Here is a 55735-nt window from a genome sequence, read left to right as displayed (position 1 = left end):
CTTTACCCGGAAGTACTTCATAGTGCGCATTCCAGTCATGCCATGGGTCCACGCCCATGCGGTTAACCAGAGCACCACGTTCGTCCTTTTTAGGCTTTTTAGCCCCTTTGGTGGCGGTAGAGTCGGTGCTCTTTTTGGAAGCTGATCCACTGGTCGGCAAATCGCGGATATGACCGACGCTGGATTTCACCACGTAGTCATTACCCAGATACTTATTGATCGTTTTGGCTTTTGCCGGGGACTCAACGATAACGAGAGCTTTACCCATATTCACCTTTACCTAATTTGATTCATCCAGGAATACATCGCACATTCATACACCCTCCACTGGCGACTGCCTCATATGTTGCGGCACCGTCGGTGAATATCAACCCAGAACACCTGTTTCATCTCCGTAAAACCAGGCGCTTGAGTTTACTGACCTTTTTTCGTCAGGTGACATAGCACGAAGAATTTTTGGCCGAATGTCAAGCAAATCTGTTGCCAGATCGCCGAAAGCGTCACACTGTACCTGATAAAATTCGTTACGCAACTTTATTAGCATGCAAAAGCGAATCACGCCAGTAAACGGCTGTTTCTCCACTGGTTACGATTACCCTTGTTTTGTCCATGGAAAATTTGCCCCGTGCCGCCGCGCGGCGTAAACTACGCGTGGAGAAAAAGAGGAGTCCGTTATGCAAGGTACAACCCAACCAATCGATCGCCAGACGCTGCTCGAAAAAGCCAACAAACTTATTCGCGAACATGAGGATACGTTAGCCGGTATCGAAGCTACCGACGTCGTTCAGCGCAACAATGTCCTGGTGTTTAGCGGTGAGTTTTATCTTGATGAGCAGGGTCTGCCGACGCCGAAGAGTACAGCGGTATTTAATATGTTTAAGTACCTCGCCCATGAGCTGTCGGACAAATATCACCTGGTCGATTAAGACCGGCGGAGATTAAGACCGCCCTAAATGAGAACGCGAGGCAGAGCCTCGCGTTTTATCATCTATATCAGCGGCTTCTGTCCGCGCTGCCACCAGCGCAGCAGCAGTCGATCGGCGCTCTCCGCCGCGCTACCGGTGAAGCGGTCGAGCATTTTCTTACGCTGTTGATAACGCACTCCGATAACCTCGTGGCTCTCCATGAGTCCCAGCAGCAGCTCATCACTGGTTTCAACCGCATCCACCAGCCCTTTTTCCAGCGCCTGTACCCCGTACCAGTGCTCGCCAGTGGCCACCTGCTCAATATCAAGGCCCGGGCGCATCCGCTGGACGAAATCCTTGAACAAATGGTGCGTCTCATTAAGGTCTTCGCGAAACTTGCGCCGTCCTTCTTCAGTGTTTTCACCCAGCATCGTGAGCGTTCGTTTGTACTGTCCGGCGGTATGCAGTTCGATATCAATATCTTTGTTCTTCAGGAAACGGTGCAGGTTTGGGATCTGCGCCACCACGCCAATAGAGCCGAGGATCGCAAACGGCGCCGAGACAATTTTGTTCGCCACGCAGGCCATCATATAGCCGCCGCTGGCCGCCACTTTGTCGACCGCCACCGTCAGCGGGATCTGTTTGTCGCGCAAGCGCTGCAGCTGCGATGCTGCAAGCCCGTAGCCGTGCACCACCCCGCCGGGGCTTTCCAGACGAATCACCACCTGATCGCGCGCTTTCGCCGCCGCCAGCACCGCGGTGATCTCTTCCCGCAGGCTGGTGACTTCATGAGCATCCATACTGCCTTTGAAATCCAGCACCCAGGCGCGCGGCTTGCCTTCCGGCTCGGTATTACCCAACTTCGCCCGCGCTTTCGCCGCCTTCGCCTCTTGTTTTTGCTTTTTCTTCTGCGACTTATGCCACTGCTTCTGCTGCGGGCCGTCCAGCAGGGCCACCGCCAGCGATTCCTTCATCTCTTTATAATGCTCGCTAAGATTCGTTACCCGCAGCTCACCGCGCTGTTTCTTGCGATGGGCCAGGTTGACGATAATAGCGGCAATCACCGCGATAGCGACGACAACGGTCGCGATCTTGGCTAAAAATAAGCCATATTGAGCAAGTAATTCCACGTTTTCACCTTGTGTAAAGCACTGACGTTGCTTCACAGTGTACATCAGCCCCTGGCGAGAAGTCTTTGTGCTTTGTGTCCTCTGCGCAGCGGATTCCGTTTTTTTAGGCGAGGCTGAAATCGTTGCAAGATATTAATTTTGTGAATACTTTCCGCTTCGCCGATTGCAATGGCGGGCGCTTTCAGGCATAACAGCGCAAAAGTGAGATACCAAAGATGAAGCGCGATCGAGAGCCGATCGCCAAAGGAGTCGCCGTGCATTATCAACCGCAACGCCACTTGCTGAAAGATCGCATCATTCTGGTCACCGGGGCCAGCGATGGAATTGGTCGTGAAGCGGCCCTGACCTACGCCCGCTACAGCGCCAGCGTTATCCTGCTGGGTCGCAACGACGACAAACTGCGCGCCGTCGCCGAGGAGATTGAGCGTGAGGGCGGTATTCCTCCCCGCTGGTTTACTCTCGACCTGCTCACCTGCACGCCGCAGGCGTGCCAGCAGCTGGCGCAGCAGATCAGCATCCACTATCCCCGCCTTGACGGCGTGCTGCACAATGCTGGCTTGCTCGGCGACATCTGCCCGATGGATGAACAGAAACCGGAGGTCTGGCAGCAGGTGATGCAGGTGAACGTCAATGGCACCTTTATGCTGACCCAGGCGCTTCTTCCTTTATTACTCCGTTCCGAATCTGGTTCGCTGGTCTTTACCTCATCCAGCGTCGGTCGTCAGGGTCGCGCCAACTGGGGCGCCTATGCCGTCTCCAAATTCGCCACCGAAGGGATGATGCAGGTGCTGGCCGACGAGTACCAAAGCCGCCACCTGCGGGTGAACTGTATCAACCCCGGCGGCACCCGCACCGGCATGCGCGCCAGCGCGTTCCCGACGGAAGATCCGCTGAAACTGAAAACCCCCGCTGACATTATGCCCGTCTATCTGTGGCTGATGGGCGACGACAGTCGTCGCAAGACGGGAATGACCTTCGACGCCCAACCGGGGCGTAAACCAGGAATTGCCCAATGAGTGATGAACGCTACCGCGAACGCCAGCAGCGGCTGAAAGATAAAGTGGATGCCCGGGTGGCGGCGGCCCAGGACGAGCGCGGCATTGTGATGGTCTTTACCGGCAACGGCAAAGGAAAAACTACCGCCGCCTTTGGCACCGCGACCCGCGCCGTCGGCCACGGCAAAAAAGTCGGCGTGATCCAGTTTATCAAGGGGACCTGGCCTAACGGCGAGCGTAATCTGCTGGAGCCCCACGGCGTCGAATTTCAGGTGATGGCGACAGGCTTTACCTGGAACACTCAGGACCGCGACAGCGACACCGCCGCCTGTCTGGCGGTTTGGGAACATGCCCGCCGTATGCTTGCCGACGACCAGCTCGATCTGGTGCTGCTGGACGAGCTGACCTATATGGTGGCCTACGATTACCTGCCGCTGGAGGCGGTGCTGAGCGCTCTGCGTGAGCGTCCTGCCCACCAGTCGGTGATCATCACCGGCCGCGGCTGTCATCGCGATATTATTGAAATGGCGGATACCGTCAGCGAGCTGCGCCCGGTGAAACATGCCTTTGATGCCGGCATTAAAGCGCAGATGGGGATTGACTACTGAGGACCGGATACGGCAAAAGGAAGTCAGCGTTCCGGCGCAAAACCACCGGAACGCGCAACATTAACCGTTGGTCTTATTGCGGGTACTGGAACGGCGGTTGCTGTTATTACCCTGGCGCGGGTTAGCGCTGGTCTGGCTGTGACGTTTCACCGCCCGGCGGATCTGGTTGGCTTTCAACCGGCGACGATCTTTTTCAACGGCGACCTTAGAGCTGGTTTCCGGAGTGAGCTCCACCAGTTCGCGCAGGTAGTTGGTCTGCGCCAGGTCCAGCTCGGTATAGCCGCCGCGCGGCAGGCCTTTCGGCAGCAGAATATCGCCATAGCGCACGCGGATCAGGCGGCTGACCTGCACGCCGACCGCTTCCCACAGACGACGCACTTCGCGGTTACGCCCTTCGGTCAGGGTGACGTTGTACCACTGGTTAATCCCTTCACCGCCGGTGAATTTAATGGTTTTAAACGCCGCCGGGCCATCTTCTAACTGCACGCCGCGAGACAGCTGACGCAGCTTATCTTCATCTACCTGGCCGAAAACGCGAACGGCGTACTCACGCTCGACTTCACGGCTCGGGTGCATCAGGCGGTTTGCCAGTTCACCGTCGGTGGTGAACAGCAACAGGCCACAGGTGTTGACGTCCAGACGACCAACGGCAATCCAGCGCGCGCCGCGCAGTTTAGGCAGACGATCGAACACCGTCGGGCGCCCTTCCGGATCGTTACGGGTGCACAGTTCGCCTTCCGGCTTGTAGTACGCCAGCACGCGGCAGATCTGCTCAGCGGACTCTTTCACCGAGATCAGATGGCCATCGATACGAATTTTTAAACCAGGGACAATTTCCACACGATCGCCGAGGGTGGCGATTTTGCCGTCGACGCTGACGCGGCCAGCTTCGATTTTCGCTTCAATTTCACGGCGGGAGCCGTGGCCGGCGCGGGCCAGCACTTTTTGCAGTTTCTCGCTCATTGAGCTTCCTTAAGGTGTCGCCTTCCCAGGCGTCTGGTATGCTTTATGAAACAATGAGGCCTGTATCAGCAACTCATTGTTACGTATATACTTTTTACGTAAAGTCTCGCCGGCATGCGCAAAACATTCGCCGCGAGCCCGTATTCGTGGCCGAACATACTACACTAACTTCGCCGGGAAAGCTTCTGTTCGCCACACCGCGCCTTTAGTATGGAACAGATTTTCCTCATTCTCCTGTCTGCCCTCACCTGTGTTGGTCTTAGTCGGACAGAGAGCGCCTCCCTGCGCTACGCCTGCTCTTGCGCGACGGCAGAGCGCTGGGCGAGCAGCCAGTCACGAAAACAGCGGTTGGCAGGGGCCAGCAGCGCGGTCTCGTGGTAAACCAGATGATAGGCCAGCGGACAGGCGATGGGCTGCGCCAGAGGATTCACCAGCCGCCCCTGCGTCAGCGCAGGCGCTATGAATGAACGTCGCAGTAAAGCCATCCCCATACCGGCTAATGCCGCCTCCGTTACGCCGTTGCAATCAGTGAACACCGGGCCACGGCGCGCGCGGTGCGCTTCCAGCCCCACGGCCTCGCACCACAGCGCCCAGTCCTCACGATGTTCATCGTGCAGCAGCGGATACTCTAGCAGATCGCTGGCATCGGCGAGGGTCCGGTGCGGAGCAATCAGCTGCGGACTACAGACCGGCATCAGATCGTCATCCAGCAGACGATAAGCCTGCAGCTCCGGCCAGCCCCCGACGCCATGCCGCACGGCAAAATCGATCTCTTCGCTCAGCAAATCCACTCGCCGGTTGGTGGTGCCGATCAGGATCTCTATCTGTGGATAGCGCCGTTCAAAATCAGCCAGCCGCGGCAGCAGCCATTGAATAACAAAGCCGCTGGTGCAACTGACAGTCACTTTTTCTGGCCCCGGGGGGACCTGCAGACGCCGGGTGGCGGCAGCTATCTGATGAAACGCGGGCTGCACGGCCCGGAGGTAGATCTCCCCCACCTCCGTTAACTGTAACCGTCGGGGGGTACGGATAAATAGCGGGACATTCAGCGCCTCCTCCAGGCGGGCAATCTGCTGGCTGACAGCGCTGGGTGTGACGCAAAGTTCACTGGCGGCCAGCTTCAGGCTGAGCAGCCGCGCCGCCGCCTCAAAACAGCGCAACGCATTCAGCGGCGGGAGTTTCATGGCTATAGAACCTCAGTTAAGAAAAACTTAATCATGTAAGCATAACGCGTTTGTCGGCCATTGCACGAGAGCTCTACAGTTAGCTTCCTTACCGTTCACAAGGAGTCAATCATGCGTGTTATCGACTGTGGTCGCCTGCTACTGCTTGCCGCCCTCTGGGGTGCCAGCTTTCTGTTTATGCGCATCACCACCCCGGCTTTCGGCGCGGTAAACAGCGCCTTTCTGCGCGTGCTGTTCGCCGCCGTCGCTTTAGGGTTGCTGGCCGGCGCGCGCGGAAAATGGGGCGGGTATGAGGGTAAATTCATCGCCACTCTGAAGCTGGGGGTCATCAATTCCGGCCTCCCTTTTCTGATGTACTGCCTTGCCGCGCAATGGCTACCGGCAGGGTACTCCGCCACGCTCAACGCCACGGCGCCGATGATGGGGGTGCTGATTGGCGCACTCTGCTTTGCGGAACCGCTGACCCTGCGCAAAGGCGCTGGCGCGGCGCTGGGCGCTATTGGCGTGGCGGTGATCGCGCGCCCGACTACCGGCCTCGGCGCCGCCCAGCTGCTGCCGGGCGTCGGCGCCTGTCTGACCGCCACCGCCTGCTATGGCCTGGCCGGCTTTCTGACCCGCCGCTGGATCCAACAGCGCGGCGGCCTCGAAGCGGAGCGCGTCGCGTTGGGCAGCCAAATCGGCGCCACGCTGTTTTTATGCCCCTTCTTTCTCTGGTCCTGCGGGCATGGGCTGGCTGTGGACTGGGGTCAGGGCCTGCCGTGGATGGCAATGCTTATGCTGGGTGTCGTCTGCACGGCGGCACGGTATATCCTCTATTTCCGCCTGATCGCTGATATTGGACCGCTGCGTTCACTGTCCGTGACCTTTTTGATCCCGCCTTTTGCGGTGCTGTGGGGCTATCTTTTTCTTGGAGAGATTGTGGAGAGTGGGTTAATTCTCGGCGCGCTGCTGGTCTGCGTGGCGCTGTGGATGATGGTCGTGCCGTCGAGGAGAAAAGACAGGATACCAGGCGGCGCATGAGGCACCGCCCGGCAGGTAGTGTCAGAGAAACGGCCTCACGTCGCCCACGCCTTCGCGCAGCACCACCGGGGTATCTTCCGTCAGGTCGATAACCGTGGTCGGCTGCTGCCCCAGGAAACCGCCGTGGATAATGAGGTCCACGACTTTCTCCAGACGATCTTTGATCTCTTCCGGGTCGGATTCGGTAAAGTCGCTGCCGGGCAGCATCAGCGAGGTAGAGAGCATCGGTTCGCCTAAGGTCTCAAGCAACGCCTGAGCGATGGGGTTGGACGGGACGCGCATACCAATGGTTTTACGCTTCTCCTGCAACAGCCGGCGCGGTACCTCTTTCGTTCCTTTGAGGATAAAGGTGTAGTTGCCCGGGGTATTGTTTTTCATCAGGCGAAACGCCACGTTGTCCACAAAGGCGTAGGTTGACAGTTCGGACAGGTCGCGGCACATCAGGGTGAAGTTGTGGCCGTCCGGCAGCTGACGGATGCGGCAGATCCGCTCCATCGCGCCCTTGTCTTCAATTTTGCAGCCCAGCGCGTAGCCGGAGTCGGTAGGATATACGATCACCCCGCCCTTACGCACAATCTCCACCGCCTGGTTAATCAACCGCGCCTGCGGGTTATCCGGATGGATATAAAAAAACTGGCTCATACTTCCCTCTCAATTTTTATTCGGCGGCCGCTTCCCAACTGTGCCAGACGCCTTCCACGCCGGCAGGAAGCCAGAGCTTACGGCCAAGTTCGATCCACGCGCAGGGCTGATGAAAATCGGATCCCTGCGACGCCAGAAGACCAAACTGCACGGCCAGGGTGGCCAGCTGGGCGCGTTCATGGGGCGCCTGCTGACACTGGGCCACTTCCATGGCATCACCGCCCTGCTCGCTAAAGTGGGCCAACAGCCGCTTAAGCCACTTGGCGGAAAGATCGTAACGCCCGGGATGGGCTATCACCGCCTTACCGCCAGAATGATGAATGACATCAATCGCTTGTTTTATTGTACACCACTGCGGCGGCACGTAACCGGTTTTCCCGCGGGCAAGGTATTTTTTGAAGACCTCCGCCATGTTCTTCGCGTGGCCGGCCTCCACCAGAAAACGGGCAAAATGGCCGCGGGTGACGGCGCCACCGTCCGCTAGCCGCAGCGCCCCTTCCCAGGCGCCGGGGATGCGCGCCTTCTCCAGACGCTCGGCAATCATCTGGCCGCGCTGCTGGCGCCGCGCTTTCTGCTCCTCCAGCAGGGCGGTCATCGCAGGGTGCGCAATATCAATATTGAGACCCACAATATGAATCTCGTGATTCTCCCAGAGGGTGGAAATCTCGACGCCGTTCACCAGGGTCAAGGGTAATCCGGCGCGGGCGATCTCCTCCCGGGCCGCGGGGATCGCCGCCACGCTGTCATGGTCGGTGATCGCCAGCGTGCCTACGCGCATTTCATGGGCGCGATGGACCAGTTCCTGCGGAGTCAGCCGCCCGTCAGAGGCGGTGGTATGGCTGTGCAGATCGTAAATCACTGCGTATTGGCTGTCGCTCAAAAGGACTCCTGCTGGACATCAACGTAAATAAGCGCATTATCATACCGACAGGCAGAGAAAATCTGCAAACAAGGGTTGACTTTATTCCATTGAACTAGTTAACTAGTACGCAAGTTCACATGAAGGGGTATCACGATGAAAATGCACTTTATCACTCTGCACAGCTGGTGGCGCACCTCCTGATAACGGGCGGCGTGATCGCGTTTTGCATTCAGCATACAGATACCCGGCCCGCCAATGAGCGGGCTTTTTATTGGACAAAATAATACGAACAGGCGAGAACAATAATGCAAACATCCAAACCGGCACTCGAGCTTCTCACCAGCGACGCCATCTACCGGGAGAACCCGACGGCGTTATTCCACCAACTATGCGGTGCCCGTCCGGCCACGCTGCTGCTGGAATCGGCTGACATCGACAGCAAAGATGACTTAAAAAGCCTGCTGCTGGTGGACAGCGCGCTGCGCATCACCGCTCTCGGTGACACTGTCACCATTCAGGCCCTCTCCGCCAACGGCGCCGCGCTGCTGGAGCTGCTGGACGGCGCGCTGCCCTCCGGGATCGCCAATCAGCGCCAGCCCAACGGCCGGATCCTGACCTTCCCGGCGGTCAGTTCCCTGCTCGATGAAGACGCCCGCCTCTGCTCGCTGTCAGTGTTTGACGCCTTCCGTCTCCTGCAGGAGCTGGTGACCGTCCCTGCCAACGAGCGTGAAGCGATGTTCTTCGGCGGCCTGTTCGCCTATGACCTGGTGGCCGGCTTTGAAGATCTGCCGCCGCTGCAGAGCGACACCGCCTGCCCGGACTACTGCTTCTATCTGGCGGAGACCCTGCTGGTCATCGACCATCAGACCAAGCATACCCGCATCCAGGCAAGCCTGTTCACGCCGCTGGAGAGTGAAAAACAGCGCCTGGAGCAGCGCCTGAGCCAGCTGCGCCAGCAGCTGAACGAGCCACCGGCGCCGCTACCGGTTACCACCGTGGCCGAAATGCGCTGCGACGTTGACCAGAGCGATGAAGAGTACGGCGCGGTGGTGCGCAAAATGCAGCGCGCGATCCGCGCCGGGGAAATCTTCCAGGTGGTCCCTTCCCGCCGCTTCTCGCTGCCCTGCCCGTCGCCGCTGGCCGCCTATGATGTGCTGAAGAAGAGCAACCCCAGCCCGTACATGTTCTTTATGCAGGACAACGATTTCACCCTGTTCGGCGCCTCGCCGGAAAGCTCGCTGAAGTATGATGCCGTCAGCCGTCAGATTGAGATCTACCCCATCGCCGGCACCCGGCCGCGCGGCCGCCGCGCCGACGGCTCGCTGGATCGCGATCTCGACAGCCGTATCGAACTGGAAATGCGTACCGATCACAAAGAGCTTTCCGAGCACCTGATGCTGGTGGACCTGGCGCGCAACGATCTGGCCCGCATCTGTTCCCCGGGCAGCCGCTATGTCGCCGATTTAACCAAGGTTGACCGTTACTCCTTCGTGATGCATCTGGTCTCCCGGGTGGTGGGTGAACTGCGTCAGGATCTCGATGTGCTGCACGCTTACCGCGCCTGCATGAACATGGGCACTCTCAGCGGCGCGCCGAAGGTTCGCGCCATGCAGCTGATTGCCGCCGCCGAAGGTAAACGACGCGGCAGCTACGGCGGCGCGGTGGGCTATTTCACTGCCCACGGCGACCTCGACACCTGCATCGTCATCCGTTCCGCCTACGTGCAGGAGGGTATCGCTACCGTCCAGGCCGGAGCCGGCATTGTGCTCGACTCGGTTCCCCAGTCGGAAGCGGATGAGACCCGAAATAAAGCCCGCGCGGTGCTGCGCGCCATTGCCCAGGCCCATCACGCGAAGGAGATTTTCTGATGGCTGACATTCTGCTGCTCGATAATATCGATTCTTTCACCTATAACCTGGCAGACCAGCTGCGCGCCAACGGCCATAACGTGGTGATTTACCGTAACTCCGTTCCGGCGCAGGCGCTGATTGAGCGTCTGGGCACCATGGACAATCCGGTGCTGATGCTCTCCCCTGGCCCGGGTACGCCAAGCGAAGCCGGCTGCATGCCGGAATTGCTGACCCGCATGCGGGGCAAGCTGCCGATCATCGGCATCTGCCTCGGCCACCAGGCCATTGTCGAAGCCTACGGCGGCTATGTCGGCCAGGCGGGCGAGATCCTTCACGGTAAAGCCTCCAGCATTGAGCACGACGGCCAGGCGATGTTTGCCGGTCTGGCTAACCCGCTGCCGGTGGCGCGCTACCACTCGCTGGTCGGCAGCAATATTCCCGCCGGGCTGACGATTAACGCCAATTTCAATGGCATGGTGATGGCGGTGCGTCACGATGCGGATCGGGTGTGCGGCTTCCAGTTCCACCCGGAATCGATCCTCACCACCCAGGGCGCGCGACTGCTGGAGCAGACCCTGGCCTGGGCGCTGCAGAAGCTGGAGCATACCAACACCCTCCAGCCGATCCTTGAGAAGCTGTACCAGGCGGAAACCCTGAGCCAGCAGGAGAGCCACCAGCTGTTCTCCGCCGTCGTGCGCGGCGAAGTGAAGCCTGAACAGCTGGCCGCCGCGCTGGTCAGTATGAAAGTGCGCGGCGAGCAGCCGCAGGAAATTGCCGGCGCCGCCACCGCGCTGCTGGAAAACGCCGCGCCGTTCCCGCGCCCGGACTACCTGTTTGCCGACATCGTCGGCACCGGTGGCGACGGCAGCAACAGCATTAATATCTCCACCGCCAGCGCGTTTGTCGCCGCTGCCTGTGGATTGAAAGTGGCGAAGCACGGCAACCGCAGCGTTTCCAGTAAATCAGGCTCTTCTGACCTGCTGGCGGCCTTCGGCATTAATCTCGATATGAACGCCGATAAATCCCGCGCGGCGCTCGATGAGCTGGGCGTCTGCTTCCTGTTCGCGCCGAAGTACCACACCGGTTTCCGCCACGCGATGCCGGTCCGTCAGCAGCTGAAGACCCGTACTCTGTTTAACGTGCTGGGCCCGCTGATCAACCCGGCGCATCCACCGCTGGCGCTGATTGGCGTCTACAGCCCGGAACTGGTGTTGCCGATTGCGGAAACCTTGCGCGTACTCGGTTATCAGCGCGCTGCCGTGGTGCACAGCGGCGGGATGGATGAAGTCTCGCTGCATGCGCCCACGGTGGTCGCCGAGCTGCATAACGGGGAAATTAAAAGCTATCAGCTGACCGCCGACGATTTCGGCCTGACGCCTTACCATCAGGCGCAGCTGGCGGGCGGCACGCCGGAAGAAAACCGTGACATTCTGACGCGCTTGCTACAAGGTAAAGGTGAAGCCGCTCACGAAGCCGCCGTCGCCGCCAACGTCGCCATGTTGATGCGTTTACACGGGCATGAAGATCTGAAAGCTAACGCTCAGCAGGTACTGGATGTGCTGCACAGCGGCGCGGCCTATGACAGAGTGACCGCCTTAGCGGCAAGAGGGTAAAGAATGCAGACCGTTTTAGCAAAAATCGTTGCCGACAAAGCGATTTGGGTGGAAGCCCGCAAACAACAACAACCGTTAGCCAGTTTTCAGAATGAGGTCGTCCCGACGCAGCGCAATTTCTATGACGCGCTGGCCGGCACCCGCACCGCGTTTATTCTCGAGTGCAAAAAGGCTTCGCCGTCGAAGGGGTTGATTCGCGAAGATTTCGATCCGGCGGCGATCGCCAGCATCTACAAACACTACGCCTCGGCGATCTCGGTGCTGTGTGATGAGAAATATTTCCAGGGCAGCTTCGATTTTCTGCCGATTGTCAGCAAGGTCGCGCCGCAGCCGATCCTGTGTAAGGACTTCACCATCGACCCTTACCAGATCTACCTGGCGCGCTACTATGAGGCCGACGCCTGCCTGCTGATGCTGTCGGTGCTCGACGATGAACAGTATCGTCAGCTCTCGGCGGTGGCTCACAGCCTGAATATGGGCGTGCTCACAGAAGTCAGCAATGATGAGGAGCTGGAGCGCGCCATCGCCCTGAAGGCGAAGGTGGTGGGCATCAACAACCGCGACCTGCGCGATATGTCGATTGACCTCAACCGCACCCGTCAGCTGGCGGCGCGTCTCGGCCCGGATGTCACGGTGATCAGCGAATCCGGCATCCATACCTATGCCGAAGTGCGTGAGCTGAGCCACTTCGCCAATGGCTTCCTGATCGGCTCCGCCCTGATGGAGCAGGCGGATCTGGAAGCGGCGGTCAAGCGCGTGCTGCTCGGCGAGAACAAAGTGTGCGGCCTGACGCGCCCGCAGGATGCGCAGGTGGCCTGGGAGTCCGGCGCCATTTACGGTGGCCTGATCTTCGTCCCGACCTCGCCGCGGGCGGTAAATGATGCCCAGGCCAAAGCGGTGATCGCCGCCGCGCCGCTGCAGTACGTCGGCGTCTTCCGCAATGCGCCGCTGGACGAGGTGGTCGCCCGCGCCCAGGCCCTGGGGCTGGCCGCCGTGCAGCTGCACGGTGATGAAGACCAGGCCTATATCGACGCGCTGCGCGACGCCCTCGCGGATAACGTCCGTATCTGGAAGGCGTTGAGCGTTGGCGAAACCTTGCCGTCCCGTACACTCCGCCATGTCGATAAGTATCTGCTCGACAACGGCCAGGGCGGCAGCGGCCAGCGTTTTGACTGGAGCCTGCTGCAGGGCCAGGACCTGCGCAACGTCATGCTGGCGGGCGGCCTCGGCGCCGATAACTGTGTGGAAGCGGCCAAAAGCGGCTGTGCCGGACTCGATTTCAATTCAGGCGTAGAGTCGCAACCCGGGATTAAAGACGCCAGCAAGCTGGCCTCCGTATTCCAGACGCTGCGCGCATATTAAGGAGCAATAATGAGCACTTTACTGAACCCCTACTTCGGCGAATTCGGCGGCATGTATGTGCCGCAGATCCTGATGCCCGCCCTGCGCCAGCTGGAAGAGGCCTTTGTCAGCGCGCAGAAGGACCCGGCCTTTCAGGCGGAATTCACCGACCTGCTGAAAAACTACGCCGGTCGTCCGACGGCGCTGACCAAATGCCGGAACCTGACCGAAGGGACCCGCACTACCCTGTACCTGAAACGCGAAGATCTGCTGCACGGCGGCGCGCACAAAACCAACCAGGTGCTGGGCCAGGCTCTGCTGGCCAAACGGATGGGCAAAACCGAAATTATCGCCGAGACCGGCGCCGGTCAGCACGGCGTCGCCTCAGCGCTGGCCAGCGCCCTGCTCGGTCTGAAATGCCGTATCTACATGGGCGCCAAGGACGTCGAGCGCCAGTCGCCGAACGTCTTCCGTATGCGCCTGATGGGCGCCGAGGTGATCCCGGTGCACAGCGGCTCCGCCACGCTGAAAGATGCCTGTAACGAGGCGCTGCGCGACTGGTCCGGTAGCTACGAGAAGGCGCACTATATGCTGGGCACCGCCGCCGGTCCGCACCCGTTCCCGACCATCGTGCGTGAATTCCAGCGCATGATCGGCGAAGAGACCAAAGCGCAGATCCTCGAAAAAGAGGGCCGTCTGCCGGACGCGGTGATCGCCTGCGTCGGCGGCGGGTCAAACGCCATCGGCATGTTCGCTGATTTTATCGAGGAAACCCGCGTCGGCCTGATCGGCGTGGAGCCTGCCGGGCACGGTATCGAAAGCGGGGAGCACGGCGCGCCGCTGAAGCATGGTCGTGTGGGGATCTACTTCGGGATGAAGTCGCCGATGATGCAAACCGCCGACGGCCAGATCGAGGAATCTTATTCCATTTCCGCCGGGCTGGACTTCCCGTCCGTTGGGCCGCAGCACGCGTTTCTTAACAGCACCGGGCGCGCCGACTATGTGTCGATCACCGATGACGAAGCGCTGGAGGCGTTTAAAGCGCTCTCCCGCCACGAAGGGATCATCCCGGCGCTGGAGTCCTCTCACGCTCTGGCCCATGCGCTGAAAATGATGCGCGAGAACCCGGAAAAAGAGCAGCTGCTGGTGGTTAACCTCTCCGGCCGCGGCGATAAAGACATTTTCACCGTACACGACATCCTGAAAGCGCGAGGGGAAATCTGATGGAACGCTATGAGACGCTGTTTGCCCAACTGAAAAACCGCCAGGAAGGCGCTTTCGTCCCCTTTGTCACCCTTGGCGATCCGGGACCGGAGCAGTCGCTGAAAATTATCGATGCGCTGATCGAAGGCGGCGCCGATGCCCTTGAGCTGGGGATCCCCTTCTCCGACCCGCTGGCGGACGGCCCGACCATCCAGGGCGCGGCCTTGCGCGCCTTCGCTGCGGGGGTAACCCCGGCGCAGTGCTTTGAGATGCTGGCGGCGATCCGCCAGAAGCATCCAACGATCCCAATCGGCCTGCTGATGTACGCCAACCTCGTCTTCAGCCCGGGTATCGATGAGTTCTATGCCCAGTGCGCCCGCGTCGGCGTCGACTCGGTGCTGGTAGCCGACGTGCCGGTGGAAGAGTCCGCCCCGTTCCGCCAGGCGGCGATGCGCCATAACATCGCGCCAATTTTCATTTGCCCGCCCAACGCGGATGACGATTTACTGCGCCAGATCGCCTCTTATGGCCGCGGCTACACCTATCTGCTGTCGCGCGCCGGGGTGACGGGAGCGGAAAATCGCGCTGCGCTGCCGCTGCACCATCTGGTGGAGAAGCTGGCGGAATATCACGCTGCGCCGCCGCTGCAGGGCTTTGGCATCTCCGCGCCGGAGCAGGTAAGCGCCGCCATTGACGCCGGGGCCGCCGGGGCGATCTCCGGTTCCGCCATCGTCAAAATCATCGAACGTCATCTTGATGAGCCGCAAACCATGCTCGACGAGCTGAAAGCCTTCGTCCAGAGCCTGAAGGCGGCGACCAAAACCGCCTGACCGTCAGCCGCCTGGCATCGCGCCAGGCGGCGATGATTTCTGCAAACTGTCGGCGTATTTGCGCGTTAAGCGAAACAGCGCCTGCACTTCATCTTCCGGCCACTGCGCCAGCACCTGATTCATTAACCGCCGCCGCGCGACGGCGATCCTGTCGATCATCTGTTGTCCCCTGGCGCTAAGCGTCACTTCGCTGATCCGTCGGTCATGACGGTTCGGTTGCTTACCGGCAAGCCCCTGGGCTTCCAGTTTCTTCACCTGACGACTGACGGTGGTGTAATCGCGCCCTAAATGATCCGCCAGCTCAACCACCCCCACCGGGCCATAGCGCCCTACCGCCACCAGCAGCGGAAACAGCATCTGTTCCAGCTTGACGCCAGCTGCCTGGAGGATCTGCTCGTCGCGCACCGGCTGGTTCATCACGCTGATGATATCCAGCAGCGCGCCGTGAAAGTCGGTAATGTCGTAGCCATTATGTGCATCTTGCATGTATTAATTTTCCGCGTATAGTGCTGCAAAACAATATGTGTATTTTACACATAATTCCCGACAGGAGATAATTTATGAAAGCAGGCGTGGTTTTTGATCTCGCAGAAGGCCCGGTTTGGGCCGATTTCATCGAGCCGCAGCCCGCGCCCGGCCAGACGCTTATTGACGTCCGCGCCGCCGCGATGAGCCATGTGGTCAAGGCCCGGGCATCAGGACGCCATTACAGCTTCGACGGCAATCTGCCTTTTGTACCCGGTATCGATGGCGTCGGCACTACATCCCAGGGCCAACGCGTCTACTTCGCCTTCCCCACTGCCCCCTTCGGCAGTATGGCGCAGCGGGCGCCGGTCGCCCTGCAAAATTGCCTGCCGCTGCCGGATGAGCTCGATGATATCCCGGCGGCGGCGATGGCCAACCCCGGCATGTCCGCGTGGGCGTCTCTGGTGACTCGCGCCCAGCTTCAGGCCGGCGAAACGGTGCTGATTAACGGCGCCACCGGCAGCGCCGGTCAGCTGGCGGTGCAGATTGCCCGCTACCTGGGCGCAAAAAAAATCATTGCGACCGGACGCAATGCGCAGTCGCTGGCGGCGATCGGCGCCGATGAATGTATTCAGTTAACTGCGGATGATAAGACGTTAACTGCACAGTTTTCAGCTGTCAGCGCCGCGCAGATCGATGTGGTCATCGATTATCTGTGGGGACACAGCGCGGAATTATTATTGCCGGCCCTGGCCAAATATACCCCGGCCGGCAGGCCGGTGCGCTATGTGCAAGTGGGGTCCCTGGCTGGGGCCGATATCGCGTTAAATGGCGCGGTTCTGCGTTCCGCACCGCTCCTGCTGATGGGCAGCGGGATCGGTAGCCTGACGATGCCGCAGCTGCTGGCGGCGACCGGCGAAATGCTGCAGGCGGCGGTGCCGGGGAAATTGACCATCGCCACCACCCCGCGGCCACTGCAGGAGATCGCGGAGGCCTGGCCGCAGGACGACAGCCAGAAGCGTACGGTTTTCACCCTCGGATAAAAAATCGCTTCCGCACAAAAGATGGGGTTGATATCTTAAATGAGAAATATTATCTTTCTCATCACTGAATAGTTGAGTAAATAACTCAGGTATTCAGTACGACATTGCTCACATTGCTTCCAGTATTTTTGCCCGCACTTGTGCGGGCTTTTTTTTACTCGCGACACACCTCTTGCACCCGCTGCCGCAGCCAGCGGTGGCCGGGGCCTGCTCCAGGCGCGGACGCGACACCTGCGACACCGTAATCACCCCGGTGCTGACCGGCAGCGGATCAAGGGCCGCCAGCAAATTAAAATCGGGATCGTTCATTATCGCTCCAGTCGCCAGACAGGGCGTTTGCTGCAAGATATGAGTGCACTGGCGGCGTCTTCCGCCCGATCTCGGGCCTGATTATAGTGAAGACCTCCTTTCTGCAGCGAGAGACATCATGAAATCCGATCAGCACAACACTATCCTCATCGTCGGCGCCTCGCGCGGCCTTGGCCATGCTATGGCGGCGACGTTCCTGCAGCACGGCTGGGAGGTCATCGGCACCGTGCGCGATTTATCATCCCACACGCCGCTCCACGACCTGGCCAAGATGCATCCCCTGCGGCTACGCCTGGCGACGCTCGACATCCGCGATGAAGCCCAGCTGGCCGCGCTGCAGGCGACGCTTCCCCCGGCAAGCCTCGATATGCTGTTTGTCAACGCCGGTACCACCAATCGTGACCCATCGCAGACCATTGGCGACGTCTCCACCGAGGAGTTTTACCAGGTGATGCTCACTAACGCCCTGGCGCCGATGCGGGTTATCGAGCGCCTGCAGCAGGCGGTTAAACCGCAGGGTCTGCTCGGCGTGATGTCCTCCGGCCAGGGGAGTCTGACCAATAACCTTACCGGCCAGCGGGAACTCTATCGCGGGAGTAAAGCTGCGCTGAATATGTTCATGCGCAGCTTCGCCGCTCGCCCTTCCTCTGCCTCCCATCCACTGGTGGTGATGGCCCCGGGATGGATCCGTACCGAGCTCGGCGGGGCAGATGCCCCGCTGACCATCGAAGAGACGATCCCACGCCTGGTGAACGTCCTGCTCGACAAACGGCAACGTCCGGGACTGGAGTATCTCGATTACCAGGGCCGTACCGTGCCCTGGTGATCCGTGCCGGAACAACCATCAGAGGGCCGCCCGGAAGTTAACCCCGCCCGGCGCGGCTTGCTACCGACCTTATTCTGCAGCACTTTCCCTATATTCCCGCTTTATCGTTCAAAAAATGTGAATTATGTAAATCGAAGTGAAGAAAGTTGTTTTAAGGTCAACTTTTCTGTGTAAATATTAAGGCGAATGATAACTATTCTTTTTATCATTTATAGAATCACGCCGGGTCAGCGCAAGCCAGACGACGAATAACGTCGCTTTTGCGCGGCGTGATATGTGCTAATAACAAAAAATAAGCCTGCATTTATCATGGAAAAAAACGCTTCTCTGCCGTTTGGCAGTTTCAACTCATTGGCATTGTTTACGGGTCTGTGTCTGGGAGCCGCGCCGGCAACCGGCATGGCAGCCGAAAAATCAGTCAAAAATAATGAAGAGACGCTGGTGGTGGAAGCCTCCCCGCCTTCGCTTTATTCTCCCGGAGCCTCCGTCGATCCCAAGTTCAATAAACCACTGGTGGATACCACTCGCACCATCACCGTGATCCCCGAACAGGTCATTAAAGATCAGGGCGTCACCAACCTGACTGACGCCCTCAAAAACGTCCCCGGCGTCGGGGCGTTTTACGCCGGGGAGAATGGCAGCTCAACCACCGGGGACGCCATCTTTATGCGCGGCGTGGACACCTCCAACAGTATTTATGTCGACGGCATTCGCGATATCGGCAGCGTGACGCGGGATACCTTCAATACCCAGCAGGTGGAAGTCATCAAAGGGCCCGCCGGCACGGACTATGGCCGCAGCGCCCCTTCCGGCTCGATCAATATGATCAGCAAGCAGCCGCGCCTTGACTCCGGGATCGACGGATCCGCCAGCATCGGCAGCGCCTGGTCGCGTCGGGGTACCCTTGACCTTAACCAGGCCTTCGGCGACAACGCCGCGTTTCGCCTCAACCTGATGGGCGAAAAAACCCACGACGCCGGCCGGGATAAGATTGAGAACGAGCGCTACGGCATTGCCCCGTCCCTGGCCTTCGGCCTCGATACGCCCACCCGTCTGTATCTGAACTATCTCCACGTCCGGCAGAATAACACCCCGGATGGCGGGATCCCCACCGTCGGCCTGCCGGGCTATTCGGCGCCTTCGCCGAAGTATGCCGCCCTCAATTCCGCCGGTAAGGTCGATACCAGCAATTTCTATGGCACCGACTCCGATTACGATAAATCCACCACCGACAGCGGCACCCTGCGCTTTGAACACGATCTGACGGACAATACCACCGTGCGCAATACCACCCGCTGGTCGCGTGTGAAGCAGGAGTATCTCCTGACCGCGGTGATGGGCGGCGCGAGCAATATCACCGCCCCCGACATCAATGACGTCAATACCTGGAGCTGGTCACGTCTGGTTAATACCAAAGATGTCAGCAACCGCATTCTGACCAACCAGACCAATATCACTTCGACCTTCAATACCGGTTCGATAGGCCATGACGTCAGTGCCGGCGTGGAGTTTACCCGGGAAAACCAGACTAACTATGGCGTCAACGCCCTGACCGCTCCGGCGGTGAATCTCTATCATCCGGTGAGCAGCCTGTCGATTGGCGGGCTGGACAGAAACGGGGCGAACGCCAACGGCCAGACCGATACCTTCGGTATCTATGCCTTTGATACGCTGGCGCTGACCGATCGGGTTGAGGTCAACGGTGGGCTGCGTCTCGACAGTTACCATACCAAATATGACAGCGCCACCGCCTGCGGCGGCAGCGGACGCGGGGCTGTCGCCTGCCCGCCAGGACAGTCGACCGGCAGCCCGGTCACCACTGTCGATACCGCTAAATCCGGTAACCTGGTTAACTGGAAGGCCGGGGCGCTGTATCGCTTAACCGAGCAGGGCAATATCTACGTCAACTATGCCATCTCGCAGCAACCGCCGGGGGGCAGCAGCTTCGCGCTGGCTGCCAGCGGTAGCGGCAACAGCGCCAACCGGACCGACTTTAAACCGCAGAAAGCGAAATCCAGCGAACTGGGCACCAAGTGGCAGATCCTCGACAAGCGCCTGCTGCTCAGCGCGGCGTTATTCCGCACCGATATTGAAAACGAAGTGGCCGCCAACGATGACGGAACCTGGTCGCAGTACGGCAAAAAGCGCGTGGAAGGCTATGAGCTCTCCGCAACCGGGAACCTGACCCCGGACTGGACAATCATCGCCGGCTACACCCAGCAACATGCCACGGTGACAGAGGGTCAGAATGTGGCGCAGGATGGCTCTTCCGCGCTGGCCTACACCCCGAAACATGCCTTTACGCTGTGGACGCAGTATCAGGCAACCAGCGATCTGTCCGTCGGCGGCGGCGTGCGCTATGTCGGAAGCCTGCGCCGGGGCAGCGATGGCGCGGTGGGTACCCCGGATCACACCGAGGGCTATTGGGTCGCCGACGCCAAACTGGGCTATCGGGTCAACAGCAATCTCGATCTGCAGCTCAATATGTACAACCTGTTTGATACCGATTACGTGGCTTCCATCAACAAGAGCGGCTATCGCTATCATCCGGGCGAACCCCGTACCTTTATGTTGACGGCGAATGTCCATTTCTGAGTCTGTACGTGGGGCCATCGCGCCCCACCTTTTTGAGAGAACACCGCAATGATGTATCACATTCCTGACGTGCTGACGGCGGACCAGGTGGCTGAATATGGCCGCCTGCTGGCGCAGGCCGAATGGGTTGACGGGCGGGTTACCGTCGGCAGCCAGGGGGCGACCGTCAAACAAAACCAGCAGATCGATACCCGCACGCCGCTGTATGCCCGTCTGCAGGCAGCCGTACTCGACGCGCTGCGCGGCCATCCGCAGTTTTTTTCCGCCGCGCTGCCGCGGACAATTTCCGCGCCGTTGTTTAATCGCTACGGGCCGGGAGAGACCTACGGTTTTCATGTCGATGGCGCGGTGCGCCAGAACGGCGAGGCGGGCTGGATGCGGACCGACCTCTCGGCGACGCTGTTCCTCTGCGAGCCGGAAAGCTATGAAGGGGGCGAACTGGTGATTGAAGATACCTATGGCCAGCACCGGGTGAAGCTCCCGGCCGGACATCTGGTGCTCTATCCCGCCAGTAGTCTGCACTGCGTCACCCCGGTCACCGGCGGGGTTCGCCAGGCCTCTTTCCTGTGGATCCAGTCGATGGTCCGCGACGATAAGCAGCGCGCGATGCTCTACGACCTGGACCGCACGATCCAGTCTCTCAAAACCCGCTTTGGCGACGGGGAAGAGGTCCTCTCCCTGCTCAATATGTATCACAACCTGCTGCGCCAGTGGACTGAAGTGTGATCCGCAGGCGAAGGTTTATCGCAGGGAGGGGTGAGGAGGCAACAGACTGGCCGTCCGCTGGCCAGTTTGCAGCAGGCGTTAGAACCGATAGCCTGCGGAGAACATAAACACCCACGGATCCAGGCGGGTGCTGACTTTCTGGTCCACGCCGCCGGCTTTGAATTTCACATCGGTATCGATATCCATGTACCACACCGACATATTCAGCAGCCAGTCACGGTTAATCAGGTAATCGAGGCCGACCTGTCCTGCCGCACCCCAGGAGTCCTTCAGGCTCAGATCGGAAAGCCCGGCCGCCTTGCCGGTATCGTTAAAGTCTTCATTAAAGAAGGTGGTGTAGTTAATCCCCGCCCCCACGTACGGACGCACCTTGCTTTGCGCATCGCCAAAGTACCACTGCGCCATCAGGGTGGGTGGCAACTGATGGACGGTAGCGATGGTGCCGGTTGGCCCGGTACCAACCTTATGGCGGAACGGCGTAGCCGCCAGCAGTTCCACACCGATGTTATCGGTCGCCATATAGGTAAAGGTTAAACCCAGCTGAGTATTGTTACTGACGTTGAAACTGCCAAGACTGCCCAGCACATTGTCAGAGCCTTCCGTCGGTCGGACGGTGGCGGTCCCGGCACGAATGAAAAATTCACCCGCTTCATGCGCCCAGACGCTGCCGGTAGTAAGAGTGCTTAGAATCAATGCCGCCGCTGCTAACTTCTTCATATCCACTTCCTCATTATGGTTTTTCAGCGCGGCCAAATATACCTATAACGAGTTACGTTTGATCTGTTTTAGATCACACTAAAACCTTAGATTTAACATTTATTGATCCAGATTAATTTTTGATACCGATCGCAATACGCTAAATCCTTCGCACATCAATTTTCACTTTTCGCAAAAAAAATTATTTCTGCCCCTCTTGCCGCCGCTGAGGCGGCTGGATAAGTTAACTGCCGACAATCTGTGTTGATGCGTTTTTTTCAGGTGTAATTATGAGTGAAATCAACCCGTGCATGACGTGCGGTGCCTGTTGTGCGTATTTTCGAGTCTCTTTCTACTGGGCGGAAGCCGACGACGCGGGCGGCCTGGTGCCCGCCGCGCTGACCGAGCCGCTGACCCCCTTCCTGCGCTGTATGAGCGGCACTAATCAACGTCAGAGCCGCTGTGCGGCGCTATCGGGCGAGATCGGCGACGCCGTCCACTGCACTATCTATGAAAACCGTCCTTCGCCATGTCGCGAATTCGCCATGTCCGGGGAAAACGGCGAGGAAAACGACGCCTGCAACCGGGCGCGAGCGCGCTATGGGCTGCCGCCATTGCGGCCTCTTTACAAAGATATACCTGCCCTGACCGGCGCAGAGAGTGCTACGACGGAAGGATTTGCGGTACAATCGCCGGCTAGTTAACACCTGCGACACTCAAGGAGAATGCATGTCTATCACGGCGAAGTCCGTCTACCGTGACACCGGGAATTTTTTTCGTAATCAGTTCATTACCATTCTGCTGATTGCGCTGTTGTGCGCGTTCATTACGGTAGTACTTGGCCATGCCTTTTCACCCAGCGACGAGCAGCTGTCGATACTCAGCGAAGGCGACAACCTCGCCGGTAGCGCAGGCCTGTTCGAACTGGTGCAGAATATGACGCCGGAGCAGCAGCAGGTTCTGCTGCGCGCCTCGGCAGCATCAACCTTCTCGGGTCTGGTGGGCAATGCGATCCTCGCCGGCGGCGTCCTGCTGCTCATCCAGCTGGTCTCTGCCGGTCATCGTGTCAGCGCCCTGCGCGCCATCGGCGCCTCGGCGCCGGTGCTGCCAAAGCTGCTGCTGCTGATCCTCTTCACCACTTTCCTGGTGCAGATGGGGATGATGTTAGTGCTGGTGCCCGGCGTCCTGTTGGCCATTGTGCTGGCCTTTGCGCCGATCATGCTGGTGCAGGACAAAATGGGCATCCTCGGCGCCATGCGCAGCAGCATGCGCCTGGCGTGGGCCAATCTGCGGCTGGTGGCGCCGGCCATTATCGGTTGGCTGGTGGCGAAAACTCTGCTGTTACTGTTTGCTTCCAGCTTTGCCGCCCTGACGCCAAACGTCGGCGCGGTGGTGATTAATACCCTCAGCAACCTGATTTCCGCCCTGTTGCTGATCTATTTATTCCGCGTGTATATGCTTATCCGTAGCTAATTTTAACCTGGACCGGGGAATTTCCCGGTCCGTCCTGACAGACGGGATCGATGTATGAAGCAGTTTCTGGATTTTTTACCGCTGGTGGTCTTCTTCGCCTTCTACAAGCTTTACGATATCTACGCCGCCACCACGGCGCTGATTGTGGCGACCGCCATCGTGCTGATCTACAGCTGGGTGCGCTACCGTAAAATCGAAAAAATGGCGCTGATCACCTTCGTGCTGGTGGCCGTCTTCGGTGGATTAACCCTCTTCTTCCACAATGATGAGTTCATTAAATGGAAGGTGACGGTGATCTATGCGCTGTTCGCCGGCGCGCTGCTGTTCAGCCAGTGGGTGATGAAAAAGCCGCTTATCCAGCGCATGCTGGGTAAAGAGCTGACCCTGCCGCAGCAGGTCTGGTCGCGCCTTAACCTGGCCTGGGCGGCGTTTTTTATCCTCTGCGGACTGGCTAATATCTATATCGCCTTCTGGTTGCCGCAGAATATCTGGGTTAACTTTAAGGTCTTCGGTTTAACTGCCCTCACGCTGGTCTTTACCTTGCTGAGCGGGATCTACATCTACCGTCATATGCCGCAGGACGACCACCACTAACGCCTCCACCGGCGCGCCACCCGCGCGCCGCGCTCGCCCCGGGTACCCTTGCTGCGCTGGCCAACCGTCCCTGCCACCACCACCTCCGCGCGTAACCTGACAGCTTCCCGGCCCCACAGCGCAGGCTCCCTTCACGATTTCAATCGGCAGCGTAAAAAATTGCGCTAATTGTGAGGATTTTATGGAGATTCATTTCGTTACATTGTAATGATAATTGTTATCATTAATATTCTCGATCTCATTTTGAATTGTTTTGAAAAGGATATTTACATGAGATCGCCGCAATATTATGTCCCCACGATCCTGGCGCTGGTCATATCCAGTCTCCTTGCCCCTAACGCCTTTGCAGAAGAGTCAGAACAAGATACCGAAACAATGATTGTGCGCAGTACGGCGGAAGAGGCGCTCAAGCAACAGCCCGGGGTGTCGATTATCACGGCAGATGATATTGCAAAACAGCCACCGGTCAACGATCTCTCAGACATCATCCGTAAAATGCCCGGGGTGAATTTGACCGGCAACAGCGCCAGCGGTAGTCGGGGCAACAACCGCCAGATTGATATCCGCGGCATGGGGCCGGAGAACACCCTGATCCTGATAGATGGGGTACCGGCCACGTCACGTAACTCGGTTCGCTATAGCTGGCGCGGCGAACGCGATACCCGGGGCGACAGCAACTGGGTCCCTGCCGAGATGGTCGAGCGAATTGAAGTCCTCCGCGGCCCGGCAGCCGCGCGTTATGGTTCCGGTGCGGCCGGCGGAGTGGTCAACATTATTACCAAACGCCCGACCAACAACTGGCACGGTTCCCTGTCTTTTTTTACCAATCAGCCGGAAAACAACAAGGAAGGCACGACTAATCGCGCTAACTTCAATCTCAGCGGCCCACTGGCCGGCGAAGCGCTGACAATGCGCCTGTATGGCAATATCAATAAAACGGAACCCGACGCCTGGGATATTAACCATGCGCAAAACGGCTCCTACGCTGCGGGACGCGAAGGGGTACGCAATAAAGATATTAACGCCCTGCTGTCATGGAAAATGACCCCGCAACAAATTCTCGATTTCAGCTACGCCTATAGCCGTCAGGGGAATATCTATGCCGGTGATACCCAGTACAGCAACGGCAATCTTAGCCCGAACGGGCTGGTGGATTCCCTGTACGGCCACGAAACGAATCGCCTCTATCGCCAGTCCTGGGGATTGACCTACAACGGTCTTTGGGATTGGGGCCAGTCCAAAGCGGGGGTTTACTACGAGAAAACCAACAATACCCGCCTGCAGGAAGGCTCCACCGGCCGCGTCGAAGGCATGATCAACAGTGAGGATTATGCCACCAGCCGACTGGAATCCTGGCGTACTACCTCCGAATTCAATGTGCCTTTCTTCTGGCTGGCGGATCAGACGCTGACGCTGGGCATGGAATGGAACCATGATCAGCTCGACGACCCGGCATCGATGCAGGCCACTAACAGCAATGGGGAGACTATCCCTGGGACCTCCGGCGACCCTGCGCAACGTCGTACCAAAAACAGCGCCACCCTCACCGGTATCTATCTGGAGGATAATATCGAAGCCGTGCCCGGCACCAACCTGATCCCCGGCATTCGTTTCGATTATCATAATCAGTTTGGCAGCAACTGGAGCCCAAGCCTCAATTTGTCTCAGGCGCTGGGCGATATGTTCACGCTGAAGGCCGGTATCGCGCGGGTGTTTAAAGCGCCTAACCTCTATCAATCCAGTGAAGGCTATCTGCTCTCCACCCGCGGCAACGGTTGTCCAAACACTATCGCCGAAGGCAGCTGCTATCTGCTGGGCAACCCTGACCTCGACCCGGAAATCAGTATTAACAAAGAGATCGGTATCGAATTTAACCTTAATGGCTACGCTGCCGGGGTCACCTGGTTCCGCAACGATTACAAAAACAAAATCGTCTCCGGAACCGAGGTGCTGGGCTATACCTCCAGCGGCAATAATATCCTGCAATGGCAGAACGGCGGCAAAGCAGTAGTCGAGGGGCTGGAAGGCAATATGCTGATCCCGGTGCTGGCTGATATCCTAAGCTGGCGGACCAATGCCACCTGGATGTTCAAATCTGAAAGTAAAGAGACAGGCAACCCGCTGTCGGTTATCCCGAAATATACCGTTAACACGATGCTCGACTGGCAGGTAAACGACGCCCTGTCTGCGAATGTCAACTGGACGCTTTATGGCCGTCAGAAGCCGCGTCAGTATGCAGAGATCCGCAACGAAACCGGAACCCTTGCTACCACCGAGGTTGGCGCCTATTCCATCGTGGGGATCGGCACCCAGTATCAGCTCAACCGGGATATTCGCCTGAATGCCGGCATAAGTAACCTCTTTGATAAGCAACTGTATCGCGAAAATGCCGGCGCCTCGACCTACAATGAGCCTGGACGCGCGTATTACGCCGGAGTGACCCTCTCTTTCTGAACCACTGCGCCCGCCTCCGCGGGCGCCAGCCCTATTCTCTCTACGCCGTTTTCATAGTAGCATCCCGCTGATCGTCTTTGACCACAACAGAGTAGAGCATGACAACAACAGATCTCGCCCCGAAGGGCGAAATGGTTTTACGCACCCTGGCAATGCCGGCAGATACCAATGCCAACGGGGACATTTTTGGCGGCTGGCTGATGTCGCAGATGGATATCGGCGGCGCCATTATGGCCAAAGAGATCGCCCAAGGTCGCGTGGTGACCGTGCGCGTGGATGGGATGACCTTTTTACGCCCGGTGGCCGTAGGCGACGTGGTGTGCTGCTATGCCCGCTGCGTGAAGCGCGGCAATACCTCAGTGACCATTAACATCGAAGTGTGGGTGAAAAAAGTCTCTTCAGAACCGATTGGCCAGCGCTACAAGGCGACGGAAGCGCTGTTTATCTACGTTGCCGTCGATAATCAGGGTAAACCCCGCCCTCTGCCGGCCGAATAAGATGGCGCCCGGCTAACCGGGCACCTGGCTTAGAGAAAGCCCAGCAGCGAGAAGAAGAAGTAGCCGATAACAATCACCATCACCGGCAGCACGTACAGCGGGAAATACTGCACCAGGATCGTATGTCGCGGCACCACAATGCGTTCGGCGAGCTGCTCGCGAGTTAACCCTTCCGCGCCTTTCGCCTGCTCGAGGATCAGCTGATCCTCAATCCCCTCGCGGAGAAATTTCGCCTGCCGCGCCATCCGCGCGCCGGAGGCCTGCAGCGCCATGCCGACGAACACCAGAATGAAGATAATCCAGAAGCCGATGTTCAGGCTATGGTGAAAATCCGGCAGCGGTGAGTTGTACCAGAAAAAGTTCAGGAACGGCGTGTTAAAGCGCATCATCTCAATCATGACGTGCGCAAAATCCATCATCACCGCGTCAATGCCGGGTTTCTTTTCACTGTGCTCATACATAAATTTGAGGACAGAAATCAGCGTCGACAGCACGGCGGGAATAAAGATGACCCATCCCAAAATACGTTTGATGACCGCAATGCGTCCAGCTTGTTGGTACGTCATGAGTTCCCCTTGTTAAAGACGCGTTAGTGGTTCGCCTGCCGCCCGTTGCGTGGCGCAGGCGCCCCTCGCTTACCCGAATGTGTCGGGTATAAGTCTATCTTCCACGGCGAATTTCGCCCAATAACGCGCGGTATGATATACCATGAATGCCGATTCGTTTATCTGATTACGCAACAGGAGAAGGACATATGTCAGCGAAGCGCCGCATTGAGGCTGCGATTTTTGATATGGACGGGTTGCTGATTGACTCTGAGCCGCTTTGGGATCAGGCGGAGGTCGAGGTCATGGAGAGCCTGGGGGTGGATACCCGCCGCCGCGATGAACTGCCCGACCTGCTGGGTCTGCGAATCGACCTGGTGGTGGATCTGTGGTACGCGCAGCAGCCGTGGCGCGGCGTTGACCGCACAGAAGCCACCGCGCGCATTATCCGTCGCGCCATCGAACTGGTGGAAGCCTCACGTCCGCTGCTGCCGGGGGTGCGCGAGGCGGTGGCCCTGTGCAAAGCCCAGGGGTTGAAGGTAGGGCTGGCCTCAGCCTCGCCGCTGGTGATGCTGGAGAAAGTGCTCAATATGTTCGAGCTGCGCGACCAGTTTGATGCCCTCGCCTCGGCGGAGCATCTGCCCTGGAGCAAACCGCACCCGCAGGTGTATCTCAACTGCGCCGCCGCCCTCGGGGTCGACCCACAGCGCTGTGTCGCGCTGGAGGACTCGGTCAACGGCATGATCGCCAGCAAAGCTGCGCGCATGCGCGCTATCGTCGTGCCGGAAGCAGAGAACAGCCGCGACCCGCGCTTCGTGCTGGCGGACGTCAAGCTGCCGTCACTGCAGGCCCTGACCGTCGAGGCGCTGCTCGGGTAAGACCGCTGGCGGGTGACGCGATCGCCGCCACCCGCCAGCAAAGAAAATCAAAACATCGTTTCATTTTAATTGTAATTTTGTTTTCCTACCTCTATGCTGGGTACAGGTGGCGTTATCGTACGCCTGAAGATCAGCACACAGAGGTGAATATGGTACTGAACGCCTTCGACCTGACGGGTAAGGTCGCCATCGTGACCGGTTGCGATACCGGCCTGGGACAGGGAATGACGCTGGGCCTGGCGCAGGCCGGATGCGATATCGTCGGCATCAACCGCAAAATTCCCCACGACACTGCCGCGCAGGTTCAGGCGCTGGGCCGCCGCTTTCATGCCATTCAGGCGGATCTCAGCCAACAGGATGATATGACCGTTTTGGTCGACCAGGCGATGGCGGCGATGGGCCGGGTCGATATTCTGGTCAACAACGCCGGGATTATCCGCCGCCATGATGCCCTGACCTTCACGGAAAGTGACTGGGATGCGGTGATCGATCTGAATCTGAAAGCAGTTTTTTTCCTCTGCCAGGCGGTCGCCAGGCAGTTCATTCGCCAGGGTGAAGGCGGGAAAATCGTTAACATCGCCTCGATGCTCTCGTTTCAGGGCGGGATCCGCGTCCCCTCCTATACCGCCTCGAAAAGCGGCGTGCTGGGGCTGACCCGCCTGCTGGCTAACGAATGGGCTGGTCAGGGTATCAACGTCAACGCCATTGCGCCCGGGTATATGGCCACCAATAACACCCAGGCGCTGCGCGAAGATGAGGAGCGCAACCAGGCAATCCTTGAGCGTATCCCCGCCGGTCGCTGGGGTGTGCCAGATGACCTGCAGGGGCCGGTGGTGTTTCTCGCCTCGTCCGCCGCCGATTATATTCACGGCTATACCCTGGCCGTCGACGGCGGATGGCTGGCGCGCTGAGAATTTGTGACAAAGAGTTACACCGTCACCTCTTCCGTGCACTGTATAAAAACCCTATACTGTATGAATCGACAGTTTAGGGTGTGTTATCATGACGGCGGAAGGCCATCTCTTCTTTTCAATCGCCTGCGCAGTATTTGCCAAAAACGCAGAGTTAACGCCGGTGCTGGCGCAGGGCGACTGGTGGCATATTGTGCCCTCCGCGGTCTTGACCTGCCTGCTGCCGGACATCGATCACCCAAAGTCGTTTCTTGGCCAGCGGCTGAGCTGGATCTCAAAGCCCGTGGCGCGGGCCTTTGGCCACCGCGGCTTCACCCACAGCCTGCTGGCGGTGTTTGGCGCGCTGACGCTATTCTACCTCAAGGTGCCTGACAGCTGGATTGTCCCGGCGGACGCCCTCCAGGGCCTGGTGCTGGGCTATCTCAGCCACATCCTTGCCGATATGCTCACCCCAGCCGGGGTGCCGCTGCTGTGGCCCTGCCGCTGGCGCTTTCGGCTACCGATCCTTGCGCCGCGCAAAGGCAACCAGCTGGAGCGCGCCTTATGTATGGCGCTGTTCATCTATGCCGTCTGGATGCCGCAGACGCTGGCGGACAACACCGCGATACGCTGGTCTTCCGGGGTGATTAATTCCCTGCAGATCACCTTCAATCGCTTCATAAGTCACCAGAGTGGGCGATAAACCGGCAGAAAACACCTTTTGGTTATAACCCATTCCATTTGAATATAAGTCCTTGATAACGCCTTCTGCTAACCTTGCGGTCATAAGAGCTGGTTATCCACCAGCCCGGGTTATAAAAATATCAGGAGAACGGGGATGAACTTTCCATTAATAGCGAACGTAGTCGTGTTCGCCGTATTGTTGTTTGCGCTGGGGCAAACGCGCCATAAACAGTGGAGCCTGGCCAGGAAGGTCCTGGTCGGCCTGGCGATTGGCGTGATCTTTGGTCTGGCGCTACAGCTGATCTATGGGTCTGACAGCCAGGTGCTGAAGGATTCCATCCAGTGGTTTAATATCGTCGGCAACGGTTATGTCCAGCTGCTGCAAATGATCGTTATGCCGCTGGTCTTCGCGTCAATCCTTAGCGCGGTGGCTCGCCTGCACAATGCCTCGCAGCTGGGGAAAATCAGCTTCCTGAGCATCGGGACTCTGTTGTTCACCACCCTGATCGCCGCTCTGGTTGGCGTGCTGGTGACTAACATGTTCGGCCTCACCGCCGAGGGACTGGTCCAGGGCAGCGCGGAGACCGCCCGTCTGAACGCCATTCAGAGCAACTATGTGGGTAAAGTGGCCGATCTCAGCGTCCCGCAGCTGATCCTCTCCTTCGTGCCGAAGAACCCGTTTGCTGACCTGACCGGGGCTAACCCGACCTCGATCATCAGCATCGTCATTTTCTCGGCGTTCCTCGGCGTCGCAGCCCTGAAGCTGCTGAAAGAGGATGTGGAAAAAGGCCAGCGCGTCCTGACCGCCATTGATACCCTGCAGGGCTGGGTGATGAAGCTGGTTCGTCTGGTGATGCAGCTGACCCCTTACGGCGTTCTGGCGCTGATGACCAAAGTGGTTGCCGGGTCGAATCTGCAGGATATCATCAAGCTTGGCGGCTTCGTGGTGGCCTCGTACATCGCGCTGGGCATCATGTTTATCGTCCACGGCCTGCTGCTGGCGATTAACGGCGTCAGCCCGCTGAAGTATTTCCGTAAAGTCTGGCCGGTGATCACCTTCGCCTTCACCAGCCGCTCCAGCGCCGCCTCCATTCCGCTGAACGTGGAAGCGCAGACCCGTCGTCTCGGCGTACCGGAGTCGATTGCCAGCTTCTCCGCTTCCTTTGGCGCCACCATTGGTCAGAACGGCTGCGCCGGTATCTACCCGGCCATGCTGGCGGTGATGGTCGCACCGACCGTAGGCATCAACCCGCTGGATCCGATGTGGATTGCCACCCTCGTGGGCATCGTCACCGTCAGCTCGGCGGGCGTCGCCGGAGTGGGCGGCGGGGCCACCTTCGCCGCGCTGATCGTCCTGCCGGCGATGGGCCTGCCGGTGACCCTCGTGGCGCTGCTGATCTCCGTCGAGCCGCTGATCGATATGGGACGTACCGCGCTGAACGTTAACGGCTCCATGACCGCCGGGACGCTGACCAGCCAGTGGCTGCGCCAGACCGACAAGTCGATTTTCGATAGCGAAGAAGAAGCCGAACTGGCGCATCGCTAAACGGTAAGCACAAAAAAACCGCTGATAATCAGCGGTTTTTTTATTTCTGCAGCAGACTCAGGCTTCAATCTCTCCTTCCTGACGCACCTGGTTAGCCCAGCGCTGCGCCGACTCCGGCACGCTGAACGCCGGTGAACGGCGAAAATGCTCTCCCATCAGCAGAAAGGCGACATACTTCCCGCGCAAAATCCAGACATCGCGAAAATGGTCCATTTTCACGGCATGTTCCGGGGGCGCAGGCTCCACGCGCGGCACGTAGCTAATGACAGGGCGATTTTGTTGGCGCAATGGTTTCATAACAAATGGATTCACTAAGCAAAGCGGGAAACAGAAACCTCTATCATAGCCGATCGTGGCCCCGTTCGTCGCCCCCCTGCCGCCGATGCGCATTTTAGGATAACTCCCTGCCCCCTGGCCGGGCGCAGGCAGCGTAATGTTCTATAGTTAGAAGGGTTTTGGTTTATCAACGACCACTTTTAGCAATGAAAGCAGGAGACGAGCAATGTCTGATAAGCACCCAAACCCTCACCACCAGCAGGCACCGGTCCACGGCAGCGAGGAAGCGCAGCCGGGTCTCGACTCGCTGGCGCCGGATGACCGGGAGTGGCGCCCCACGCCGAAACCCACCGCCCCTGGCGCTGAACCGACCGCCCCTGGCAGCCTGAAAACGCCTGATACCCACAGCAAAAAACTCGATGCCCTGGAGCCACAGCGCAAAGGCGGAGAAGACTATCCGCTGACCACTAACCAGGGCGTGCGCATTGCCGACGATCAGAACTCGCTGCGCGCCGGTACCCGCGGCCCAACGCTGCTGGAAGATTTCATTCTGCGGGAGAAGATCACCCACTTCGACCACGAGCGAATTCCGGAGCGTATCGTTCATGCCCGCGGCTCAGCAGCCCACGGCTACTTCCAGCCCTACAAAAGCCTGACAGCCTTGACCAAAGCCGATTTTCTCTCGGCAGCCGATAAAATCACCCCGGTCTTTGTGCGCTTCTCCACCGTGCAGGGCGGCGCGGGGTCGGCGGACACCGTTCGTGATATTCGCGGCTTCGCCACCAAGTTTTACACCGACGAGGGGATTTTTGACCTCGTCGGCAACAACACCCCGGTTTTCTTTATCCAGGACGCGCTGAAGTTTCCCGACTTTGTCCACGCCGTGAAGCCTGAGCCCCACTGGGCCATCCCCCAGGGACAAAGCGCTCACGATACGTTCTGGGACTATGTTTCCCTGCAGCCGGAAACGCTGCACAACGTGATGTGGGCGATGTCCGATCGCGGCATCCCGCGCAGCTATCGCACCATGGAAGGCTTTGGCATCCACACCTTCCGCCTGATCAATGCCGAGGGCAAAGCCACCTTTGTTCGCTTCCACTGGAAACCGGTCGCCGGCAAGGCGTCGCTGGTATGGGATGAAGCGCAGAAGCTGACCGGCCGTGACCCCGATTTTCATCGCCGCGACCTGTGGGAGGCCATTGAAGCCGGGGACTACCCGGAATTTGAGCTCGGCCTGCAGTTGATCCCCGAAGAGAATGAATTTGATTTTGACTTCGACCTGCTCGATCCCACCAAGCTGATCCCCGAGGCGCTGGTGCCGGTGCAACGGGTCGGCAAAATGGTCCTCAACCGCAACCCGGACAACTTCTTTGCCGAAAACGAACAGGCGGCCTTCCATCCCGGGCATATCGTCCCGGGCATCGATTTCAGCAACGATCCGCTGCTGCAGGGGCGCCTCTTCTCCTACACCGATACCCAGATAAGCCGCCTCGGCGGACCGAATTTCCATGAAATCCCGATCAACCGGCCGACCTGCCCGTACCACAACTTCCAGCGCGACGGTATGCACCGGATGGAGATTGACACCAACCCGGCCAACTACGAACCCAACTCGATCAACGATAACTGGCCGCGCGAGACGCCGCCAGCCGCCAAACGCGGCGGTTTTGAGTCCCTCGCCGAGCGCGTCGACGGCGAGAAGATCCGTCAGCGCAGCCCGTCATTCGGCGAATATTACGCCCAGCCGCGTCTGTTCTGGCTGAGCCAGACGCCGATTGAGCAGCAGCATATTATCGATGGCTTCAGCTTCGAGCTTAGCAAAGTGGTCCGCACCTGGATCCGCGAGCGGGTGGTCGATCACCTGGCCCATATTGATACCCGGCTGGCGGAAACGGTCGGGGCGAATTTAGGTATCGAACTGAGCGATGAGCAGCGCAGCCTCACTCTGCCCTCCCCGGTCAACGGCGTGGAGAAAGATCCCACCCTCAGCCTCTACGCGGATGCCGAAGGGAATGTGAAAGGTCGTGTGGTGGCGGTGCTGCTCAATGAGCGTACCTCGGCGCAGGATCTGGTCCATCTCCTGCAGGCGCTACAGGCCCGGGGCGTGCACAGTAAACTGCTCTATTCGCGGATGGGGGAAGTCGTCGCCGACGATGGCTCTCCCCTGCCGATCGCCGGCACCTTCGCCGGCTCCCCGTCGCTGACGGTGGATGCCGTGGTGGTGCCCGGCGGCGATCTCAGCGCCTTGAGCCAGAGCGGCGACGCGCGCTACTACCTGCTGGAGGCCTATAAGCATCTGAAGCCGATCCTGCTGGCAGGCGATGCGCGGCAGTTAACGTCGGTTCTGCAGGTCCCGGCCCAGGGCGAAGAGGGCGTCATCGTCACCGATGCTCTTGACACGCCGGCGGCAGATAAACTGCTCGCCCTGATGACGGCCCACCGGGTATGGTCGAGAAGCCCGAAAATCGCCGCTATTCCGGCGTAGCAAAAAGCCCGGCACGGTGTGCCGGGCTTGACTCACTTTCCTTTCCCCGTCGGGTTTACACGTCGCGGTAGGTTCCCAGGCGATAACCCCGGTCGGCCACCGCCGCTTTCAGCGAGGCGGACGTCAGCACATCAAGCTCGCCCAGCCGCGGATAGCAGTAGGCGCTGCCCATGATGGTCTGGTCGACAAAGGCCGGATGACACATCACCTCCAGAGAGCGCTCCTCGCGGGCGATTGAGGCGTCCAGCGTCTGCAGGAACAGCGCCTCAGAGACGGCTTCCCCGTAAAACTCGCTGCTGAAGCCTGCGCTGCTGCGCGCCGCCTGCTGATCGAGACCGCTCTGCGCCGCCACCTGGCGATCAATGCGCAACGCGATGCCCTTGTCGCGGGCAAAAGCCGCGACGATGGGGTAGATCGGAGCGATCATATGCACATGGTGATGACTGTCGAGATGCGTCGGCTCATGACCGAAGAGTTCGATAAAACGACGGTACTGACACGCCAGCTCATGGGCAATCTCCTCCAGCGGCAGGTTATCTTCTTCCGCCTGCTGCCAGATCCATTTGCCCAGCCGGCCGTCGCGGGTTAACCCCGGCATGGCCGACAGCGGTTCGCCCAGCGTCAGCACAAAGTGCATCCCGACCGCCAGCTCCGGCGTACTGCGGCTCAGCTGGGCGGCGTGGTCAATAGCCGCGCCGTTGACCAGCGCCGTAGTTGATGTCACCACGCCGTTGCGGCAGGCCTCGATAATGCCGTAGTTCTGCCCTTTACTGAGGCCGAAGTCGTCGGCATTGACGATCAATACGCGTTCCATTAGCCGCTCCCGTTACGCTTTCAGTTTTTCGATCGTCGCCGCAAAGTTCGGCAGCCATTTTTCATGGGCCAGAATCATCTCCCGCGCCAGCTGCTCGGCGTCACGATCGGAATGGATCAGCGGGCTTAAGTTCAGCGCCAGCAGCACGTCGTTCAGCTCACCGCTGATCGCCGCCTGGCTGGCCGCCACTTCAAACCCTTTGATGGTGTAGATAAGCCCCAGCACCTTCTCGTCGAAATGGGTGATGCGCGGCGTCGGCTTCGCGCCATCGCGACCTAAGGTGCAGCTCATCTCGACCGCCCAGTCCGCCGGGATATTATCGATATGGCCATGATGTGGGATATTCACATAGTGCTCAGTCTGCTTATCGTTATAGATAGCGTTGATCACTTCGCAAGCGGCATCGGAGTAATAGGCGCCCCCGCGCTGCTCCAGCTCCTTCGGCTTGACCTTGAGATCCGGATTTTTATACAGCTCAAACAGCTGCTTCTCCACTTTCTGCACCACCTGGGCGCGCGCGCCGCCCTTATAGTACTCGCCCATCTCAATCGCCAGCATCTCTTTTGGCTTAAAGTAATAGAGCAGATAGGAGCATGGGATCAGGCGCAGGGAGCGGATCAGCCCTTCGCTGAACGGCAGGTCGAAGATATTTTTTACCGAGTTCGCGGTCAGGCGGCCGGAGGCGACGCCATCCAGCAGTTCATCGAAGCGCGAGACGCCATTAACCAGCACGTCGCGGACGAACACCAGGTGGTTCAGACCGAACAGGTCGATGTGCAGCTCATCGCTCGGGCTGAGCTGCAGCACGTCGGTGATGAACATCTTCATGCCGATGGGAATGTTGCACACCCCGATAAAGCGTTTGAAACTGGTGTGACGATAGACCGCCTCGGTGACCATGCCCGCCGGGTTGGTGAAGTTGATGATCCACGCGTCCGGGCAGATCTCCTGCACATCTTTCACGATGTTGAAAATCACCGGGATGGTGCGCAGCCCCTTAAACAGCCCACCCGCCCCGTTGGTCTCCTGGCCAAGATAACCGTGGCTCAGCGGGATACGCTCATCTTTTTCCCGCGCCTTCAGCTGGCCCACGCGCAGCTGGGTAGTGACGAAATCTGCGCCCTGCAGCGCCTCGCGGCGGTCCAGCGTTTTATAAACCTTCATCGGCACGCCGGCTTTTTCCACCATCCGCTCGCACAGCGCATGGATAATATCGAGCTTCTCCTGGCCCTCTTCCACATCCACCAGCCACAGCTCTGTCACCGGCAGTTCATGATAACGTTTCAGGAAACCTTCCAGTAATTCCGGGGTATAGCTGCTACCGCCGCCAATAGTGACGACTTTTAATTTCTGGCTCATCTTTTTCTCCCTTAGACGCTGCGTGTAGACGCAGGCCGCTCTCCGCATAAATGCGGACAGTTAACTTAAATTAGTTATGGTGTAAGCCTGGCGGCTAATACCGCCTGGGCTTAATTAATACTGGTCAAATGTTTTCGATAACTACTCGGTGTAAACGAGGTCAGCTTTTTAAAGGTTTTAATAAACAGGCTCGGGCTGCTGTACCCTGATTCATAGGCAATATCCGTCACCGAATAGTTGGTAATTTCCAGCTGCTTTTTGGCAAAATTGATACGGATATCGTTAATTATCTGCATCGGCGTTTTACCATAATAGCGCTGGGTCGCCCGGGTTAAATATTCCTGCGTTTTGCCCGATAGCCGAACCATATTCTCGAGGGCGCTCTCGCCAAACTCCAGTTTATCGTGCATAGCCTCAACGGTATTTTTTAACCATTGCGGGACGACGTCTGCAACCGGCTCTTCGCGATAGTGACGTAAACGGTTAATGACATAAAAGGAGACCAGCTCGATAAATTCGTCAAATTCCGTTTCGCGAAAATTGAGTGAGGCGATGACCGACTCAATGTAGCCGAGAAAAGCGCTCTGCACGGCGTAGACCTGCGACGCCACCAGGCCAAACGGCAGCAGCGGCAGATAATGTTTCTCAAAGAAGCGCCTGCTGATGCCGACGTTAAGGATGCGCGTCGCACCAAATTCATAGAAGCTCTGGTGGTGCGAACCCATCGGGATAAAGACAAAATCCCCGCGCTCCAGCAGCACCCGTTTGCCATTGATCTCCTGGTAATAGCGCCCGGTTAATACGACGGTAAATTCGTAGTAATCATGCTGGTGGAGCCCGCTCACGCTTTCCGTTTTGTTATAGATGACCACATGAAAGTTCTTCCCGTTGAACAACTGCTGTTCTCTGGCGGTACTGATCTCGGTGGTCATCATCCTGGGCTGCCTCATCGTCGCGATGGCCTATTGTACCTTCTCGTGCAGCTCAATCAATTCCGCTACCAGCTCGCGGGCCAGCATGGAGGTCATCAGGTGATCCTGAGCATGCACCAGCACCAGGCTGACCTTCATTTTCCCCTCGCCCTCGTCGCTTTCGATAAGCTGGGTCTGCACCCGATGCGCCTCGCTCAGCGCCTGACGCGACTGCTCCATCATCGTTTTCGCCGCGGCAAAATCCCCCTGCTTGGCCTGCTTCAGCGCGGCATAGGCCAGACTACGCGCTTGGCCGGAGTTGATAATCAGCCCCATCACCACCTCTTCGAGGTCGTTTTCCGGGGTCTCTACCGCGTCGATGTTGTCCAGATCAAACATAATATTTCCCTCATTTCTCAGGCGGTACGGGACGTTGCCCGTACCGCGCGGTATCAGAATTTCAGTGCGTTGGCGATGTCTTCTTCGCTCTCTTCCTGCTCGATAACGGTCTGCGCTTTATTCGACAGCACCACAAACGGCAGGTAGACCAGGGTGGAGACGCCAAGGTTGAACAGGGCGACCAGCAGAGCGGCGACACTGCCGTTACTGTTAAAGAACGCCCCCAGGCCAGTTGGCATGGTCCACGGCGCCAGGTTGGTCACCGGTGGGATAATCCCCAGGCTGTAGGCCGCGAGAGTAATGGCCGCCAGAATCGGCTGGACCAGCACGAACGGGATGAACATCACCGGGTTCATGATGATCGGCAGGCCAAAAAGAATCGGTTCGTTAATCTGGAAGATGCCTGACGGCAGCGCCAGCTTCGCGACCTGACGATGGTCAGCGCGGCGGGAAGCGATAAAGATGGCGATAATCAGACCCAGCGTCGCCCCGGAACCCCCCAGCAGGATGTAGGAGTCGAGCATCGGCTTGGCCCAGAAGTGGAACTGTTTACCCGCTTCGATCGCCGCATCAACCGATCCGTACTGGTTGTACAGGGCGATGTTTTCCAGCGCCCACGGCGTCATGATGCCGTTATCCAGCGCGGTCAGCGCCAGCGAACCGTGCACCCCGAAGAACCACAGCAGGGAGTTAAAGATGACGTATGCCCAGCCGACCACGCTGCCCATCGCCGCCAGCGGCGTGGAGATGGAGTCCATGATGATCTGGTGGAAGTTGCTGCCGTAGCTCGACAGGGCCCACGAGATAATGCCGAAGATGGAGAGGATCAAGAAGCCAGGGATCAGCGCAGAGAAAGAGCGCGATACCGATCCCGGCACGCTGTCCGGCAGTCTGATCACCCAGTTGCGACGGATCACGAAGGTGAACAGTTCCGCGACGACCAGACCGATAATCATACCGGAGATGATGTTCTGCCCGCCCAGCCAGTTGGCGCCGACGGCATAGGCTTCGCCCACGCTGTACGGGGTCACGGTCATGAAGGCCGCTACCGCCAGCAGGCCAGCGGCCATCGGGTCGACTTTGCGCTCTTCCGCCAGCGCGGAGCCGATAAAGAATGGCGCCATCAACGACATAATGCCGAGGGTGCCGTTATAGACGTTGCCGCCGATAGCCTTAAAACCGTTTAAGGTTTCAATGGTAGAGGCATCCAGGCGAATGCCCATGGAGTAAAAGAAAGAGCCTTCGCCGAAGCTCAGAAAAACGTTGTTAATTAATACAAACATGGCCCCGGCGAGGGTCAACGGCATGAGTTTAATAAATCCATTTTTAATCGCATTAATATGCGGCTGCTTTCCTATTTTCACTGCAAAAGGAAGGAGTACCTTTTCAAGCGAGTCGATCACTTTACTCATAGTCAATACCCTTAAAAGCCGCAATAAACTATTACGGCGATGATGTATGAAATTACTCTTTGACGGGAAAATAAACTCTTTATTTTTTGACGGCCGGCAACAGAATGCCGCCAGGCGTCAAAATACATCGAGTTTTAAAATTTAAAATTATTGTGCTGCAGCTTTCTTAATGGCCGCGACGGCGGCTTTCAATACCCCTAAACCATCCACCTTGCCATACAGAAGAGAATCGATGACTTCTACCGGTTTATTTGGCAGCAGGCGCTGAATTTCCGGTAACATATACGCAATTTGTGGCCCTAATAATACAACGTCGGCTTCCGGTCCCTTTTCACCCGCGAGAGTTTCAGGATAGGCTTCAATAATGACCGGGACTTCGTATTTTTCCGCCTGCGCCCGCATTTTGTAGACCAGCAGTGACGTGGACATGCCTGCCGAGCAGAACAGATAAATGTGTTTCTTTTCCATGAACGCTTCCTCAATGTGTGAGACCAGGGCCTTCAGTAACCGCTGAGAGCCGGTAAGACTGGTAACATCCGGTTAATTCTGTTTATGGGTTGAGTATACGGCAAGCTGAGCCGTCGTGATAATTCCCTGTTGAACAGAATTGTCTCTCATTGACCTCCGGTTTTGACTACCCTCACATTTTCACCCAAATAATTCGCGCAATTAAATAAGCATCAGGACTCACAAAAAAGCCCGACCAGTGGTCGGGCTTACGTACAACTCAGTCAACAGTAAGGCGCTTACTTAGCGTTGCGCGGATCCGTATCATACTCGGCGCAGGTCTGGTAGCCGGAGTTCATCACGTGCCCCGTTTCGTCGAGGGCCACAAAGTAGGTCTCCACTTTACCATCTCGTTGACCGAGGATATAGGTCTGGCAGGTGCCGCGGGCATGGACCATCGTCACTTCCGTTGAAGGTTTGCCAGCGATCTGCATCACCTGCTGACGCGACATCCCTTTCTTCACATCTTTCACCACCGGCTGGGTAAACTGGTCTTTGGTACGATCGTAAGCGGTACAGCCCGCGAGTAAGGTTAACGCGACGGTGACGCCCAGTATTCCTGCTAAGCTTTTCTTCATTTTGGTTCCTCTCTTCCACTGTGTAACGATAAGCCTGGAATAAATAGTGTTATTTTTCAAGCCGAACAGCGAAATCATGTCTGAGTGTGTTATTACGTAAACAGGATTGACGCTCCGCCGCCGACCGGCGCTTTCTCCTGCGCGGTGGCATCTATAATGAAATCCTATGTCATTGATTGCCTTCTTTTCCGGCAGTCAAAACCCCGGTCCTTGTCGTTTCAGCGGCAAAGAGGTAGCTTTAAGCCAACAGGTTGCCAAACAGATTCACTTTCGGAGGGCGCGATGACGCTACAACAAGAGATTATTCAGGCGCTGGGCGCGAAGCCGCAGATCGATGCCGCAGACGAGATCCGTCGCAGCGTCGATTTCCTGAAATCCTATCTGCAGACTTACCCTTTTATTAAATCACTGGTGCTGGGTATCAGCGGCGGCCAGGACTCGACCCTGACGGGGAAACTGTGCCAGATGGCGATCAATGAACTGCGCGCCGAAACGGGCGACAGCAGCCTGCAGTTTATCGCCGTCCGTTTACCCTACGGCGTGCAGGCGGATGAGCAGGACTGCCAGGATGCCATCGCCTTTATTCAGCCTGACCGGGTGTTGACGGTGAATATCAAAGCCTCGGTACTGGCAAGCGAACAGGCGCTGCGCGAAGCGGGGATCGAACTGAGCGACTTCGTTCGCGGCAACGAAAAAGCCCGTGAGCGCATGAAAGCCCAGTACAGCATCGCCGGGATGACCCAAGGGGTGGTAGTCGGCACCGACCATGCAGCGGAGGCGATTACCGGCTTCTTCACCAAATATGGCGACGGCGGCACCGACATCAACCCGATCTTCCGGCTGAACAAACGTCAGGGCAAACAGCTGCTGGCCCATCTCGGCTGCCCGGAACATCTGTATAAGAAGTTACCGACAGCCGATCTGGAAGACGATCGCCCCTCCCTGCCGGATGAACTGGCGCTGGGGGTGACCTATGAGAATATCGACGACTATCTGGAAGGCAAAACGCTGGACCCCAGCATCGCCAAAACGATCGAAGGCTGGTATCTGAAAACCGAACACAAGCGTCGGCCACCGATCACCGTCTTTGACGATTTCTGGAAAAAATAGTCCCTCCCCCGCCCCGGCCCGCGCCGGGGTTGTTTTTTGCGCTTTTCGCCGCAAAAACCGCCTGCTATACTGGATAGATAGACAGTATCAGGAGTTATTGTGGCCAGAAAGCAATCTGCCCCGCGTCTGGAGTTTGAGGCGGCGGCGATCTATGAATATCCCGAACACCTTCGCCCGTGGCTGGAGACACTGCCGAAGCTGCCGGGCGTCTATCAGTTTCACGGCGATAGCGACACGATGCCGCTCTATATCGGCAAGAGCGTCAACCTCCGCAGCCGGGTGCTCTCCCACCTGCGCACCCCTGAAGAGGCGGCGATGCTGCGTCAGTCCCGGCGTATCACCTGGCAGCGCACCGCTGGCGAGCTGGGAGCGCTGCTGCTGGAGGCGCGGTTGATTAAAGAGCAGCAGCCGCTGTTTAACAAGCGGCTACGGCGTAACAAGCAACTCTGCGCCTGGCTGCTTGCGGACGACCGGCCGCAGATTGTCTATGCCCGCGAGGTTGATTTCTCGCACCAGCAGCATCTCTATGGTCTGTTCGCCAACCGGCGGGCGGCGCTGCAGATGCTGCAGAGCCTTGCTGACGAACAGCGCCTCTGTTACGGCCTGCTCGGTCTGGAGCCGCTCAGCCGCGGCCGCGCCTGCTTTCGATCCGCACTGGGCCGCTGCGCCGGCGCCTGCTGTGGAAAGGAGAGCGTGGAGGCGCACCGTCAGCGTCTGCTGGCGCAGATGAGCAAGCTGCAGCTGGTGTGCTGGCCGTGGGCAGGACCGGTGGCGCTGGAGGAGCGCGGCCCGGATATGACGCAGTATCATGTCATTCATAACTGGCTGTGGCTGGGAGCCGTCGACTCGCTCAATGAGGCCGCTGCGCTGACCCGCCTGCCCGCCGGATTCGACCAGGATGGTTACAAAATCCTCTGTAAGCCTCTGCTCAGCGGCAACTACCCGTTGCATCCGCTTGGCTGAAAGACCAGAAACAAAAAACCGCCGGCCCTGCCCAACGCCTGATGGCATTATTGGGCAAGACCGGCGGTCTTGATTCAGTGCGCTACATTATTCAGCGGGTGCAGGCATTTTACCTGCCGGCGCGTTGCGTTCTGTCAGATGCTTCTCAAAATTGGCATTGAACTGTTTTTTCTGCTCCGGGGTCAGAATGTTGTAGATCTTGTTCTGCGTTTCCAGGCGGGACAGCGCCATCGCTTTATGCTGCGCTTCCATCTTATCGATCTGCGCTTCCGCTTTCGCCTTATCAAAGGTATCGCTGGCGATCAGCTCGTGCATCGCGCGGCGTTCGTCAAGGGACGGACGCTTCATGTTTTCGCGCTGGCTCTTCATGATCTCGCGGATCTGCTGCTTCTGCGCATCGGTCAGGTTCAGGCCTTTAAACATCATGTCATGCTGACCCGGGCCGCCTTTATGATGCATCATCATCGGCTTGCTGTCGCTCGGCGCGGTGGTGGTATCGGCGGCGTGTGCCAGGTTAGCCGCGCCCAGAGCCAGAGTAGAGGCAACAAACAGTGCAGTGAGTTTCTTCATCATTCAATCCTTACTTTACGTTATTCTTACGGCGCGTTGCCGTGTTGACGAGATTAACTTTACGACGTTTATCGTCAATTAGTCAGAGCAAGAGTAAAACAATGAAAGTGTAAAAAACAGTTTCTCACCAATTATGGAGGAAATAAGGAATTTGAACGAAGAATTGCAATAAAAAATAAATAACTTGCTGTTTTGCACAGGAATTATGGAGAGTATAAAGGAGCGACGATTAAAAACAAAGCATTTTACCAGGAATAATCTGCAAATTTACACTGGCGCACGAAAAAATAAGAAGATGAACAACGACGCGCGAAATAAAGCAGGCCGCCCGGCGGACGGCTTGCCCTCAGGATAATTTTTCCAGCATCAGGCCAGCGCGCAGCCCCCTGGCCACCGCCGGATTGGGAAACAGAACATACTCCGGCTCTGCCCCCACCACATACCGCGTCTCCCCCTCCTCCGCCAGCAGCGTGCCTGGGGCGAAGGGGGTGAAGTTCAGCGTCTGTTCCGCCATATGCAAGCGGAAATCATCGCTATGGCGGGTGATCTGCTGCACCACCCGGTAGCGCAGCGGCGCCGGGGCGTCGGCAATGGCCAGATCCCCCACCAGCAACCGGGAGATAGCCCCCTCGGCGGCGGCAAACTGCGTTAGATCGTTTTCCCCCAACGGCAGCGCTTTACCCAGTTCAAGAGTGCAGGCCAGCGCCGCGAACCGTTCGCAGCTGAAATGGGTGAAGGTCCCGCCCGGCTGGCGATGAAATACCAGCGCCTCCAGCCCGGCGCCGCCCAACCAGTGAAGAAAATCCTCCTCCCAGGGCGTATCGCGGGCCGGGAGCACGCCGAAGCGCGGATGCAGCGACCCGCGGATCGCGGTATGCAGATCGAGGTGCCAGCGCGGACCATCATGGTCGCGATAGAAACGGGCCACCGCCTGCTCCAGCCGCTGCGCCCGCTGCGTCTCCTCGCTGGCCGGGAACTGCCGCCAGCGCTCGCCAAACATCCGGTTCATATCGCTGTGCAGATAGCGTTTATTCGCCCGCAGCGCCGGCGGGTTACCGACGATCACCAGCAGCCGCCAGCGCAGGGGGAGTGCCTCCCGGACCAGCCGCTGCACCAGCCGGTCGACAATCTCCACCGGCGCCGTTTCGTTGCCATGGATGGCGCAGGAAAGCACCAGCCCGCGCTCGCAGCGCGCATGCGGCGTCAGCTCGAGGATCCCCTCGCCGAGCCAGTGCCAGCGGAAATGGGCCGTCTCGCCGTGAAAGTGATGGGGCAATCGCCCCGCCAGGGTTAATGCCAGAAAGTGTTCCACCGCGCCCCCTTATTGCTGAAATGGATAAACCGAACCGAGCTGCAGGATCTGGGTCAACCGATCCAGCGCATCGCGCCCTTCCCGCAGCAGCTGTGGGTCGGCGAGGTCGGCCTGGGTGAGGCGGTCGCGATAGTAGCGATCCACCCAGTCATTGAGGGTGGCAAACAGCGTATCGTTCATCAGGACGTGCGGATTGACCGCCTGATACTCCTCGGCCGTCAACACCACCCGCAGGCGCAGGCACGCCGGACCGCCGCCGTTGGCCATACTCTCGCGCAGATCAAACACCTGCAGCGCGGCGATGGGGTTATCTGCGGCCAGCAGCTCATTAAGATAGTTCCACACGCCCGGATGCGCCTGGGCTTCCTGGGGCAGGATCAGCGCCATGCTGCCGTCCGCCCGGCTCAACAGCTGACTGTTGAACAGATAGGTAGCAACCGCCTCTTCCACCGTGACCCGGCTGGCGGGAACCATCAACGGGGTAAAGCCCGGCACCTGCTGCGCAAGCTGCTGCAAAACCGCGTCCTGGTCGGCAAAGGCCTGCTCATGGCAGAACAGGACCTGACGGTTGCTCACCGCGATGACGTCGTTATGAAAAACCCCCTTGTCGATCGCCTCCGGATGCTGGCGGGCGAAGATGAGCTGGCGGGGATTGACCTGATTGAGGCGCGCCACCGCCTGGCTTGCCTCAAGGGTTTGCCGCGCCGGATAACGACGCGGCGCCTCCTCGCTTCCCCGACGGCGGCCATAGACAAATAGCTGGACGCCGGGGGCGCCATATTCGCCGCCGAGACGGTTATGGTTCGCCGCCCCTTCGTCGCCAAACCAGGCAGAGGCAGGCAGCGCCGGGTGGATGGCAAATCGCGTGCGGTCCGGGAATATCGCCTGCAGCAGCGCTCCGGTGGTGGGGGCCTCACTGGCGCGGTGGAATTTATCCTGCAGATTCGCCACCGTCAGATGCACCAGGCCATCCAGCGAATCGGCGGAGGGACAAACCGTCGCGGCGTTCGCCACCCACATCGCCGAGGCCGAACTCACCGCCGACAGCAGATCCGGATCCTGCTGGGCCGCACGGGCCACCACCTGCTCATCGCTGCCGCTAAAGCCCAGCTGACGCAGGAGCGGCACGGTGGGTCGTTCCTGAGGGGGGATCACCGCCTGCGGATAGCCGGCGTCGGCAAGGGCTTTCATTTTTTTCAGCCCCTGCTTCGCCGCCAGCTGCGGGTTCGACACCCGATAGCGGTGCCGGGTGGAGGCCTCATTGCCAAAGGAGAGCCCTGCGTAGTGATGGGTCAGCCCGGGCAGACCGTCAAAGTTGACTTCGCGGGCGGTCATGACGCCACCCCGGCCCGGAAGTCGAGCCCCGGATTGAGACTGGCGGGCAGCGTCAGGGTCGGCGATTCGAGACTGGCCATCGGCCAGGCGCAATAATCTGCGGCATACCATGCCCCGGGGCGATGATTGCCTGAGGCTCCGGTGCCGCCGAACGGCGCGGTACTCGCCGCCCCGGTCAGCGGTTTGTTCCAGTTGACTATCCCGGCCCGTGCCTCAAGCAGCAGCCGATCGAACTTCTCTCGTTCCGGGGAGATTAACCCGCAGGAGAGGCCGAAGCGGGTGGCGTTGGCCAGGGCAATCGCCTCTTCGAAAGTATCGTAGCGCCAGACCCCAAGCAGCGGGCCGAACACCTCTTCATCCTCGACCTGGGCCATGTCGCTCATGTTGACAATCCCCGGCGTCAGCAGCGACGTCCCGGCCTGCAATAACCGCGGCTCCAGCAGGGTGACCGCGCCAGCAGCGACCCGCTGCAGCCAGGCCTGATGCACTTTCTGCGCGGCCTGTTCAGAGATAAGCCCGCCGAGAAACGGCTGCGGCTCAGCGTCCCACGCCGCGGGGATCAGCCGTTGGCTGACCGTCACAAGCCTGGAGAGGAAGGCATCCCCCGGCTCTCCGCGCCGGACCAGCAGACGTCGGGCGCAGGTGCAGCGCTGGCCGGCGGTGATAAAGGCGGACTGGATGGTCAGATGCACCGCGGCATCGACGTCCCGTGGGTCGTCAACGATCAGCGGATTATTGCCGCCCATCTCCAGCGCGAGGATCTTTTGCGGCTGCCCGGCCAGCTGGCGATGCAGATGAAAACCGGTGGTCGAGCTGCCGGTAAACAGCAGCCCATCGATGTCCGCCTGGCCGCTGAGCGCCTCGCCGGTTTCCCGACCGCCCTGCAGCAGGTTGAGCACGCCGGCGGGCAGGCCAGCTTGCTCCCACAGCTTCACCACCGCTTCGCCGCTGTGCGGGGTTAATTCGCTGGGTTTAAAGACCACGGTATTGCCCGCCAGCAACGCCGGCACGATATGCCCGTTCGGCAGATGGCCGGGAAAGTTATAGGGACCAAAGACCGCCAGCACGCCATGCGGCCGGTGACGCAGCGTCGCGGCGCCATCGGGCAGATCGCTGTACTGTTCACCAGTACGGGTGTGATACGCCTTCACCGAGATCGCCACCTTGTTGATCATCGCCGTCACTTCCCCGGCCGCCTCCCAGCGCGGCTTTCCGGTCTCGGCGCCGATAATCGCCGTCAGCTCCGCCTTGCTGGCCTCCAGCAGGCTGGCAAACTTTTCGACGATGGCCTGGCGGTCGGCAAACGGCAGCCGCGCCCAGGCCGGGAACGCCTGGCGGGCAGCCGCGACCGCCTCGGCAACCTGCCCGGCATCCGCCGCCTCGCCCTGCCAGACAATCTTCAGGTTGACCGGATCCTGTTTGCTGAAGCGCGGCCCATCGCCGGGCCGCCATTCGCCGTTAATCCACAGACTCATGCGGTTTTCTCCTCAGGGATCAAGCGCACCATGCGCACCTGGTCGCCAGCATGACACTTCAGCATATCCAGCTCGCGGGCGCTGAGGGTCAGGGTGTCGCCATCCGGGTCGGCATGCACCAGCAGGGCGCGGAACTGGTGATACTGTTCGTTCGCCACCAGGCACAACGGCCAGTCGCCGGGTGGCGTTTCGCCGGCCTCGGTGGTCACCAGACGGCTTTTGCGGATCGCCCGCACCCGGTCGATATCGCACTCCAGGGTCGGGCCTCCGTCGAAAATATCGATGTAGTTCAGGTAGCGGAATCCCTCTTTCTCCAGCACCGTCCGGGCCGGGGCGGTCTGCGGATGGACCTTGCCGATCACCGCCTGCGCCTCGGGGGTGAGGAAATCGATATACAGCGGATGCTTGGGCATCAGGGCGGCAATGAAAGCCTTTTGTCCGGTGCCGCACAGGTAGTCGGCGCGGGAAAACTCCATGGCGAAAAAGCGTTTGCCCAGGCTCTCCCAGAACGGGGAATAGCCGTGCTCGTCAATCACCCCGCGCATCTCGGCGACCACCTTCTCATTGAAGCGCTCGCGAAAAGCGGCCATAAATAAGAAGCGCGATTTCGACAGCAGATAGCCATTGCCCTCTTTGCGCCACTGCGGGTCGAGGAACAGGGTGCACAGCTCACTGCTGCCGGTGTGGTCGTTGCTGAGAAACAGCGTCGGCAGCGCCTGGTAGACGTTAAGCTCCTTCGAGGCATGGACCTGAGTGCCGACCCGGTAGTTGTACCAGGGATCGTTGAGGCCCACCGCCACCTCTATCGCGCAGATGCCCACCACCGTGCCGCTCTCGCTCTCCTCCAGCACAAAGACATAGCCCTGCTCGCTTTTCGGCAGCTCGCCGCGCCAGGTTTGCTGCGAGCGGGCGATCCGCGCCGCGAGGGTCGCTTCATCCACCGGCAGCGAGGTCAGCCCGCCGCCGGTCTCCGCTGCCAGCTTCAGCAGCCCGGGCAGATCGCCCGGCTCCACCGGTCGAATAACCATCATGATGAGACTCCCGCCAGGAAACGCGAGCAGGCCCGCTCGACGCGATCCAGACCGCTGTTCACCTCTTCTTCACTGACGTTCAGCGCCGGAGCGAAACGCACCACGTTGGCGCCGGCGATCAAGATCATCACCCCCTCTTCCGCCGCCAGGTTGCTGAGGGCTTTCGCCTTCCCGGCCCAGGCGTCGTTCAGCACGCAGCCGAGCAACAGCCCCAGGCCGCGGATCTCCTTGAACAGGCCATAGCGGGCGTTGATCGCCTGCAGACGTTCGCAAAACCACTGATGGCGCTGTCTGACGCCGGAGAGCACTTCCGGGGTGTTGACGATCGACAGCAGCTCGCCGGCCACCGCCCCCGCCAGCGGGTTGCCGCCGTAGGTGGTGCCGTGGGTGCCGACGGTCATCACGCTGGCGCAGGCCTCTGTGGCCAGCAGCGCGCCGATGGGGAAGCCGCCGCCCAGCGCTTTGGCGGTAGTCAGCACATCGGGCGTCACGCCGTAGTGCATATAGGCGTACAGCTCGCCGGTGCGCCCGACCCCAGTCTGCACTTCATCGAAAATCAGCAGGGCGTTGTGCTGGTCGCAAAGCTGACGCAGGCCGCGTAAAAACTCGACGCTGGCCGGCACCACGCCCCCTTCACCCTGCACCGGCTCGACGATCACCGCGCAGGTTTGGTCATTGATCAAGGCCTTTGCCGACTCGAGATCGTTAAACACCGCATGCTGGATCTGCGGCGGCAGCGGGGCAAAATCCCGGGAGTAGGCCGGCTGACCGCCCGCCGAAACGGTGAACAGCGTCCGCCCGTGGAAAGCGTTCTGGAAGGCGACGATGCCGCTTTTCTCGCTGCCAAAGCGATCGTGGGCATATTTACGCGCCAGCTTGAGCGCCGCCTCATTGGCCTCGGCCCCGGAGTTACAGAAGAAGACCCGGTCGGCGAAAGTGGCATCAATAAGCATTTTGGCCAGCCGCAGGATCGGCTCATTAGTATAGCCGTTGCCGGTATGCCAAAACTTGCCCGCCTGCTCGGTGAGGGCCTGCACCAGACGCGGATGCGCATGCCCCAGCGCGTTCACGGCGATACCGCCGGCAAAATCGATATACTCTTTGCCCTGCTGATCCCACAGCCGCGACCCGGCGCCCCGCACCGGAATAAACGCCGCTGGCGCGTAGACCGGCATCATCCATTCATCAAAGTGGTTACGCGTAATTGACTGAGACATATCGACCTCTTCCGGTAAATTAAAAGTAGCAATAATGTTAATAAATATGAGTTATTACGCTGTAAATGTAGATTGCACGGTTCGTGCCAGCCAGCGATAAAAATGCATAAACCGGATGAGATAACGCAATATCAACGAGTTACAACCTAACGCTATTCATATAAAATGCATATTTAGTGAATAACTATCCGATAAAGGGGGATGAACAGTGATTAAAGAAGATAAGTTATGCAACGGTAAGATATAATTCTGTAATTGTGATCTTCTGCGAAATTTATCGTAGATATTTGCCCTTTTTTGGCGCGGCGTGCCCGCAAAAGGGGCACCCACGGCACGATCATGCGCAGCGATTGGTAGAATGACGCATCGGATGGCAGCCAGCCTGGCGAATTTCTGCTACCATCCCTGCACTATTCACCTTGCACAGTGGCAGCGACTATGAAATTCGTCTCTTTTAATATCAACGGCCTGCGCGCCCGCCCACACCAACTGGCCGCCATCGTCGAAAAACACCAGCCGGACGTGATTGGCCTGCAGGAAACCAAAGTTCACGACGACATGTTCCCTCTCGAAGAGGTCGCCAGACTCGGCTATAACGTCTTTTATCACGGCCAGAAAGGCCATTATGGCGTCGCGCTGCTGACCAAAGAGACGCCGATTGCCGTCCGCCGCGGTTTCCCTAACGATGGCGAAGAGGCTCAGCGCCGCATCATCATGGCGGAGATCCCGTCGCCCTTCGGTAACGTCACGGTGATTAACGGTTATTTCCCGCAGGGTGAAAGCCGCGATCATGAGACCAAATTCCCGGCCAAAGCGGCGTTCTATCAGAATCTGCAGAACTACCTGGAGAGCGAGCTCAATAAAGAGAATCCGGTACTGATCATGGGCGATATGAACATCAGCCCTACCGATCTCGACATCGGTATCGGTGAAGAGAACCGCAAACGCTGGCTGCGCACCGGCAAATGTTCCTTCCTGCCGGAAGAACGGGAATGGATGGATCGCCTGCTGGGCTGGGGCCTGGTAGATACCTGGCGTCAGGCTAACCCTGACAATCATGAGCACTTCTCGTGGTTTGATTACCGCTCCAAAGGCTTTGACGATAACCGTGGGCTGCGCATCGACCTGCTGCTGGCCAGTCAGCCTCTGGCCCAGCGCTGCGTGGAGACCGGGATCGATTATGAGATCCGCGGGATGGAAAAACCATCCGACCACGCGCCGGTGTGGGCCACCTTCCGGCCGTAAGTCACGTCCTTCTCTCGCCTCCCGCCGCGCGGGGGGCAGAATTTCCTGAGCAAAATCAACAAAGCGACGGTAAACCATTGTGACCGTCGTCGGAACAGGATACTGTCGCGCGCACTTTTTGACGTCCACCGCGTCCAGGCTGTACAGGAGACCCCATCATGAAAAAGAAGCCATCATCCGGCCATTGGTAAAGGGCTGGTACTTCTCGCGCTGGCGGCCACGCTGGCCGTTATCAGCCACCGCGTTGGTCTTCACGATCTGCTGACTCACCTGCATCTGCTGCAGGAGACCCTCCGCCATCATGGCGCCTGGGGCTATCTGGTCTATGTTGCGCTATTTATCATTGCCACCCTGTGCCTGATCCCCGGCAGCCTGCTGGTGATCGCCGGCGGGGTGCTTTTCGGCCCGCTGACCGGCTCTCTGCTCTCGTTTGCCGCCGCCACCGTCGCCTCTTCGTTGTCGTTTTTGATCGCCCGCTGGCTGGGGCGCGATCTGCTGCAGCGCTATGTAGGCCATACCGCCGTCTTCCAGGCCATTGAGCGCGGTATCGCCCGCAGCGGCAGCGATTTCCTGATCCTCACCCGCCTGGTGCCACTCTTCCCCTACAACATTCAGAATTACGCCTACGGCCTGACGGCGATCCCCTTCTGGCCTTTTACTCTGATCTCCGCCGTGACCACCCTGCCGGGCCTGGTCATCTATTCGGTGATGGCCAGCGAACTGGCCCGCGAAGGAGCGACCCTCGCTTTCGCGCTCAAGTTGAGCCTCGCCGGCGGGCTGCTGTTTGCCCTGGTGCAGATGGGCAAACGGTTTGCCCGCGCCCGCCGTGTGGCAACGCCCGGCGAGGAGGTGCGCCATGACCCGACCTGATCGCCGTCACCTGCGCCGCGCCAGGCTGGCCCTTGCCGTGGTGGCTGTCGCCGGCCTGACCGCCTGGCTGTGGTTCCCCGACGGGCGAGCCTTTCTGCAACACAGCCTGACGGCGTTAGCGTCGCTGGATCCCCAGTATGTCAAAAACTTTATCGCCGCCTGGGGGACGCAGGCGGCGCTGGTCTCTTTTGCGCTAATGATCCTCCAGGCGATCGTCGCCCCGCTGCCGGCCTTCCTGATCACCCTGGCGAACGCCGCGCTGTTCGGCGCCTTCTGGGGAGGCATGCTGTCGTGGTTCAGCGCCATGGTCGGGGCCGGGCTCTGCTTTTGCATCGCCAGAGCGCTGGGGCGCGAGATGGTGGAGAAGCTCACCGGCCGCACGGTGCTGCGCAGCGTCGACGGCTATTTCGCCCGCTATGGCGCGCAGACGATCCTGATCTGCCGCCTGCTGCCGTTTGTCCCTTTTGATCCGGTCAGCTATGCCGCCGGACTGACCTCGCTGCGCTTCTGGCCCTTTATGCTGGCCACCGGCGTGGGCCAGCTGCCGGCGACCATCGTCTATTCCTGGGCCGGGAGCCTGCTGACCGGAGGCGCCTTCTGGCTGGCCACCGGCCTTTCGCTGCTTTTGGCCCTGGCGGTGGTCATCTCCATCGCCAAAAATATTTACCGTGAACGTCATAAGAGATCGTCGCCATGAGCTTACCCCCGCTGGATACTGTCCCCCTGATCCTTCGTCCGCAGGCCTGGCTGCACCGCCGGCATTACGGCCAGGTGCTGAGCCCCATTCGCTGGTGGGGACGGATCCCGTGGCTGTTTTACCTGGTTTCGCTGTTCGTGGGCTATATTGAACGCCGCCGCTCGCCGTTGGATCCGGTGCTGCGCTCGCTGGTCAGCGCCCGCATCGCCCAGCTGTGCCACTGCGAATTCTGCATCGATATCACCAGCATGACCCTAGCGGCGCGGAGCGGGAGCCAGGACAAGCTGCTGGCGGTCGCCGACTGGCGCAGCAGTAAGCTGTTCAGCGAAAAAGAGCGTCTGGCGCTGGCCTATGCCGAAGCCGCCACCCAGACGCCGCCGGAGGTGGATGATGCCCTGCGTAGCGCGATGGCCGCGCATTTTGACGCCCGGGCGCTCACCGAGCTGACCGCCCTGATTGGCCTGCAAAATTTATCGGCGCGGTTCAATGCCGCGATGGCGATCCCTGCCCAGGGGCTGTGCAAGATACCTGGTTCTTCCCCGCACCATAAGGAGTAACGATGCGCCGTTTGCGTGATTTCAGCCTCTGTCTGTGCCTGCTGCTTCTCTGGCCGCTGGTGGTTCAAGCCGACGACAGCTGGCGGCAGACCCAGACGGAAGCCCGCGGCCAGACCGTCTGGTTTAACGCCTGGGGTGGAGACCCGGCCGTCAACCACTATCTGGCGTGGGTCAGCGAGGAGGTCAAACGCCACTACGCAATCGACCTGCGTATTGTCCCTATCGCCGATGCCGCCGACGCGGTGAAACGCATCCAGACGGAGGCGCAGGCCGGCCGTCGCCGCGGCGGGTCGGTGGATCTCCTGTGGATCAACGGCGAGAACTTTCACACCCTAAAACAGGCCAACCTGCTGCTCACCGGCTGGGCCGAATCGCTGCCCAACTGGCGCTATGTCGATCTGCAAAAGCCGGTTCAGGAAGATTTTTCTGTCGCCACCGAGGGCGCCGAGTCGCCGTGGGGCAGCGCCCAGCTGACGTTTATCGCCCGCCGCGAACAAACCCCGCAGCCCCCCGTCAGCCCGCAGGCGCTGCTGGCCTTCGCCAGAGCCCATCCCGGCAGCGTAACCTACCCGCGGCCGCCGGATTTTACGGGTACCGCCCTGCTGGAGCAGCTGCTGATCGCCCTCACCGACCAGCCTGCCGCCCTGCGCCAGCCGCCGCAGACGGCGACCTTCTCGGCGGTCACCGCCCCGCTGTGGCGCTATCTCGATGCGCTGCACCCGACGCTGTGGCGGGCGGGTAAGGATTTCCCGGCGTCGCCGGCGCGGATGGACGCCATGTTCAACCAGGGCACCCTCCGCCTGTCGCTGACGTTTAACCCGCTCCATGCCCGCCAGAAGGCCGTCAGCGGGGAGTTACGGGCGGACAGCTACAGCTTCGGCTTTACCGGAGGGACCCTCGGCAACGTCCATTTCGTTACCATCCCGGCCAACGCACGCGCCGTCGCCGCGGCCAAAGTGGTCGCCAATTTCCTGCTTTCCCCTGAGGCGCAATTGCGCAAGGCGGATGCCGCCGTCTGGGGCGATCCAAGCGTACTGGACCCGCAGCGTCTGCCTGACAAACAGCGTCAGGCGCTGGCGGCCACCCTGCCGCTGGATCTGCCGCCGGTGCTTGCCGAGCCACATGCGGCGTGGGTTGACGCGCTGGAGCAGGAATGGCTGCGCCGCTACGGTACCCACTGATCCTGCTGGCCTGGGGAACGATGGCGGCCATCTATCTGCCCTTATTCCCCGCCGCCGCAGGGCTGATGTGGCCGGCGCTCTCCCCGGTCCACTGGCGGGCGCTGTTCGCCGACCCGCAGCTGGGCCAGGCGCTGGCCGCCACCCTTGTTTCCACGCTGCTGTCGGTCGGCGGTGCGCTACTGATCGCCCTGACCATTGTCGCCGCTCTCTGGCCTTCGGCCCGCTGGCTGCGGCTGGCTTCCCGCCTGCCTTTGCTGCTGGCGGTGCCCCATCTTGCCCTGGCGACGGCGGCGCTACTGCTGTTCGCCGAAGGCGGCTGGATCTGGCAGCGACTGCCGTTTTTGACGCCGCCGGTCGACCGGTACGGCATCGGGCTTGGCCTGACGATGGCCCTTAAAGAGAGCGCCTTTGTGCTATGGGTGATCTACGGCCTGCTGGGGGAGGCGCGCCTCGCCGACCAGGCGACAGCGCTAAAGAGCCTCGGTTACGGCCGCTGGCAGTGCCTGCGCTGGCTGGTGCTGCCTGCGCTGCTGCCCGCCCTCGGCATGGTGCTGCTGGCCGCCGCGGCCTGGAGCCTGTCGACGGTAGACGTCGCCCTGGTGCTGGGGCCCGGCAATCCGCCCACCCTCGCCGTGCTGGCGTGGCAGTGGTTAAGCCAGGGCGATGACATGCAGCAGGCGAAAGGGGCACTGGCCAACCTGCTGCTGCTGGCGATCCTCGGCGGGCTGGCGCTGGTCGCCTGGGGCGGATGGCGGCTACAGCGTCGGCGTCTGCCCGATCTGCGCGGCATTCGGCATCCCCATCCCCACGCCCTGCCCGGCCGCCTGCTGGCGAGTGCCCTGCCGCTGAGCGGCCTGCTGTGCGCGCTATTGCTGGCGGGGCTGGCGCGCTCGGCGCCGCCGCAGATGGATGCCCTGGGCAACAGCCTTGGCCTCGCGCTGATGGCTTGCGCCCTCGGCGCGGCCGTCTGCCTGCTGTGGCTGGCCTGCGGCCCGAAGCGGGGAGATGGCTGGGTCTGGCTGCCGCTGGTGCTGCCGGCCCTGCCGCTGGCCGATGGCCAGTACCGGCTGGCGCTGTACGCCTGGCTAGACGGCGAATGGTGGACCGTCCTGTGGGGCCATCTGCTGTGGGTGGTGCCGTGGATGCTATTTATTTTGCGCCCGGCCTGGCGCCAGCGCGATCCGCGGATGACGGTGATCGCCCGCACGCTCGGCTGGGGACCCACGCGTATTTTCTGGCTGTTGACTCTGCCCTCGCTGACCCGCCCGCTGCTGACCGCCCTGGCGGTGGGCTTCTCGGTGAGCATCGCGCAGTATCTGCCAACGCTATGGCTGGGGGCAGGCCGTATCCCGACGCTCACCAGCCAGGCGGTGGCGCTCAGCAGCGGCGGCGAGGCGCAGACGCTTGCCGCCCAGGCGCTGTGGCAATTACTGCTGCCGGCGGTATGCTTTATCCTGACGGCCCTGCTGGCCTGGCTGGCAGGCCGCTATCGACGAGGACTTCGCTAGTGCTAACCGTAAACCATCTGACCCTAAGCGTGAACCGTCAGCCGCTGCTGCGGGAGGTCGACTTTTCGGTGGCCCCGGGTGAAGTGCTGACGCTGATGGGCCCTTCCGGCAGCGGAAAATCGACGCTGTTTGCGTGGATGATTGGCGCCCTGGCCGGCGACTTCCGCGCCGAGGGCGAGCTGTGGCTCAACGGGCGGCGGTGCGATACGCTGCCCACGGAGCGCCGGCGCATCGGCATCCTGTTTCAGGACCCGTTGCTGTTCGACCATTTCAGCGTCGGGCAAAATTTACAGCTGGCGCTACCGGAAAGCGTGCGCGGCGAGGCGCGAAAAGCCGCGGTGGAGCAGGCGCTCAGTCGCGCCGGGCTGCATGGCTTCGCCGCGCGCGATCCGGCCACGCTCTCCGGCGGACAGCGGGCGCGGGTGAGTCTGCTGCGCGCCCTGCTGGCGCGCCCCGAAGCGCTGCTGCTGGATGAACCCTTCAGCCGCCTGGATGCCGCCCTGCGCGCCGCGTTCCGCCGCTGGGTATTTGAGGAACTGGCCCGCCAGGCCATTCC

At 59.6% G+C, this 55735-nt stretch carries 58 protein-coding genes and 1 other annotated feature (2 of these 59 only partly in view); of the genes, 32 read left to right on the top strand and 26 right to left on the bottom strand.

What is annotated here, in order from left to right; all coding sequences use genetic code 11:
• On the bottom strand, positions 1-268 hold the 5' portion of the coding sequence (gene topA / locus ABLU73_RS10090) for a type I DNA topoisomerase (protein ID WP_043521232.1). It extends 2330 nt beyond the left edge of the window; only the first 268 of its 2598 coding nucleotides appear in the window; it begins with the start codon at positions 266-268; its stop codon lies beyond the left edge, outside the window.
• A gap of 406 nt (positions 269-674) precedes the next feature.
• On the opposite strand from topA, the gene ABLU73_RS10085 reads away from it, so the two are divergent.
• Positions 675-926: a YciN family protein gene (locus ABLU73_RS10085; RefSeq protein ID WP_002901761.1), complete on the top strand. Its 252-nt coding sequence runs from the start codon at positions 675-677 to the stop codon at positions 924-926.
• A gap of 62 nt (positions 927-988) precedes the next feature.
• Here the strand turns inward: ABLU73_RS10085 and sohB are convergent, their stop codons facing one another.
• Positions 989-2035 (bottom strand): protease SohB, encoded by a 1047-nt coding sequence (gene sohB, locus ABLU73_RS10080; protein ID WP_032455874.1) that lies wholly within the window; start codon positions 2033-2035, stop codon positions 989-991.
• Between the two features lie 254 nt (positions 2036-2289).
• Between sohB and ABLU73_RS10075 the strand changes: the two genes are divergently transcribed.
• Both ABLU73_RS10075 and cobO read left to right on the top strand, forming a co-directional pair.
• Positions 2290-3051: a YciK family oxidoreductase gene (locus ABLU73_RS10075; RefSeq protein ID WP_004203872.1), complete on the top strand. Its 762-nt coding sequence runs from the start codon at positions 2290-2292 to the stop codon at positions 3049-3051.
• The gene (cobO, locus tag ABLU73_RS10070; protein WP_004203871.1) at positions 3048-3638 is read left to right on the top strand and encodes a cob(I)yrinic acid a,c-diamide adenosyltransferase; all 591 of its coding nucleotides are present in this window, start codon (positions 3048-3050) and stop codon (positions 3636-3638) included. The genes ABLU73_RS10075 and cobO overlap by 4 nt, the downstream gene beginning before the upstream one ends.
• Before the next feature lie 60 nt (positions 3639-3698).
• Here the strand turns inward: cobO and rluB are convergent, their stop codons facing one another.
• Positions 3699-4601, bottom strand: coding sequence for a 23S rRNA pseudouridine(2605) synthase RluB (rluB, locus tag ABLU73_RS10065; RefSeq protein ID WP_004203870.1), 903 nt, complete (start codon positions 4599-4601; stop codon positions 3699-3701).
• Between the two features lie 287 nt (positions 4602-4888).
• Entirely contained in the window at positions 4889-5785 is an 897-nt protein-coding gene (gene gcvA / locus ABLU73_RS10060; RefSeq protein WP_264923535.1) for a transcriptional regulator GcvA, read from the bottom strand.
• 111 nt (positions 5786-5896) lie between these two features.
• Here gcvA and ABLU73_RS10055 point away from each other — a divergent pair, with 111 nt between their 5' ends.
• Positions 5897-6805, top strand: coding sequence for a DMT family transporter (locus ABLU73_RS10055; protein ID WP_348850172.1), 909 nt, complete (start codon positions 5897-5899; stop codon positions 6803-6805).
• A gap of 21 nt (positions 6806-6826) precedes the next feature.
• On the opposite strand, the gene ABLU73_RS10050 is transcribed toward ABLU73_RS10055, so the two are convergent.
• Entirely contained in the window at positions 6827-7447 is a 621-nt protein-coding gene (locus tag ABLU73_RS10050; RefSeq protein ID WP_002901738.1) for an L-threonylcarbamoyladenylate synthase, read from the bottom strand.
• A gap of 16 nt (positions 7448-7463) precedes the next feature.
• Positions 7464-8327, bottom strand: coding sequence for an RNase AM (gene rnm / locus ABLU73_RS10045; RefSeq protein ID WP_264923537.1), 864 nt, complete (start codon positions 8325-8327; stop codon positions 7464-7466).
• 159 nt (positions 8328-8486) lie between these two features.
• Positions 8487-8582, top strand: a sequence feature (Trp leader region).
• A 32-nt stretch (positions 8583-8614) separates the two neighbouring features.
• Here rnm and ABLU73_RS10040 point away from each other — a divergent pair.
• From ABLU73_RS10040 to trpA, 5 genes are read left to right on the top strand one after another with little or no spacing between them, the layout of a single operon-like run.
• Positions 8615-10177: an anthranilate synthase component 1 gene (locus ABLU73_RS10040; RefSeq protein ID WP_135712260.1), complete on the top strand. Its 1563-nt coding sequence runs from the start codon at positions 8615-8617 to the stop codon at positions 10175-10177.
• Positions 10177-11772 (top strand): bifunctional anthranilate synthase glutamate amidotransferase component TrpG/anthranilate phosphoribosyltransferase TrpD, encoded by a 1596-nt coding sequence (trpD, locus tag ABLU73_RS10035; protein WP_004148109.1) that lies wholly within the window; start codon positions 10177-10179, stop codon positions 11770-11772. Before ABLU73_RS10040 ends, trpD begins: the two co-directional genes overlap by 1 nt.
• A gap of 3 nt (positions 11773-11775) precedes the next feature.
• Complete coding sequence (gene trpCF, locus ABLU73_RS10030) at positions 11776-13134, top strand: bifunctional indole-3-glycerol-phosphate synthase TrpC/phosphoribosylanthranilate isomerase TrpF (protein ID WP_264923539.1); 1359 nt, start codon at positions 11776-11778, stop codon at positions 13132-13134.
• A gap of 9 nt (positions 13135-13143) precedes the next feature.
• A complete protein-coding gene (trpB, locus tag ABLU73_RS10025; RefSeq protein WP_004203860.1) occupies positions 13144-14337 on the top strand; it encodes a tryptophan synthase subunit beta in 1194 nt (397 codons plus the stop codon).
• Positions 14337-15146 carry a tryptophan synthase subunit alpha gene (gene trpA / locus ABLU73_RS10020; protein ID WP_004203859.1) on the top strand — a complete coding sequence of 270 codons (810 nt, stop codon included), beginning with the start codon at positions 14337-14339 and terminating at the stop codon, positions 15144-15146. Before trpB ends, trpA begins: the two co-directional genes overlap by 1 nt.
• A 3-nt stretch (positions 15147-15149) precedes the next feature.
• Here the strand turns inward: trpA and ABLU73_RS10015 are convergent, their stop codons facing one another.
• Positions 15150-15632 (bottom strand): MarR family winged helix-turn-helix transcriptional regulator, encoded by a 483-nt coding sequence (locus ABLU73_RS10015; RefSeq protein ID WP_017898672.1) that lies wholly within the window; start codon positions 15630-15632, stop codon positions 15150-15152.
• Positions 15633-15706: 74 nt separating this feature from the next.
• On the opposite strand from ABLU73_RS10015, the gene ABLU73_RS10010 reads away from it, so the two are divergent.
• Positions 15707-16654 carry a zinc-binding alcohol dehydrogenase family protein gene (locus tag ABLU73_RS10010; protein ID WP_048294547.1) on the top strand — a complete coding sequence of 316 codons (948 nt, stop codon included), beginning with the start codon at positions 15707-15709 and terminating at the stop codon, positions 16652-16654.
• Between the two features lie 108 nt (positions 16655-16762).
• On the opposite strand, the gene ABLU73_RS10005 is transcribed toward ABLU73_RS10010, so the two are convergent.
• Complete coding sequence (locus ABLU73_RS10005; RefSeq protein ID WP_064183091.1) at positions 16763-16963, bottom strand: hypothetical protein; 201 nt, start codon at positions 16961-16963, stop codon at positions 16763-16765.
• Between the two features lie 118 nt (positions 16964-17081).
• Between ABLU73_RS10005 and ABLU73_RS10000 the strand changes: the two genes are divergently transcribed.
• The 3 genes from ABLU73_RS10000 (at position 17082) to ybiX (ending at position 21110) form a co-directional block, all read left to right on the top strand.
• A complete protein-coding gene (locus tag ABLU73_RS10000; RefSeq protein ID WP_109938590.1) occupies positions 17082-17789 on the top strand; it encodes an SDR family NAD(P)-dependent oxidoreductase in 708 nt (235 codons plus the stop codon).
• Positions 17790-18098: 309 nt separating this feature from the next.
• Positions 18099-20384: a catecholate siderophore receptor Fiu gene (locus ABLU73_RS09995; RefSeq protein WP_264923540.1), complete on the top strand. Its 2286-nt coding sequence runs from the start codon at positions 18099-18101 to the stop codon at positions 20382-20384.
• 48 nt (positions 20385-20432) lie between these two features.
• Positions 20433-21110, top strand: coding sequence for a PKHD-type hydroxylase YbiX (ybiX, locus tag ABLU73_RS09990; RefSeq protein WP_048294545.1), 678 nt, complete (start codon positions 20433-20435; stop codon positions 21108-21110).
• 78 nt (positions 21111-21188) lie between these two features.
• Here ybiX and ompW read toward each other — a convergent pair whose 3' ends face one another.
• Positions 21189-21827 (bottom strand): outer membrane protein OmpW, encoded by a 639-nt coding sequence (gene ompW / locus ABLU73_RS09985; RefSeq protein ID WP_004203849.1) that lies wholly within the window; start codon positions 21825-21827, stop codon positions 21189-21191.
• 269 nt (positions 21828-22096) lie between these two features.
• On the opposite strand from ompW, the gene ABLU73_RS09980 reads away from it, so the two are divergent.
• From ABLU73_RS09980 to yciA, 5 genes are all read left to right on the top strand, one after another.
• Positions 22097-22510, top strand: coding sequence for a YkgJ family cysteine cluster protein (locus tag ABLU73_RS09980; protein WP_004203847.1), 414 nt, complete (start codon positions 22097-22099; stop codon positions 22508-22510).
• Between the two features lie 25 nt (positions 22511-22535).
• The gene (locus tag ABLU73_RS09975; RefSeq protein WP_004203845.1) at positions 22536-23279 is read left to right on the top strand and encodes a YciC family protein; all 744 of its coding nucleotides are present in this window, start codon (positions 22536-22538) and stop codon (positions 23277-23279) included.
• 54 nt (positions 23280-23333) lie between these two features.
• On the top strand, positions 23334-23873 hold the full coding sequence (locus ABLU73_RS09970) for a septation protein A (protein WP_004203842.1): 540 nt from the start codon (positions 23334-23336) through the stop codon (positions 23871-23873).
• Positions 23874-24143: 270 nt separating this feature from the next.
• The gene (locus tag ABLU73_RS09965) at positions 24144-26327 is read left to right on the top strand and encodes a TonB-dependent siderophore receptor (protein WP_048295791.1); all 2184 of its coding nucleotides are present in this window, start codon (positions 24144-24146) and stop codon (positions 26325-26327) included.
• A 98-nt stretch (positions 26328-26425) separates the two neighbouring features.
• Complete coding sequence (gene yciA / locus ABLU73_RS09960) at positions 26426-26824, top strand: acyl-CoA thioester hydrolase YciA (RefSeq protein ID WP_002901629.1); 399 nt, start codon at positions 26426-26428, stop codon at positions 26822-26824.
• Between the two features lie 29 nt (positions 26825-26853).
• Here the strand turns inward: yciA and ABLU73_RS09955 are convergent, their stop codons facing one another.
• Complete coding sequence (locus ABLU73_RS09955) at positions 26854-27390, bottom strand: YniB family protein (protein ID WP_004203839.1); 537 nt, start codon at positions 27388-27390, stop codon at positions 26854-26856.
• Between the two features lie 188 nt (positions 27391-27578).
• Between ABLU73_RS09955 and hxpB the strand changes: the two genes are divergently transcribed.
• The 4 genes from hxpB (at position 27579) to ABLU73_RS09935 (ending at position 31367) form a co-directional block, all read left to right on the top strand.
• Positions 27579-28247 (top strand): hexitol phosphatase HxpB, encoded by a 669-nt coding sequence (gene hxpB, locus ABLU73_RS09950; protein ID WP_048978141.1) that lies wholly within the window; start codon positions 27579-27581, stop codon positions 28245-28247.
• A 149-nt stretch (positions 28248-28396) separates the two neighbouring features.
• On the top strand, positions 28397-29158 hold the full coding sequence (gene kduD, locus ABLU73_RS09945) for a 2-dehydro-3-deoxy-D-gluconate 5-dehydrogenase KduD (RefSeq protein ID WP_049093157.1): 762 nt from the start codon (positions 28397-28399) through the stop codon (positions 29156-29158).
• A 91-nt stretch (positions 29159-29249) separates the two neighbouring features.
• Complete coding sequence (locus tag ABLU73_RS09940) at positions 29250-29840, top strand: metal-dependent hydrolase (RefSeq protein WP_004203834.1); 591 nt, start codon at positions 29250-29252, stop codon at positions 29838-29840.
• A 135-nt stretch (positions 29841-29975) separates the two neighbouring features.
• Positions 29976-31367, top strand: coding sequence for an L-cystine transporter (locus ABLU73_RS09935; RefSeq protein ID WP_017898666.1), 1392 nt, complete (start codon positions 29976-29978; stop codon positions 31365-31367).
• Between the two features lie 57 nt (positions 31368-31424).
• Here the strand turns inward: ABLU73_RS09935 and cedA are convergent, their stop codons facing one another.
• Positions 31425-31679, bottom strand: coding sequence for a cell division activator CedA (gene cedA, locus ABLU73_RS09930; protein WP_008807754.1), 255 nt, complete (start codon positions 31677-31679; stop codon positions 31425-31427).
• A 190-nt stretch (positions 31680-31869) separates the two neighbouring features.
• Between cedA and katE the strand changes: the two genes are divergently transcribed.
• On the top strand, positions 31870-34128 hold the full coding sequence (gene katE, locus ABLU73_RS09925) for a catalase HPII (protein ID WP_348850171.1): 2259 nt from the start codon (positions 31870-31872) through the stop codon (positions 34126-34128).
• A 55-nt stretch (positions 34129-34183) separates the two neighbouring features.
• Here the strand turns inward: katE and chbG are convergent, their stop codons facing one another.
• The 8 genes from chbG to osmE all read right to left on the bottom strand — a co-directional run bounded on the left by chbG (position 34184) and on the right by osmE (position 40108).
• On the bottom strand, positions 34184-34942 hold the full coding sequence (chbG, locus tag ABLU73_RS09920) for a chitin disaccharide deacetylase (RefSeq protein WP_017898664.1): 759 nt from the start codon (positions 34940-34942) through the stop codon (positions 34184-34186).
• A gap of 12 nt (positions 34943-34954) precedes the next feature.
• Positions 34955-36301, bottom strand: coding sequence for a 6-phospho-beta-glucosidase (locus ABLU73_RS09915; protein ID WP_348850169.1), 1347 nt, complete (start codon positions 36299-36301; stop codon positions 34955-34957).
• Positions 36302-36411: 110 nt separating this feature from the next.
• Entirely contained in the window at positions 36412-37236 is an 825-nt protein-coding gene (chbR, locus tag ABLU73_RS09910; protein WP_004203825.1) for a transcriptional regulator ChbR, read from the bottom strand.
• Between the two features lie 27 nt (positions 37237-37263).
• Entirely contained in the window at positions 37264-37611 is a 348-nt protein-coding gene (gene chbA, locus ABLU73_RS09905) for a PTS N,N'-diacetylchitobiose transporter subunit IIA (RefSeq protein WP_004203824.1), read from the bottom strand.
• 53 nt (positions 37612-37664) lie between these two features.
• On the bottom strand, positions 37665-39023 hold the full coding sequence (chbC, locus tag ABLU73_RS09900; RefSeq protein ID WP_004203823.1) for a PTS N,N'-diacetylchitobiose transporter subunit IIC: 1359 nt from the start codon (positions 39021-39023) through the stop codon (positions 37665-37667).
• Positions 39024-39034: 11 nt separating this feature from the next.
• On the bottom strand, positions 39035-39151 hold the full coding sequence (locus ABLU73_RS09895) for a hypothetical protein (RefSeq protein WP_032425961.1): 117 nt from the start codon (positions 39149-39151) through the stop codon (positions 39035-39037).
• A gap of 19 nt (positions 39152-39170) precedes the next feature.
• Positions 39171-39491, bottom strand: coding sequence for a PTS N,N'-diacetylchitobiose transporter subunit IIB (gene chbB, locus ABLU73_RS09890; RefSeq protein WP_264923542.1), 321 nt, complete (start codon positions 39489-39491; stop codon positions 39171-39173).
• A 278-nt stretch (positions 39492-39769) separates the two neighbouring features.
• Positions 39770-40108, bottom strand: a complete 339-nt coding sequence (gene osmE / locus ABLU73_RS09885; protein WP_049116281.1) for an osmotically-inducible lipoprotein OsmE — start codon at positions 40106-40108, stop codon at positions 39770-39772.
• 282 nt (positions 40109-40390) lie between these two features.
• Here osmE and nadE point away from each other — a divergent pair, with 282 nt between their 5' ends.
• Together nadE and cho are read left to right on the top strand one after the other, a co-directional pair.
• Positions 40391-41218 carry an ammonia-dependent NAD(+) synthetase gene (gene nadE / locus ABLU73_RS09880; protein WP_264923543.1) on the top strand — a complete coding sequence of 276 codons (828 nt, stop codon included), beginning with the start codon at positions 40391-40393 and terminating at the stop codon, positions 41216-41218.
• Positions 41219-41317: 99 nt separating this feature from the next.
• Positions 41318-42181 carry an excinuclease Cho gene (gene cho / locus ABLU73_RS09875; protein WP_017898663.1) on the top strand — a complete coding sequence of 288 codons (864 nt, stop codon included), beginning with the start codon at positions 41318-41320 and terminating at the stop codon, positions 42179-42181.
• Positions 42182-42268: 87 nt separating this feature from the next.
• Here the strand turns inward: cho and spy are convergent, their stop codons facing one another.
• The 6 genes from spy to ABLU73_RS09845 all read right to left on the bottom strand — a co-directional run bounded on the left by spy (position 42269) and on the right by ABLU73_RS09845 (position 49121).
• Positions 42269-42754 (bottom strand): ATP-independent periplasmic protein-refolding chaperone Spy, encoded by a 486-nt coding sequence (gene spy / locus ABLU73_RS09870; RefSeq protein WP_075205488.1) that lies wholly within the window; start codon positions 42752-42754, stop codon positions 42269-42271.
• A 343-nt stretch (positions 42755-43097) separates the two neighbouring features.
• Positions 43098-44063 carry a succinylglutamate desuccinylase gene (astE, locus tag ABLU73_RS09865; protein WP_004203816.1) on the bottom strand — a complete coding sequence of 322 codons (966 nt, stop codon included), beginning with the start codon at positions 44061-44063 and terminating at the stop codon, positions 43098-43100.
• Between the two features lie 9 nt (positions 44064-44072).
• Entirely contained in the window at positions 44073-45398 is a 1326-nt protein-coding gene (astB, locus tag ABLU73_RS09860) for an N-succinylarginine dihydrolase (RefSeq protein WP_264923544.1), read from the bottom strand.
• A complete protein-coding gene (gene astD / locus ABLU73_RS09855; protein ID WP_136084532.1) occupies positions 45395-46873 on the bottom strand; it encodes a succinylglutamate-semialdehyde dehydrogenase in 1479 nt (492 codons plus the stop codon). The genes astB and astD overlap by 4 nt, the downstream gene beginning before the upstream one ends.
• Complete coding sequence (astA, locus tag ABLU73_RS09850) at positions 46870-47904, bottom strand: arginine N-succinyltransferase (RefSeq protein WP_023318013.1); 1035 nt, start codon at positions 47902-47904, stop codon at positions 46870-46872. The genes astD and astA overlap by 4 nt, the downstream gene beginning before the upstream one ends.
• A complete protein-coding gene (locus ABLU73_RS09845; protein ID WP_032455857.1) occupies positions 47901-49121 on the bottom strand; it encodes an aspartate aminotransferase family protein in 1221 nt (406 codons plus the stop codon). The genes astA and ABLU73_RS09845 overlap by 4 nt, the downstream gene beginning before the upstream one ends.
• Positions 49122-49559: 438 nt before the next feature.
• Between ABLU73_RS09845 and xthA the strand changes: the two genes are divergently transcribed.
• Positions 49560-50366, top strand: a complete 807-nt coding sequence (xthA, locus tag ABLU73_RS09840) for an exodeoxyribonuclease III (protein ID WP_004203811.1) — start codon at positions 49560-49562, stop codon at positions 50364-50366.
• Between the two features lie 156 nt (positions 50367-50522).
• Here xthA and ABLU73_RS09835 read toward each other — a convergent pair whose 3' ends face one another.
• Positions 50523-50666, bottom strand: a complete 144-nt coding sequence (locus tag ABLU73_RS09835; RefSeq protein ID WP_017898588.1) for a hypothetical protein — start codon at positions 50664-50666, stop codon at positions 50523-50525.
• Here ABLU73_RS09835 and ABLU73_RS09830 point away from each other — a divergent pair.
• The 6 genes in view from ABLU73_RS09830 to ABLU73_RS09805 are tightly spaced (at most 2 nt apart) and all read left to right on the top strand, a layout consistent with a single transcriptional unit that may run on beyond the window.
• Positions 50598-51236, top strand: a complete 639-nt coding sequence (locus ABLU73_RS09830; protein ID WP_224052166.1) for a TVP38/TMEM64 family protein — start codon at positions 50598-50600, stop codon at positions 51234-51236. The two genes, ABLU73_RS09835 and ABLU73_RS09830, sit on opposite strands and share 69 nt — an antisense overlap.
• The gene (locus ABLU73_RS09825) at positions 51223-51933 is read left to right on the top strand and encodes a TVP38/TMEM64 family protein (protein WP_017898589.1); all 711 of its coding nucleotides are present in this window, start codon (positions 51223-51225) and stop codon (positions 51931-51933) included. The genes ABLU73_RS09830 and ABLU73_RS09825 overlap by 14 nt, the downstream gene beginning before the upstream one ends.
• A complete protein-coding gene (locus ABLU73_RS09820) occupies positions 51930-52490 on the top strand; it encodes a carboxymuconolactone decarboxylase family protein (protein WP_043521274.1) in 561 nt (186 codons plus the stop codon). Before ABLU73_RS09825 ends, ABLU73_RS09820 begins: the two co-directional genes overlap by 4 nt.
• A 2-nt stretch (positions 52491-52492) precedes the next feature.
• Complete coding sequence (locus tag ABLU73_RS09815) at positions 52493-53671, top strand: ABC transporter substrate-binding protein (protein ID WP_348850165.1); 1179 nt, start codon at positions 52493-52495, stop codon at positions 53669-53671.
• On the top strand, positions 53644-55179 hold the full coding sequence (locus ABLU73_RS09810; protein WP_100098458.1) for an ABC transporter permease subunit: 1536 nt from the start codon (positions 53644-53646) through the stop codon (positions 55177-55179). The genes ABLU73_RS09815 and ABLU73_RS09810 overlap by 28 nt, the downstream gene beginning before the upstream one ends.
• Positions 55179-55735, top strand: partial view of an ATP-binding cassette domain-containing protein gene (locus tag ABLU73_RS09805; protein WP_004203804.1) — the 5' portion only. The gene runs 76 nt beyond the window's last position; 557 of the gene's 633 nt are visible here — the first part of the coding sequence; its start codon is at positions 55179-55181; the stop codon falls past the right edge of the window. The genes ABLU73_RS09810 and ABLU73_RS09805 overlap by 1 nt, the downstream gene beginning before the upstream one ends.

Source organism: Klebsiella sp. GG_Kp175 (assembly GCF_040062325.1).
GTDB lineage: Bacteria > Pseudomonadota > Gammaproteobacteria > Enterobacterales > Enterobacteriaceae > Klebsiella > Klebsiella quasipneumoniae.
The sequence above is the reverse complement of the archived record's forward strand: the minus strand, read 5'-3'. Positions and strand labels throughout refer to the sequence as shown.

Excerpts from the sequence above, each read along its gene's own strand:
- ABLU73_RS10085 (WP_002901761.1), top strand. The coding sequence starts at position 675 with ATGCAAGGTACAACCCAACCAATCGATCGCCAGACGCTGCTCGAAAAA.
- cobO (WP_004203871.1), top strand. The coding sequence starts at position 3,048 with ATGAGTGATGAACGCTACCGCGAACGCCAGCAGCGGCTGAAAGATAAA.
- rluB (WP_004203870.1), bottom strand. The coding sequence starts at position 4,601 with ATGAGCGAGAAACTGCAAAAAGTGCTGGCCCGCGCCGGCCACGGCTCC.
- gcvA (WP_264923535.1), bottom strand. The coding sequence starts at position 5,785 with ATGAAACTCCCGCCGCTGAATGCGTTGCGCTGTTTTGAGGCGGCGGCG.
- ABLU73_RS10055 (WP_348850172.1), top strand. The coding sequence starts at position 5,897 with ATGCGTGTTATCGACTGTGGTCGCCTGCTACTGCTTGCCGCCCTCTGG.
- ABLU73_RS10050 (WP_002901738.1), bottom strand. The coding sequence starts at position 7,447 with ATGAGCCAGTTTTTTTATATCCATCCGGATAACCCGCAGGCGCGGTTG.
- ABLU73_RS10040 (WP_135712260.1), top strand. The coding sequence starts at position 8,615 with ATGCAAACATCCAAACCGGCACTCGAGCTTCTCACCAGCGACGCCATC.
- trpD (WP_004148109.1), top strand. The coding sequence starts at position 10,177 with ATGGCTGACATTCTGCTGCTCGATAATATCGATTCTTTCACCTATAAC.
- trpCF (WP_264923539.1), top strand. The coding sequence starts at position 11,776 with ATGCAGACCGTTTTAGCAAAAATCGTTGCCGACAAAGCGATTTGGGTG.
- trpB (WP_004203860.1), top strand. The coding sequence starts at position 13,144 with ATGAGCACTTTACTGAACCCCTACTTCGGCGAATTCGGCGGCATGTAT.
- trpA (WP_004203859.1), top strand. The coding sequence starts at position 14,337 with ATGGAACGCTATGAGACGCTGTTTGCCCAACTGAAAAACCGCCAGGAA.
- ABLU73_RS10015 (WP_017898672.1), bottom strand. The coding sequence starts at position 15,632 with ATGCAAGATGCACATAATGGCTACGACATTACCGACTTTCACGGCGCG.
- ABLU73_RS10010 (WP_048294547.1), top strand. The coding sequence starts at position 15,707 with ATGAAAGCAGGCGTGGTTTTTGATCTCGCAGAAGGCCCGGTTTGGGCC.
- ABLU73_RS10005 (WP_064183091.1), bottom strand. The coding sequence starts at position 16,963 with ATGAACGATCCCGATTTTAATTTGCTGGCGGCCCTTGATCCGCTGCCG.
- ABLU73_RS10000 (WP_109938590.1), top strand. The coding sequence starts at position 17,082 with ATGAAATCCGATCAGCACAACACTATCCTCATCGTCGGCGCCTCGCGC.
- ABLU73_RS09995 (WP_264923540.1), top strand. The coding sequence starts at position 18,099 with ATGGAAAAAAACGCTTCTCTGCCGTTTGGCAGTTTCAACTCATTGGCA.
- ybiX (WP_048294545.1), top strand. The coding sequence starts at position 20,433 with ATGATGTATCACATTCCTGACGTGCTGACGGCGGACCAGGTGGCTGAA.
- ompW (WP_004203849.1), bottom strand. The coding sequence starts at position 21,827 with ATGAAGAAGTTAGCAGCGGCGGCATTGATTCTAAGCACTCTTACTACC.
- ABLU73_RS09980 (WP_004203847.1), top strand. The coding sequence starts at position 22,097 with ATGAGTGAAATCAACCCGTGCATGACGTGCGGTGCCTGTTGTGCGTAT.
- ABLU73_RS09975 (WP_004203845.1), top strand. The coding sequence starts at position 22,536 with ATGTCTATCACGGCGAAGTCCGTCTACCGTGACACCGGGAATTTTTTT.
- ABLU73_RS09970 (WP_004203842.1), top strand. The coding sequence starts at position 23,334 with ATGAAGCAGTTTCTGGATTTTTTACCGCTGGTGGTCTTCTTCGCCTTC.
- ABLU73_RS09965 (WP_048295791.1), top strand. The coding sequence starts at position 24,144 with ATGAGATCGCCGCAATATTATGTCCCCACGATCCTGGCGCTGGTCATA.
- yciA (WP_002901629.1), top strand. The coding sequence starts at position 26,426 with ATGACAACAACAGATCTCGCCCCGAAGGGCGAAATGGTTTTACGCACC.
- ABLU73_RS09955 (WP_004203839.1), bottom strand. The coding sequence starts at position 27,390 with ATGACGTACCAACAAGCTGGACGCATTGCGGTCATCAAACGTATTTTG.
- hxpB (WP_048978141.1), top strand. The coding sequence starts at position 27,579 with ATGTCAGCGAAGCGCCGCATTGAGGCTGCGATTTTTGATATGGACGGG.
- kduD (WP_049093157.1), top strand. The coding sequence starts at position 28,397 with ATGGTACTGAACGCCTTCGACCTGACGGGTAAGGTCGCCATCGTGACC.
- ABLU73_RS09940 (WP_004203834.1), top strand. The coding sequence starts at position 29,250 with ATGACGGCGGAAGGCCATCTCTTCTTTTCAATCGCCTGCGCAGTATTT.
- ABLU73_RS09935 (WP_017898666.1), top strand. The coding sequence starts at position 29,976 with ATGAACTTTCCATTAATAGCGAACGTAGTCGTGTTCGCCGTATTGTTG.
- katE (WP_348850171.1), top strand. The coding sequence starts at position 31,870 with ATGTCTGATAAGCACCCAAACCCTCACCACCAGCAGGCACCGGTCCAC.
- chbG (WP_017898664.1), bottom strand. The coding sequence starts at position 34,942 with ATGGAACGCGTATTGATCGTCAATGCCGACGACTTCGGCCTCAGTAAA.
- ABLU73_RS09915 (WP_348850169.1), bottom strand. The coding sequence starts at position 36,301 with ATGAGCCAGAAATTAAAAGTCGTCACTATTGGCGGCGGTAGCAGCTAT.
- chbR (WP_004203825.1), bottom strand. The coding sequence starts at position 37,236 with ATGATGACCACCGAGATCAGTACCGCCAGAGAACAGCAGTTGTTCAAC.
- chbA (WP_004203824.1), bottom strand. The coding sequence starts at position 37,611 with ATGTTTGATCTGGACAACATCGACGCGGTAGAGACCCCGGAAAACGAC.
- chbC (WP_004203823.1), bottom strand. The coding sequence starts at position 39,023 with ATGAGTAAAGTGATCGACTCGCTTGAAAAGGTACTCCTTCCTTTTGCA.
- ABLU73_RS09895 (WP_032425961.1), bottom strand. The coding sequence starts at position 39,151 with ATGTATTTTGACGCCTGGCGGCATTCTGTTGCCGGCCGTCAAAAAATA.
- chbB (WP_264923542.1), bottom strand. The coding sequence starts at position 39,491 with ATGGAAAAGAAACACATTTATCTGTTCTGCTCGGCAGGCATGTCCACG.
- osmE (WP_049116281.1), bottom strand. The coding sequence starts at position 40,108 with ATGAAGAAAAGCTTAGCAGGAATACTGGGCGTCACCGTCGCGTTAACC.
- nadE (WP_264923543.1), top strand. The coding sequence starts at position 40,391 with ATGACGCTACAACAAGAGATTATTCAGGCGCTGGGCGCGAAGCCGCAG.
- spy (WP_075205488.1), bottom strand. The coding sequence starts at position 42,754 with ATGATGAAGAAACTCACTGCACTGTTTGTTGCCTCTACTCTGGCTCTG.
- astB (WP_264923544.1), bottom strand. The coding sequence starts at position 45,398 with ATGACCGCCCGCGAAGTCAACTTTGACGGTCTGCCCGGGCTGACCCAT.
- astD (WP_136084532.1), bottom strand. The coding sequence starts at position 46,873 with ATGAGTCTGTGGATTAACGGCGAATGGCGGCCCGGCGATGGGCCGCGC.
- astA (WP_023318013.1), bottom strand. The coding sequence starts at position 47,904 with ATGATGGTTATTCGACCGGTGGAGCCGGGCGATCTGCCCGGGCTGCTG.
- ABLU73_RS09845 (WP_032455857.1), bottom strand. The coding sequence starts at position 49,121 with ATGTCTCAGTCAATTACGCGTAACCACTTTGATGAATGGATGATGCCG.
- xthA (WP_004203811.1), top strand. The coding sequence starts at position 49,560 with ATGAAATTCGTCTCTTTTAATATCAACGGCCTGCGCGCCCGCCCACAC.
- ABLU73_RS09835 (WP_017898588.1), bottom strand. The coding sequence starts at position 50,666 with ATGGCGGAGGGTCTCCTGCAGCAGATGCAGGTGAGTCAGCAGATCGTG.
- ABLU73_RS09825 (WP_017898589.1), top strand. The coding sequence starts at position 51,223 with ATGACCCGACCTGATCGCCGTCACCTGCGCCGCGCCAGGCTGGCCCTT.
- ABLU73_RS09820 (WP_043521274.1), top strand. The coding sequence starts at position 51,930 with ATGAGCTTACCCCCGCTGGATACTGTCCCCCTGATCCTTCGTCCGCAG.
- ABLU73_RS09815 (WP_348850165.1), top strand. The coding sequence starts at position 52,493 with ATGCGCCGTTTGCGTGATTTCAGCCTCTGTCTGTGCCTGCTGCTTCTC.
- ABLU73_RS09810 (WP_100098458.1), top strand. The coding sequence starts at position 53,644 with ATGGCTGCGCCGCTACGGTACCCACTGATCCTGCTGGCCTGGGGAACG.